The sequence below is a fragment of the Bradyrhizobium shewense genome, assembly GCF_900094605.1.
Lineage (GTDB): Bacteria > Pseudomonadota > Alphaproteobacteria > Rhizobiales > Xanthobacteraceae > Bradyrhizobium > Bradyrhizobium shewense.
In genome coordinates, this window is sequence record NZ_FMAI01000008.1 from 227,016 (window position 1) to 280,611 (window position 53,596).

At 64.8% G+C, this 53,596-nt stretch carries 61 protein-coding genes, 1 pseudogene and 1 riboswitch (2 of these 63 only partly in view); of the genes and pseudogenes, 41 read left to right on the forward strand and 21 right to left on the reverse strand.

The genetic code is table 11. From position 1 onward, the window contains the following. Positions 1 to 802, forward strand: partial view of an excinuclease ABC subunit UvrB gene (uvrB, locus tag GA0061098_RS17750; protein ID WP_091958469.1) — the 3' end only. It extends 2,174 nt beyond the left edge of the window; 802 of the gene's 2,976 nt are visible here — the last part of the coding sequence; its start codon lies beyond the left edge, outside the window; the stop codon is at positions 800 to 802. Between the two features lie 102 nt (positions 803 to 904). Here the strand turns inward: uvrB and GA0061098_RS17755 are convergent, their stop codons facing one another. From GA0061098_RS17755 to GA0061098_RS17765, 3 genes are all read right to left on the reverse strand, one after another. Continuing rightward, positions 905 to 1,291 carry a hypothetical protein gene (locus GA0061098_RS17755; protein WP_091958472.1) on the reverse strand — a complete coding sequence of 129 codons (387 nt, stop codon included), beginning with the start codon at positions 1,289 to 1,291 and terminating at the stop codon, positions 905 to 907. A 115-nt stretch (positions 1,292 to 1,406) separates the two neighbouring features. Further along, positions 1,407 to 1,586 carry a hypothetical protein gene (locus tag GA0061098_RS17760; protein WP_091958475.1) on the reverse strand — a complete coding sequence of 60 codons (180 nt, stop codon included), beginning with the start codon at positions 1,584 to 1,586 and terminating at the stop codon, positions 1,407 to 1,409. A gap of 96 nt (positions 1,587 to 1,682) precedes the next feature. Continuing rightward, on the reverse strand, positions 1,683 to 1,925 hold the full coding sequence (locus GA0061098_RS17765; protein WP_091958478.1) for a hypothetical protein: 243 nt from the start codon (positions 1,923 to 1,925) through the stop codon (positions 1,683 to 1,685). 297 nt (positions 1,926 to 2,222) lie between these two features. Between GA0061098_RS17765 and GA0061098_RS17770 the strand changes: the two genes are divergently transcribed. The 5 genes from GA0061098_RS17770 to GA0061098_RS45045 all read left to right on the forward strand — a co-directional run bounded on the left by GA0061098_RS17770 (position 2,223) and on the right by GA0061098_RS45045 (position 5,728). Continuing rightward, positions 2,223 to 2,669, forward strand: a complete 447-nt coding sequence (locus GA0061098_RS17770; RefSeq protein WP_165637431.1) for a nuclear transport factor 2 family protein — start codon at positions 2,223 to 2,225, stop codon at positions 2,667 to 2,669. A gap of 232 nt (positions 2,670 to 2,901) precedes the next feature. Next, positions 2,902 to 3,342: a nuclear transport factor 2 family protein gene (locus GA0061098_RS17775; protein WP_091958481.1), complete on the forward strand. Its 441-nt coding sequence runs from the start codon at positions 2,902 to 2,904 to the stop codon at positions 3,340 to 3,342. 271 nt (positions 3,343 to 3,613) lie between these two features. Beyond that, positions 3,614 to 4,531 carry a hypothetical protein gene (locus GA0061098_RS17780; protein ID WP_165637432.1) on the forward strand — a complete coding sequence of 306 codons (918 nt, stop codon included), beginning with the start codon at positions 3,614 to 3,616 and terminating at the stop codon, positions 4,529 to 4,531. 324 nt (positions 4,532 to 4,855) lie between these two features. After that, positions 4,856 to 5,278: a hypothetical protein gene (locus GA0061098_RS17785; protein WP_091958487.1), complete on the forward strand. Its 423-nt coding sequence runs from the start codon at positions 4,856 to 4,858 to the stop codon at positions 5,276 to 5,278. Positions 5,279 to 5,590: 312 nt separating this feature from the next. Beyond that, positions 5,591 to 5,728: a hypothetical protein gene (locus GA0061098_RS45045; protein WP_165637433.1), complete on the forward strand. Its 138-nt coding sequence runs from the start codon at positions 5,591 to 5,593 to the stop codon at positions 5,726 to 5,728. A 39-nt stretch (positions 5,729 to 5,767) separates the two neighbouring features. Here GA0061098_RS45045 and GA0061098_RS45050 read toward each other — a convergent pair whose 3' ends face one another. The 3 genes from GA0061098_RS45050 to GA0061098_RS17795 all read right to left on the reverse strand — a co-directional run bounded on the left by GA0061098_RS45050 (position 5,768) and on the right by GA0061098_RS17795 (position 7,047). Continuing rightward, positions 5,768 to 5,914, reverse strand: a complete 147-nt coding sequence (locus GA0061098_RS45050) for a hypothetical protein (RefSeq protein WP_018318322.1) — start codon at positions 5,912 to 5,914, stop codon at positions 5,768 to 5,770. A 198-nt stretch (positions 5,915 to 6,112) separates the two neighbouring features. Beyond that, positions 6,113 to 6,595: a MaoC family dehydratase gene (locus GA0061098_RS17790; protein ID WP_091958490.1), complete on the reverse strand. Its 483-nt coding sequence runs from the start codon at positions 6,593 to 6,595 to the stop codon at positions 6,113 to 6,115. Further along, positions 6,595 to 7,047, reverse strand: coding sequence for a MaoC family dehydratase (locus GA0061098_RS17795; RefSeq protein WP_091958495.1), 453 nt, complete (start codon positions 7,045 to 7,047; stop codon positions 6,595 to 6,597). Before GA0061098_RS17795 ends, GA0061098_RS17790 begins: the two co-directional genes overlap by 1 nt. Before the next feature lie 167 nt (positions 7,048 to 7,214). On the opposite strand from GA0061098_RS17795, the gene GA0061098_RS17800 reads away from it, so the two are divergent. Continuing rightward, positions 7,215 to 7,511 (forward strand): DUF4282 domain-containing protein, encoded by a 297-nt coding sequence (locus GA0061098_RS17800; protein ID WP_091958499.1) that lies wholly within the window; start codon positions 7,215 to 7,217, stop codon positions 7,509 to 7,511. Between the two features lie 144 nt (positions 7,512 to 7,655). Here the strand turns inward: GA0061098_RS17800 and ychF are convergent, their stop codons facing one another. The 4 genes from ychF to GA0061098_RS17820 all read right to left on the reverse strand — a co-directional run bounded on the left by ychF (position 7,656) and on the right by GA0061098_RS17820 (position 10,691). After that, entirely contained in the window at positions 7,656 to 8,753 is a 1,098-nt protein-coding gene (ychF, locus tag GA0061098_RS17805; protein ID WP_091958503.1) for a redox-regulated ATPase YchF, read from the reverse strand. Between the two features lie 5 nt (positions 8,754 to 8,758). Continuing rightward, complete coding sequence (gene pth / locus GA0061098_RS17810; RefSeq protein WP_091958506.1) at positions 8,759 to 9,364, reverse strand: aminoacyl-tRNA hydrolase; 606 nt, start codon at positions 9,362 to 9,364, stop codon at positions 8,759 to 8,761. A 58-nt stretch (positions 9,365 to 9,422) separates the two neighbouring features. Next, a complete protein-coding gene (locus tag GA0061098_RS17815; protein WP_091958509.1) occupies positions 9,423 to 10,133 on the reverse strand; it encodes a 50S ribosomal protein L25/general stress protein Ctc in 711 nt (236 codons plus the stop codon). A 306-nt stretch (positions 10,134 to 10,439) separates the two neighbouring features. Further along, entirely contained in the window at positions 10,440 to 10,691 is a 252-nt protein-coding gene (locus GA0061098_RS17820) for an accessory factor UbiK family protein (RefSeq protein WP_028151569.1), read from the reverse strand. A gap of 162 nt (positions 10,692 to 10,853) precedes the next feature. On the opposite strand from GA0061098_RS17820, the gene GA0061098_RS17825 reads away from it, so the two are divergent. The 8 genes from GA0061098_RS17825 (at position 10,854) to GA0061098_RS17860 (ending at position 18,537) form a co-directional block, all read left to right on the forward strand. Further along, positions 10,854 to 11,591 (forward strand): dienelactone hydrolase family protein, encoded by a 738-nt coding sequence (locus GA0061098_RS17825; RefSeq protein ID WP_091958841.1) that lies wholly within the window; start codon positions 10,854 to 10,856, stop codon positions 11,589 to 11,591. A gap of 8 nt (positions 11,592 to 11,599) precedes the next feature. Continuing rightward, positions 11,600 to 12,445 carry a prolipoprotein diacylglyceryl transferase gene (gene lgt / locus GA0061098_RS17830; RefSeq protein ID WP_091958512.1) on the forward strand — a complete coding sequence of 282 codons (846 nt, stop codon included), beginning with the start codon at positions 11,600 to 11,602 and terminating at the stop codon, positions 12,443 to 12,445. Between the two features lie 21 nt (positions 12,446 to 12,466). Next, positions 12,467 to 13,585, forward strand: coding sequence for a class I SAM-dependent methyltransferase (locus GA0061098_RS17835; RefSeq protein WP_091958517.1), 1,119 nt, complete (start codon positions 12,467 to 12,469; stop codon positions 13,583 to 13,585). Then, positions 13,582 to 14,349, forward strand: a complete 768-nt coding sequence (gene pgeF / locus GA0061098_RS17840; protein ID WP_091958522.1) for a peptidoglycan editing factor PgeF — start codon at positions 13,582 to 13,584, stop codon at positions 14,347 to 14,349. The genes GA0061098_RS17835 and pgeF overlap by 4 nt, the downstream gene beginning before the upstream one ends. Before the next feature lie 115 nt (positions 14,350 to 14,464). Then, entirely contained in the window at positions 14,465 to 15,079 is a 615-nt protein-coding gene (locus GA0061098_RS17845; protein WP_091958525.1) for a hypothetical protein, read from the forward strand. Between the two features lie 191 nt (positions 15,080 to 15,270). Further along, positions 15,271 to 16,224 carry a ribose-phosphate pyrophosphokinase gene (locus tag GA0061098_RS17850; protein WP_026202002.1) on the forward strand — a complete coding sequence of 318 codons (954 nt, stop codon included), beginning with the start codon at positions 15,271 to 15,273 and terminating at the stop codon, positions 16,222 to 16,224. A gap of 253 nt (positions 16,225 to 16,477) precedes the next feature. Next, on the forward strand, positions 16,478 to 17,506 hold the full coding sequence (locus tag GA0061098_RS17855; RefSeq protein ID WP_091958531.1) for a putative zinc-binding metallopeptidase: 1,029 nt from the start codon (positions 16,478 to 16,480) through the stop codon (positions 17,504 to 17,506). Then, positions 17,503 to 18,537, forward strand: coding sequence for a D-alanine--D-alanine ligase family protein (locus GA0061098_RS17860; RefSeq protein ID WP_165637434.1), 1,035 nt, complete (start codon positions 17,503 to 17,505; stop codon positions 18,535 to 18,537). The genes GA0061098_RS17855 and GA0061098_RS17860 overlap by 4 nt, the downstream gene beginning before the upstream one ends. A 91-nt stretch (positions 18,538 to 18,628) precedes the next feature. Here the strand turns inward: GA0061098_RS17860 and GA0061098_RS17865 are convergent, their stop codons facing one another. Next, a complete protein-coding gene (locus GA0061098_RS17865) occupies positions 18,629 to 19,729 on the reverse strand; it encodes a serine hydrolase domain-containing protein (protein ID WP_091958538.1) in 1,101 nt (366 codons plus the stop codon). Positions 19,730 to 19,826: 97 nt separating this feature from the next. Here GA0061098_RS17865 and GA0061098_RS17870 point away from each other — a divergent pair, with 97 nt between their 5' ends. Both GA0061098_RS17870 and GA0061098_RS47430 read left to right on the forward strand, forming a co-directional pair. Further along, a complete protein-coding gene (locus GA0061098_RS17870; protein ID WP_091958542.1) occupies positions 19,827 to 20,156 on the forward strand; it encodes a PadR family transcriptional regulator in 330 nt (109 codons plus the stop codon). Between the two features lie 67 nt (positions 20,157 to 20,223). Then, a pseudogene (locus GA0061098_RS47430) lies at positions 20,224 to 20,268 on the forward strand (hypothetical protein); the annotation flags it as partial. A 521-nt stretch (positions 20,269 to 20,789) separates the two neighbouring features. On the opposite strand, the gene GA0061098_RS17880 reads toward GA0061098_RS47430, so the two are convergent. Next, positions 20,790 to 21,356 (reverse strand): 6,7-dimethyl-8-ribityllumazine synthase, encoded by a 567-nt coding sequence (locus GA0061098_RS17880; RefSeq protein WP_091958546.1) that lies wholly within the window; start codon positions 21,354 to 21,356, stop codon positions 20,790 to 20,792. A 75-nt stretch (positions 21,357 to 21,431) separates the two neighbouring features. Then, positions 21,432 to 21,605: riboswitch (FMN riboswitch) on the reverse strand. A 437-nt stretch (positions 21,606 to 22,042) separates the two neighbouring features. On the opposite strand from GA0061098_RS17880, the gene GA0061098_RS17885 reads away from it, so the two are divergent. Both GA0061098_RS17885 and proC read left to right on the forward strand, forming a co-directional pair. Then, positions 22,043 to 22,543 (forward strand): type III secretion system chaperone family protein, encoded by a 501-nt coding sequence (locus GA0061098_RS17885; protein WP_091958550.1) that lies wholly within the window; start codon positions 22,043 to 22,045, stop codon positions 22,541 to 22,543. Positions 22,544 to 22,733: 190 nt separating this feature from the next. After that, the gene (proC, locus tag GA0061098_RS17890) at positions 22,734 to 23,561 is read left to right on the forward strand and encodes a pyrroline-5-carboxylate reductase (RefSeq protein WP_165637435.1); all 828 of its coding nucleotides are present in this window, start codon (positions 22,734 to 22,736) and stop codon (positions 23,559 to 23,561) included. Between the two features lie 128 nt (positions 23,562 to 23,689). Here proC and GA0061098_RS17895 read toward each other — a convergent pair whose 3' ends face one another. From GA0061098_RS17895 to GA0061098_RS17915, 5 genes are all read right to left on the reverse strand, one after another. Further along, on the reverse strand, positions 23,690 to 24,094 hold the full coding sequence (locus tag GA0061098_RS17895) for a thioesterase family protein (RefSeq protein ID WP_091958559.1): 405 nt from the start codon (positions 24,092 to 24,094) through the stop codon (positions 23,690 to 23,692). A gap of 112 nt (positions 24,095 to 24,206) precedes the next feature. Then, positions 24,207 to 24,410 (reverse strand): tautomerase family protein, encoded by a 204-nt coding sequence (locus GA0061098_RS17900; RefSeq protein ID WP_008144861.1) that lies wholly within the window; start codon positions 24,408 to 24,410, stop codon positions 24,207 to 24,209. Positions 24,411 to 24,528: 118 nt separating this feature from the next. Then, positions 24,529 to 26,049, reverse strand: a complete 1,521-nt coding sequence (gene hisS / locus GA0061098_RS17905) for a histidine--tRNA ligase (RefSeq protein ID WP_091958562.1) — start codon at positions 26,047 to 26,049, stop codon at positions 24,529 to 24,531. A gap of 166 nt (positions 26,050 to 26,215) precedes the next feature. After that, on the reverse strand, positions 26,216 to 26,740 hold the full coding sequence (locus GA0061098_RS17910) for a YegJ family protein (protein ID WP_091958566.1): 525 nt from the start codon (positions 26,738 to 26,740) through the stop codon (positions 26,216 to 26,218). A 135-nt stretch (positions 26,741 to 26,875) separates the two neighbouring features. Beyond that, on the reverse strand, positions 26,876 to 27,958 hold the full coding sequence (locus GA0061098_RS17915; protein WP_091958570.1) for a branched-chain amino acid aminotransferase: 1,083 nt from the start codon (positions 27,956 to 27,958) through the stop codon (positions 26,876 to 26,878). A gap of 336 nt (positions 27,959 to 28,294) precedes the next feature. Between GA0061098_RS17915 and GA0061098_RS17920 the strand changes: the two genes are divergently transcribed. The 3 genes from GA0061098_RS17920 to GA0061098_RS17930 are packed head-to-tail and all read left to right on the forward strand — an operon-like array spanning position 28,295 to position 30,972. Continuing rightward, positions 28,295 to 28,837, forward strand: a complete 543-nt coding sequence (locus GA0061098_RS17920; protein WP_028140157.1) for a MarR family winged helix-turn-helix transcriptional regulator — start codon at positions 28,295 to 28,297, stop codon at positions 28,835 to 28,837. Then, positions 28,834 to 29,565 carry a response regulator gene (locus GA0061098_RS17925; RefSeq protein WP_091958574.1) on the forward strand — a complete coding sequence of 244 codons (732 nt, stop codon included), beginning with the start codon at positions 28,834 to 28,836 and terminating at the stop codon, positions 29,563 to 29,565. The genes GA0061098_RS17920 and GA0061098_RS17925 overlap by 4 nt, the downstream gene beginning before the upstream one ends. A gap of 18 nt (positions 29,566 to 29,583) precedes the next feature. Next, entirely contained in the window at positions 29,584 to 30,972 is a 1,389-nt protein-coding gene (locus tag GA0061098_RS17930) for an ATP-binding protein (protein ID WP_091958577.1), read from the forward strand. A gap of 102 nt (positions 30,973 to 31,074) precedes the next feature. Here the strand turns inward: GA0061098_RS17930 and GA0061098_RS17935 are convergent, their stop codons facing one another. Continuing rightward, positions 31,075 to 31,605 (reverse strand): DUF3617 domain-containing protein, encoded by a 531-nt coding sequence (locus tag GA0061098_RS17935; RefSeq protein WP_091958582.1) that lies wholly within the window; start codon positions 31,603 to 31,605, stop codon positions 31,075 to 31,077. 43 nt (positions 31,606 to 31,648) lie between these two features. Beyond that, positions 31,649 to 31,948, reverse strand: coding sequence for a hypothetical protein (locus tag GA0061098_RS17940; RefSeq protein WP_091958585.1), 300 nt, complete (start codon positions 31,946 to 31,948; stop codon positions 31,649 to 31,651). 185 nt (positions 31,949 to 32,133) lie between these two features. Here GA0061098_RS17940 and GA0061098_RS17945 point away from each other — a divergent pair, with 185 nt between their 5' ends. From GA0061098_RS17945 to GA0061098_RS17960, 4 genes are all read left to right on the forward strand, one after another. Beyond that, entirely contained in the window at positions 32,134 to 32,595 is a 462-nt protein-coding gene (locus tag GA0061098_RS17945) for a hypothetical protein (RefSeq protein WP_091958589.1), read from the forward strand. 120 nt (positions 32,596 to 32,715) lie between these two features. After that, positions 32,716 to 33,408, forward strand: a complete 693-nt coding sequence (locus tag GA0061098_RS17950) for a ribonuclease T2 family protein (RefSeq protein ID WP_091958593.1) — start codon at positions 32,716 to 32,718, stop codon at positions 33,406 to 33,408. Between the two features lie 175 nt (positions 33,409 to 33,583). Continuing rightward, entirely contained in the window at positions 33,584 to 34,444 is an 861-nt protein-coding gene (locus GA0061098_RS17955) for a 23S rRNA (adenine(2030)-N(6))-methyltransferase RlmJ (protein WP_091958597.1), read from the forward strand. A 264-nt stretch (positions 34,445 to 34,708) separates the two neighbouring features. After that, positions 34,709 to 34,924 carry a cold-shock protein gene (locus GA0061098_RS17960; protein WP_008544396.1) on the forward strand — a complete coding sequence of 72 codons (216 nt, stop codon included), beginning with the start codon at positions 34,709 to 34,711 and terminating at the stop codon, positions 34,922 to 34,924. Positions 34,925 to 35,038: 114 nt separating this feature from the next. On the opposite strand, the gene GA0061098_RS17965 is transcribed toward GA0061098_RS17960, so the two are convergent. Then, complete coding sequence (locus GA0061098_RS17965) at positions 35,039 to 35,662, reverse strand: outer membrane protein (protein WP_165637436.1); 624 nt, start codon at positions 35,660 to 35,662, stop codon at positions 35,039 to 35,041. A 249-nt stretch (positions 35,663 to 35,911) separates the two neighbouring features. On the opposite strand from GA0061098_RS17965, the gene uvrC reads away from it, so the two are divergent. The 9 genes from uvrC to GA0061098_RS18010 all read left to right on the forward strand — a co-directional run bounded on the left by uvrC (position 35,912) and on the right by GA0061098_RS18010 (position 44,695). Next, positions 35,912 to 37,966: an excinuclease ABC subunit UvrC gene (uvrC, locus tag GA0061098_RS17970; protein WP_091958600.1), complete on the forward strand. Its 2,055-nt coding sequence runs from the start codon at positions 35,912 to 35,914 to the stop codon at positions 37,964 to 37,966. A gap of 97 nt (positions 37,967 to 38,063) precedes the next feature. Then, entirely contained in the window at positions 38,064 to 38,681 is a 618-nt protein-coding gene (gene pgsA, locus GA0061098_RS17975) for a CDP-diacylglycerol--glycerol-3-phosphate 3-phosphatidyltransferase (protein ID WP_018318354.1), read from the forward strand. After that, a complete protein-coding gene (moaD, locus tag GA0061098_RS17980) occupies positions 38,678 to 38,929 on the forward strand; it encodes a molybdopterin converting factor subunit 1 (protein ID WP_091958605.1) in 252 nt (83 codons plus the stop codon). Before pgsA ends, moaD begins: the two co-directional genes overlap by 4 nt. Before the next feature lie 3 nt (positions 38,930 to 38,932). Further along, positions 38,933 to 39,415: a molybdenum cofactor biosynthesis protein MoaE gene (locus GA0061098_RS17985; RefSeq protein ID WP_091958609.1), complete on the forward strand. Its 483-nt coding sequence runs from the start codon at positions 38,933 to 38,935 to the stop codon at positions 39,413 to 39,415. Next, positions 39,415 to 40,374, forward strand: a complete 960-nt coding sequence (prmB, locus tag GA0061098_RS17990; protein ID WP_091958613.1) for a 50S ribosomal protein L3 N(5)-glutamine methyltransferase — start codon at positions 39,415 to 39,417, stop codon at positions 40,372 to 40,374. The genes GA0061098_RS17985 and prmB overlap by 1 nt, the downstream gene beginning before the upstream one ends. A 90-nt stretch (positions 40,375 to 40,464) precedes the next feature. Beyond that, entirely contained in the window at positions 40,465 to 41,052 is a 588-nt protein-coding gene (locus GA0061098_RS17995) for a hypothetical protein (RefSeq protein ID WP_091958616.1), read from the forward strand. Continuing rightward, entirely contained in the window at positions 41,053 to 42,183 is a 1,131-nt protein-coding gene (locus GA0061098_RS18000; RefSeq protein ID WP_091958621.1) for a YihY/virulence factor BrkB family protein, read from the forward strand. A gap of 148 nt (positions 42,184 to 42,331) precedes the next feature. Then, the gene (locus tag GA0061098_RS18005) at positions 42,332 to 43,825 is read left to right on the forward strand and encodes an EAL domain-containing protein (protein WP_091958625.1); all 1,494 of its coding nucleotides are present in this window, start codon (positions 42,332 to 42,334) and stop codon (positions 43,823 to 43,825) included. A 15-nt stretch (positions 43,826 to 43,840) separates the two neighbouring features. Next, positions 43,841 to 44,695: a TIGR01459 family HAD-type hydrolase gene (locus GA0061098_RS18010; RefSeq protein ID WP_091958629.1), complete on the forward strand. Its 855-nt coding sequence runs from the start codon at positions 43,841 to 43,843 to the stop codon at positions 44,693 to 44,695. A gap of 153 nt (positions 44,696 to 44,848) precedes the next feature. On the opposite strand, the gene GA0061098_RS18015 is transcribed toward GA0061098_RS18010, so the two are convergent. Further along, positions 44,849 to 45,244: a response regulator gene (locus GA0061098_RS18015; protein ID WP_008567674.1), complete on the reverse strand. Its 396-nt coding sequence runs from the start codon at positions 45,242 to 45,244 to the stop codon at positions 44,849 to 44,851. Positions 45,245 to 45,473: 229 nt separating this feature from the next. Between GA0061098_RS18015 and GA0061098_RS18020 the strand changes: the two genes are divergently transcribed. The 6 genes from GA0061098_RS18020 to GA0061098_RS18045 all read left to right on the forward strand — a co-directional run. Then, on the forward strand, positions 45,474 to 46,445 hold the full coding sequence (locus GA0061098_RS18020; protein ID WP_091958632.1) for a bifunctional riboflavin kinase/FAD synthetase: 972 nt from the start codon (positions 45,474 to 45,476) through the stop codon (positions 46,443 to 46,445). A gap of 205 nt (positions 46,446 to 46,650) precedes the next feature. Continuing rightward, positions 46,651 to 49,659, forward strand: coding sequence for an isoleucine--tRNA ligase (ileS, locus tag GA0061098_RS18025; RefSeq protein WP_091958636.1), 3,009 nt, complete (start codon positions 46,651 to 46,653; stop codon positions 49,657 to 49,659). A gap of 11 nt (positions 49,660 to 49,670) precedes the next feature. Next, positions 49,671 to 50,165 carry a signal peptidase II gene (lspA, locus tag GA0061098_RS18030; protein ID WP_091958640.1) on the forward strand — a complete coding sequence of 165 codons (495 nt, stop codon included), beginning with the start codon at positions 49,671 to 49,673 and terminating at the stop codon, positions 50,163 to 50,165. A gap of 95 nt (positions 50,166 to 50,260) precedes the next feature. Further along, complete coding sequence (locus tag GA0061098_RS18035; RefSeq protein ID WP_091958645.1) at positions 50,261 to 50,986, forward strand: hypothetical protein; 726 nt, start codon at positions 50,261 to 50,263, stop codon at positions 50,984 to 50,986. Between the two features lie 190 nt (positions 50,987 to 51,176). After that, positions 51,177 to 52,568, forward strand: coding sequence for a M16 family metallopeptidase (locus tag GA0061098_RS18040; protein WP_161966348.1), 1,392 nt, complete (start codon positions 51,177 to 51,179; stop codon positions 52,566 to 52,568). Further along, positions 52,565 to 53,596: the 5' portion of a M16 family metallopeptidase gene (locus GA0061098_RS18045; RefSeq protein WP_165637437.1), read on the forward strand. 336 nt of this gene lie beyond the right edge of the window; the window shows 1,032 of its 1,368 coding nt (coding positions 1-1,032); the start codon lies at positions 52,565 to 52,567; its stop codon lies off the right edge, out of view. The genes GA0061098_RS18040 and GA0061098_RS18045 overlap by 4 nt, the downstream gene beginning before the upstream one ends.

Consider the following 53,596-nt stretch of genomic DNA (forward strand, 5'->3'; position numbering starts at 1 on the left):
CGACGCCGACAAGGAAGGCTTTTTGCGCAGCGAGACCTCGCTGATCCAGACCATCGGCCGCGCCGCGCGCAACGTCGACGGCAAGGTGATCCTCTATGCCGACCAGATGACGGGGTCGATGGAGCGCGCCATCGCCGAGACCAACCGCCGCCGCGAAAAGCAGGTCGAGTACAACACCGCCCACGGCATCACGCCGGAGAGCGTGAAGAAGCAGATCGGCGACATCCTCAACTCCGTCTACGAGCGCGACCACGTGCTGATCGAGGTCGGCGGCCACGACATGACCGACGACGTCATCTCGATCGGCCACAACTTCGAAGCCGTGCTCGGCGATCTGGAAACGCGGATGCGCGAGGCCGCCGCCGATCTGAACTTCGAGGAAGCCGCGCGCCTGCGCGACGAGGTCAAGCGCCTGCGCGCTACCGAGCTTGCCGTGGTCGATGATCCCACCGCCAAACAGCGCACCGTGCAGGGCAAGGCCGGCGCCTATGCCGGCAGCAAGAAGTACGGCGATGCCGCGAATTTGCCGGTCAGCGCGATGAAGAAGAAGACCGTGGGCTCCGCGCTGAAAGCCAGCGGCGGCGGTAGCGGCTCGAAGGTCCACAAGCCGCATCTCGACGAGATGCACGGCCCGGAATCGCTGCCCTACCGCGAGAAGCAGACACTGCCGTCCAAGCCGTTTGGAAGTACGAGCCGGATCATCCAGCCGACGGACTCAAGGCAGTCGGGCCCGGAGTTCGGGCCGGCGCCGAAGTCGACGGGTGGGCAGCCGGGGCGAAGGGGCGGGTGGAAGAAGAGGTAGGCGGCACATCCGCACCGGGCTCGCCGCTTCCGCCTTCACTCTTCGAACTTCGGCGGACAATTGCGGCGCCCTGGAATGACCAGCGGAGATATCTTTTCCCCCTCACCCCACGCTCGCCGTCACCACGGCCATCACCGACAGCAGCAGCACGATGGTCACGAGCTGGAGCGAGGCGATCGGCTGGGTGCGCCAGGCCGTGATCTTGTCGGACAGCGACAGATGGGCTTCGAAGAATTTCGGCTCATAGACGGTCTTGAAGAAGGCGGGGAAGCTCGGACCGAAGCTCACCGCGACCAGTGCGTGGCCGAGCGAGGCGATTGCGACGAAGATGGCGACGCCGGGGTCGCCGACGAGGTCGTGGTTGCCGACGAGCTTGAGCAGGAATGTGGCGGCGGCGAAGGTCGGGAAGCTCTGGAGGATCGCGGTCAGCGCGAGGCCTTCGAGCGCGTTGTGCAGGCGGGACTTTCTGGCGGTGGCGATAGCGGCCATGGCACGTCTCCCTGTTGACATGCGGATGACGTTAGTCGCGTCGGGAGCGGAGTGATGTGAGGTGGGTCACGCGGTGCGGCGGCCCCGCCCAAAGCAGCGGGCGGGGCGAAGGACCTCAGAGCTGGCGGAAAAATACCAGGTAGATGGCGAGGCCGATTGTCGAGAACGACAGTAACACGCCGAGCCAATTGTATTTGACGCCCCGCGAGCGGAACACGCTTCTGATGAAAGCAACGAGGAGGCACAGGAACAGGATTGTGAGGACGACGCCCCAAAAGAACTTCCCGGCGTCCATCGTCCCCTCGCCCGACTCAACCTCAGCGTTAGCGATTGGAACTTACCATCGGGGCATGCCGGACAGAAGACGGTGGGCGCGAAGTTTTCCGTGCCTCTACAGCTTCCCCTGTCCGTTCACCTGGCTCTGCTGCTGCTGCTGCCGCTGCCTTTCCTGCTCCTTCGCATGATGGCGGCCGTAGATGCAGCCGGCGGCTGCGCCGAGCACGCCGTGATGGCCGGCATAGTGGCCGGCGACGCCGCCGACGACGGCGCCCTTGATGCAGCCCTTGGCGTTGGCGGCGGAGGTCGCGCCGCAGATCAGGAGCGCGGCGGCGACGGCGAGAAGCGGGGCTTTCATGGATTGATGTCTCCGGATGCGATGTCGGCATCTCAACGAGTGCGGATAGCCGCGGGTTCCCCGCGCGCAGCGCATGGCAAACCGCGCCCGCCGATGTGCACACGGCGTCATCGCGGCACGCGAAAACCCGCCCGAATTCTTGCATGCGCAGACGCGCGCAACCTTTAATTGCACCCCCATGAACCGGGCATTGCGCTCGCGCGTCATAACGACAATCACCCTGTGTTTCTTGGATTGGATGGGCGAGCGTGTCGCGCGACAGCGTCGCAATCCGCGGGTGGTGAAGGCAGGTGCTGCATGACGGTCGAATCGCTGAACAGGCAGCGCGTGCTGCATCTGCTCGACGCCTTTGCGCGCGGCGATATCGAGGCCGCGCTGGCGTGCTGCACCGACGACGTCGACTTCCTCACTCATGCGCCCATCGACGTGCTGCCGCACATGGTGCCGCGCCACGGCAAGCAAGAGCTGCGTGAGCTGTGGCAGACGGTCTGGTCGCGCTATTCAGAGATCCGCTACAAGGCGCCGCACATCCTTGCCGAAGGCGAGGCGGTCGCGACCTACATGCAGGCCTATTTCAGGAAGCGCAGCAACGGCCGCATCGTGCAATTCGACATGGCCGTGTTCTACACCTTCCGTGGCGGGCTGGTGGCGCAGATCCGAGAGATCATCGATTCCTACGATCTGGTGCAGCAGGTGCTGGAGCGCGAGATCGGGCCGCTGATCTTGGGGGCGCGGGTGGACTGATCCTCCTCTCGCCGCTGGAACCCGCACGCGAGCCGCCGGGACCCGGAAGATTACGGGGTTCTATTGCGAATCTCACATATCGCCATCAATTGTGCATTGCGAAAACGTGAATTGCGTTTTGGCCGAAATCGCGTATTTTATTCGTATACAAATGAGTTAAGCCCCACCGCCTGACTGCGCCTGGGGTCGTTTTCCGTTTTTCTTTCGCAAAGCCAGCTTCAGGACTGCCAAAATGACAGAGCACAGCCTCTGGCGTTTCTCGCGCGCGTTGCACCGCGCGATCAACGACCGGCATTTCGAGGACATCGAGGCCCAGATCGACGAGGATGTCGAATGGGCGCTCTACGGCCCGATCGACATGTTTCCGTTCCTCGGCGCGCGCCAGGGCAAGGACGCCGTGCTCGACGTCATCCGCCAGCTCGCCGACAATTTCCAGGTCCGCCGCTTCGACCGCGAGAGCATCATGCTGGGCGTCGATTCCGCCGCCTCGATGCTGCGCTATTCGCTGACGGCACTGGATTCCAACAAGCCGATCAGCTTGCGGGTCGCGCAGTTCGCCCAGTTCAGGGCGGGCAAGCTCACCAGCATGCGCGTCCTGATCGACACCTTCGACCTGGTCGATCAGGCACTCGGCCGCGCCATTCATCTGCCGAAGATGACCAGCGTCGGCTGAGGGGGACGCCAACGGGCCCCGCTGTTCGGGACCGATGACAATGCCTGACGCGACGTCCTGGCCTCCAGCCCCGCCGGATGCCGTCGTGCCGGAAGCTCGTCGTCGGGCGCGCGCCTTTCGCGCGGCCCGTTGGTTCGCGTCCCCACGCGAGTTGCCACAATTTCGCAACGATAAATCCGCATTGATGCAGGCAGACCGAATGGCGCATGGTCATCACCAAGGACCGCCTTATATTGGCGGACTACATGCGCTGGGGTTGGCGGGCAGGACGATGGAATTCTCGACGGGTTTCGGCTGGACCAGGCTGCCGGTGCTGGCGGCCGCGTTCATCTTGGGCTCCGTGCTGACGGTTTCGGCGCAGATCATTCCGCCCTTCTCCCCACCCGCGGCCGCGTCCGACGAGGCCGAGACCGAGACGGCAGAGGCCCCCGACGTCAACGACCCCGACGTGCTCAAAGGCATCGACGTCGACAAGCTCGACTGGAGCCAGCTCGCGGTCGATGCCGGCACCGGCATTGACCCCATCGCCGCCAAGAAGCGCGCCCAGGCCGCCGCCAAGGACGGCCTCGACTGGTCGTCGAACGCCAATGCGAACGGCTCCTCGGCGGTGACGGTGAAGCAATCCGTGTTCTCGTTCTGGGATACGCGGATCGGCGCCGATATGACGGTGACCAGCGAGCCGCGGACGATGTCCGAGCTGCTGGCGCAAAAGGCCACCAATGGCGGCAACCTGCCGCAATCCTCCGGCAGCGCCTGGGCGACCGCGACCGCGCCCGGCGCTGGAGTGATCTGGGACAAGACCGCGGTGGAAGCCCGCGTCGATCCCGGCTCGGAACACAGCAAGCTCGGGGCCTCGCTGACCAAATCGGTGCCGCTGTCCGGCGACACCTCGCTGACGCTGCAGAACGGCTACAGCGTCAACCAGCAGGGCACGAGTGCGGTCCCTGGCATCGGCGGCCACATCACCCGCAATTACGAGACCGACCAGACCGCCAAGGTCACCCTCACCGACACCGGCACCAGCGTTACCGCCGGCCAGACGCTGTCGACCACCGACGACAAATGGCTGCGCAAGGTCGGCGCCGAGCAGAAGCTGTTCGACAACGTCACCGTCTCCGGCTCGGTCGGCGAGACCTCGCAGGGCGCGATCAACAAGAGCGTGACCGCGGGTTTCAAGAAGAGCTGGTAGGCCGACGCGCCGCTCTCTCCCCTCATCCTGAGGAGCGCTCCGAAGGAGTGCGTCTCGAAGGATCGAGGTCCCCGTTGCGGCAGCGGGCCTGCATGGTTCGAGACGCGCTTCACGCTCATCACCATGAGGAGCCGGAACGGTCGCTGCCGCAGCGACGTTCACACTCTCCTAACCATACGCCACGGCAAAACCCCCGAATGGTCCGCCCTTGCCGCATCTCGGCCCATTTGCGGCCCAATTCCGGCGCCCTGATGCGGGCTGCCTCACAGACGTCGTCGTGCGGGGGACACTCGCGCTGCGCTCAACGCGAACAGGGGAATAACGATGAACGCCATGCGTCCGGAAAAGACCGAAGCCGCCGAGACCGAGACGGTCGACACCAACCTCGCTGCTGTCACGGAAGTCGAAGCCGGCATCCGCGACTTCGTCCGCAACGACATCGCCTATCTGCGCCGTCCGGCGGCGACGACCACCGACGCGGCCCCGCTCGATCCGAGCGCGGAGGCCACCGTCACCAACGTCAACTCGCTGATCCAGCGCGTCGCCGGCACCTCGCTCGCCGAGATCGAGAATCTGATCTCGGAACTCGAGAGCCTGCGCGACCTGCTGCATGCCGAGGGCCAGCGCGTCCAGCGCGAGATCTCCGGCTATGCCCAGCTCAGCCAGGCCGCGATGAAGTCGACGCGGATGATCGCCGACAACGTCTCGCAGTGGAAGCGCGCCGCCGACGGCCTGCGCAATAGCTGATCGCTGAAACTACGCATCACCGGCCGCCGCGTTCCGCAAGGAGCGCGGCGGTTTTGATTCTGGGAGTGATGAGGACGCACACGTTCCCAACGAATGGTGTCATCGCCCGGCTTGACCGGGCGATCCAGTATTCCAGAGAAGCCAGTGATTGATCCGAGAGGCCGCGGCGTACTGGATGCCCCGGTCAAGCCGGGGCATGACAGCGGAGGGCTTGGCTAGCCGCAACGCCACCACGCCTTTGAACCCTCCGCCGTTTCCCAACGACCAATGCCAAGCGCCCGCTTCTCTTGCGGCCGGGCCGGGGGACATCTCATGGAAAGCATTCGGCCCGACAACACGGACCCGATATCGCTGCGGCCCGCGCAAAATCAGCTCGGCACGATCATGCTGCGCTTTGTCGGATTGCTGGTGGTTGCGGTCGCGGTGCTGGCGTTCGTCTATAGCCGCTGAGGCGGGACCGTTTTCCGGCCCCGAAAACTTAACAGATTCTTACCGGCTCGCGTCGACGGCCGAGGCTTCCAGGGTGTAGGCGCCATCGGCATAGCCCTTCACCACCATGCCGGCGACCAGCATCACGGCCAGCGTCGCGGTAGCGAAGATAAATCCAACAAACTTGAGTGCGCCGCGATCAGCCATGGTCCTCGTCCCCTGTCTCTGCCCAATTCGTTTCAATTAGACAGCGACAGGTTCATAATTAGTTAGCAACTCACTGGTTCCGCCAAACTGCTTCGCGGTAACCATGTTGCGCAGGCTTATGGCAGCCGCCCGGAATCGCGTCCATAGCGCGCGGGCAACACTCGCGCACTCATTTGGAACGTTCATCTTGGAACAGATCTAACGCTCTTTCGCGCGCATCGGCACGAAGGCGCTGGCGGTGATGGAATAGACGTCCTCGCCGCGCTGGTTGGTGCCGGTGGTGCGGGCGGTCAGGATGCCCCAGCCGGGGCGCGAGGCCGAGGTGCGCTTGTCGGTGACGACGTTGACGTAAGCGACGGTGTCGCCGGCAAGCACCGGCCTGATCCAGCGCAGATCGCGAAAGCCCGGCGAAGGCCCCCACACCGCAACCTCCTCACCGCGCGATACGGCCTCGCGCGCCAGGCGCTGGCCGTCGGCGACAAGCAGGCTCATGCAGGCCGAGCCGACATGCCAGCCCGAGGCGGCGAGCCCGCCGAACAGCGAGTTCTTGCCCTCCTCTTCGTCGAGATGAAAGCGCTGCGGATCGAATTTCGCGGCGAAATTCTTGATGGCCTCGGCCGTGAACGTATAGGTGCCGATCTCGCGGCGCTGGCCGATCTCGATGTCGTCGAAGAACCGCATCAGATCGCCCCCTCGCGCCGCTTGATCAGGATCGGCGAGGTCATCTCGCCAAGCGCCTGGCCCTGGGCATTGCGCACGGTGCATTTGAACTTGACGATGCCGAGCTCGGGGCGGCTCTTCGAGGTGCGGGCCTCCAGCACGTCGACGTCGAGCGTGAGATCGTCGCCGGGCCGGAGCGGCGAGAGCCAGCGCACCTCGTCGACGCCGGGAGACCCCAGCGACGCGGCGCGGGTAATAAAACCGTCGGCCATCATCCGCATCATCAGCGAGCAGAGGTGCCAGCCTGAGCCGGACAGACCACGCAGCATGCTCTTGGCTGCGGCCTCCTCGTCCAGATGCATCGGCTGCGGATCGAACTCGGCCGCGAAGGCCAGAATCTCGTCGCGGGTGACGTGGCGCGGGCCGAATGTTCCGAACCGGCCGGGCGGGAAATCTTCGAAGGTCAGGGTCATCTTGGGATTGGCTAGCGGAAATGACAGATTGTGGCCGCACTTTGCGGCAATCTCAACCCGCCGGCCCGCATGGCTCGTGCTACATACGGGGTGGCGGCGTTGGTCTTGAGTCGGATCAACCGAGGGCCAAAGATCCATTACCAAGGCCCGATGCCCTGGGGAGAGCAATGTTTTCATTCAGCGATCTGTTTCAGTGGGACCGCTTCATCACGCCGACGATCATCAAGACCTTCTACTGGCTGGTGATCGCGCTGATCTGCCTGTTCGGCCTCTCCGGCATCTTCTCCGGCCTGGCTGCGATGGCGATCAGCCCATTCGGCGGCTTCCTGGTGCTGCTGTCGTCGATCGCCAGCGTCGTCGTCGGAATCGTGTTCTCGCGCATCGCCGCGGAGCTGATCCTGATCGTCTTCCGCATTAACGAGCATCTGGGCGCCATCCGCGACCAGGGCAGCGGGATGAAGTGAGCGCAGGTGCCGTAGGGTGGGTTAGCCGCAGGCGTAACCCACCACTGTCTATCTCCGCGGAAGCAGAAGAGGTGGATTACGCTGCGCAAATACGCTTCGCGTATCTGCGGGGCTAACCCACCCTAAGGCACCGATGTTCGCGGCTTACGTATTAAACCTGAAATGCATCACGTCGCCGTCGGCGACGACGTATTCCTTGCCTTCGAGGCGGAGCTTGCCGGCATCGCGCGCGCCGGCTTCGCCGCCGAGCCCGACGTAGTCCTCATACGCAATCGTCTCTGCGCGGATAAAGCCCTTCTCGAAGTCGGTATGGATCACGCCCGCCGCGCCCGGCGCCTTGGTGCCGCGGTAGATGGTCCAGGCGCGCGCTTCCTTCGGGCCCACCGTGAAGTAGGTGATGAGGTCGAGCAGCGTGTAGCCGGCGCGGATCAGGCGATCGAGGCCGGCTTCCTCTAGACCCAGCGTCTCCAGGAAGTCGGCGCGCTCTTCACGCGAAATGGTGGCGATCTCGGATTCGATCTTGGCGGAGATGACGACGGCGACCGCGCCTTCCTTGGCGGCCTGCTCCTGCACCGCCTGGGAGAACGCATTGCCGGTCGCGGCCGAGCCTTCCTCGACGTTGCAGACATAGAGCACGGGCTTGGACGACAGCAGGCCGAGCATGCCGAAGGCGCGCTCCTCCTCCGCCTTGCGCTCGACGAGGCGCGCGGGCTTGCCCTCGCGCAGCAGCACCAGGGTGCGGTTGACGAGGTCGAGCTGCTCCTTGGCGTCCTTGTCGTTGCCCTTGGCCTTCTTGGTGAGGTTGTCGACGCGCTTCTCGAGGCTGTCGAGGTCGGCGAGCATCAGCTCGGTCTCAATGGTCTCGATGTCGGCGAGCGGGGCGATCTTGCCCTCGACATGGGTGATGTCGGAATCCTCAAAGCAGCGCACGACATGCGCGATGGCGTCGACCTCGCGGATGTTGGCGAGGAACTGGTTGCCGAGGCCCTCGCCCTTGGAGGCGCCGCGGACGAGGCCAGCGATGTCGACGAAGGTCAGCCGGGTCGGGATGATCTGTCCCGACTTGGCGATCGCCGCGAGCTTGTCGAGCCGCGGATCGGGCACGGCGACCTCGCCGACATTCGGCTCGATGGTGCAGAACGGATAGTTCGCGGCTTGGGCCGCGGCCGTCTCGGTCAGCGCATTGAACAAGGTCGACTTGCCGACATTGGGCAACCCGACGATTCCGCATTTAAATCCCACGAGCGTTATTCCTTGCCGTTCTCGTCCTTGGTCAAAAATCCCTTCGCCTGCATGGCGAGATGCACCCTGTTGGCGAAGGTCGCATCCGTGCCCTTGGCGACCAGTGCCGCGTGCTCGGCCACCGCCTCGTACAGCGTCGTCACCCAGTCGTTGTCGGCCTTGGCGAAGTCCGACAGCACGTGGCCGTGCACCATTTCCTTGACGCCGGGATGACCGATCCCGAGCCGGACCCGGCGGTAGTCGTTGCCGATATGCGCCGAGATCGAGCGCAGGCCGTTATGGCCGGCGATGCCGCCGCCGATCTTCACCCGTACCTTGCCCGGCGGCAGTTCGAGCTCGTCGTGAAACACGGTGACGTCGCCCAAGGCGATCTTGAAGAAGCTTGCGGCTTCCTGCACGGCGCGGCCGGAATCGTTCATGTAGGTCGTGGGCTTGAGCAGGATCACGCGCTCAGTGCCGAGCGTGCCTTCCGAGGTCTCGCCCTGAAAACGACGGCGCCATGGTGCGAAACCATGACGCCGCGCGATCTCGTCGACGGCCATGAAGCCGATATTGTGCCGGTTACGTGCGTATTTAGCGCCGGGATTGCCGAGCCCAACAAAGAGTCGCATGACGCGGCGCGCCCCTCGCTCGGCACGCGGTCAGGGACCGCGCGCCAGCTTTGAGAGATTACTTCTTCTTGTCGCCGCCGGCGGGAGCCTTGGCAGCAGCCGCCGGAGCAGCAGCAGCCGGAGCCGCAGCGCCAGCCGCCGGAGCAGCCGCAGCAGCGCCCGGAGCAGCAGCCGCAGCGGCGGCCTTCTGCTCTTCGGCGTAGCCGGACGGCGGCACGATGGTGACGAGGGTTGCGTCCTCGCGGGTCAGCGCCTTCACGCCGCTCGGCAGCTTGACGTCGGACAGATGCAAGGAGTGACCGATTTCCAGCGCGCCAACGTCGGCCTCGATGTACTGCGGGATGCTCTCGACACCGCATTCGAGCTCGATCGCGTGGGCGACGATGTTGACGGTGCCGCCGCGCTTCACGCCCGGGGAGGCTTCCGACTTCACGACGTGCAGGGGCACGCTGATGCGGATGGTGGCGCCTTCGCCGAGCCGCATGAAGTCGACATGGATCGGGAAGTCCTTGACCGGATCAAGGTGGTAATCGCGCGGAATCACGCGGTGCTTCTTGCCGTCGAGTTCGACGTCGACCAGCGTGGTCAGGAACCGGCCGGCGAGGATGCGCTGGCGCAGTTCGCGATCGTCAACCGAGATCGGGAGCGGGGGCTGGTTGTTACCATAGATCACTCCGGGCACTCTCCCGGCGCGACGCTCAGCCCGGGCGGCCCCCTTGCCGCTCTTCGGACGTGCGGTCGCCTTCAATTCCTTGACGGTCGTCGCCATGTCGTTAAGTCCTTGTTTTTGCAAAAGTTAATGGGCCGCAGCGCGGCCCATGGCATCGTTCGCAGCAAGCCTCCAGGGGTGCGGGGGCCACGAACTGGCGGGCTTTTACCCGGAAGATGCGGAAATGACAAGGAGAATGGGCGGACACCCTCCCTGGAGGGGAGGGTCGGCTCACATTGAGCGCAGCGAAATGTGAGACGGGGTGGTGATCTCTCCCCACGGGCACTTTCGACGCGGAGAGACCGTCACCCCGCCCCGCTCGCGCTACGCGCGATCGACCCTCCCCCTCCAGGGGAGGGTAAGAGCCTACCCGCCGAGCTTGGCCTCCAGCGCCACGATGCGCGCCTTCAGGGCCTCGTTCTCCTCGCGGGCCAGGCGGGCCATGTCCTTGACCGCCTCGAACTCCTCGCGCTTGACGAGGTCCATGTCGCGCAGGAATTTTTCGGCCTGGGTGCGCATCACCGTGTCGAACTCGCGCTTGACGCCCTGCGCGGCACCGGCGGCATCGTTCATCAGGCGGCCGATCTCGTCGAAAAACCGGTTGTTGGTCTGGGTCATTTCGGTCTCCTGGCGGCCTCAACTTTGCGCGAACTCTCGAAAAGACAATGGCAATCCGAGCGGAACGGTTCAAGGCCCGATCGGAGGTATCCTTGTCATGCCCCGGTTTCCTTGCAATCGTATTCATCGTCCCTGCATAAGAAGAATCACAAGGCGCATGAGATGATCGACCAGCAGATCGCGATCCCCACCAGGGACGGCCACACCGCAACCTTCATCAGCCATCCCGAACGCGGCGGGCCGTTTCCGGTCATCCTGTTCTACATGGACGCGCCGGCGATCCGCGAAGAGCTGCGCGACATGGCGCGCCGGCTCGCGACCTCAGGCTATTACGTGATGCTGCCGAACCTCTATTACCGCTCCGGCGTGATGGAGCTCGGCGCGCTGCCGGCCGACCCGAACGCGCCGGAGCGCAAGCGCATGTTCCAGCTGATGGGCTCGCTCACCATCCCGATGATCATGGACGACACCAGCGCACTGCTCGCCTATGCCGAGGGCCAGGCGGCCGCGAACACCAAGCTGGTCGGCACCGTCGGCTATTGCATGAGCGGCCGCTACGCCATCAACGCCGCCACGCATTTCCCTGACAGCGTCAAGGCGGCCGCCTCGATCTACGGCGTGCAGCTGGCAACGGATCAGGACGACAGCCCGCATCTGGCCGCGGCTAAGACCAAGGCCGAGCTCTATTTCGGCTGCGCCGAGACCGATGTCTATGCGCCGCCGGAGATTATCGAGAAGGTCAAAGAGGGCATGAAAGCTGCGAAAGCCGAGGTCGAGATCTATCCCGGCACGCATCACGGCTTCGCCTTCCCCAAGCGCCCGGTCTATGACCGCGACGCCGCCGAGCGGCATTGGGAGCGCCTGCTGGCGCTCTATCGCCGCAATCTCGTCCAGATATAGAAGGCGAGATGCAACTTCTTCTCATCGACTTCCCCGCCTTCAAGCCGATCGCGCTGGAGATCGGGCCGTTCGCGATCCGCTGGTACGCGCTGGCCTATATCTGCGGCATCGTGTTCGGCTGGCTCTATGCGCGCTCGCTGCTGAAGAAAGAGCGCCTGTGGGGCGGCCCCGCGCCGATGTCGCTGCTGCAGATCGACGACTTCATCCTGTGGGTCACGCTCGGCATCATTCTCGGCGGCCGCACCGGCTACGTGCTGTTCTACAATCTGCCTTTCTTCATCGATCATCCTGCCGCGATCTTCCGATTGTGGGAGGGCGGCATGTCCTTCCATGGCGGCTTCCTCGGCTGCGTCGTCGCGGTGATGTGGTTCGCCTTTCGCAATGGCATCTCGATTCTGTCGCTCGGCGACATCACCACCGCGGTCGCGCCGGTCGGGCTGCTGCTCGGGCGCATCGCCAACTTCATCAACGGCGAATTGTGGGGCCGCGCCACCGATGCGAGCCTGCCCTGGGCGATGATCTTCCCCAACGATCCGACGCAGCTGCCGCGTCATCCGAGCCAGCTCTACGAGGCCGGCATGGAAGGCATCCTGCTGTTCACAGTGCTCGCGATCATGATCCGGTTCGGCGCGCTGAAGCGGCCGGGCATGATCCTCGGCGCCTTCATCCTGATCTACGGCCTGACCCGGATTGCCGGCGAGCACTTCCGCGAACCGGACGCGCAGCTCGGCTTCCTCTGGGGCGGATTAACCATGGGCATGCTGCTGTCGATCCCGATGCTTATCGTGGGCGGCATACTTATTGTATTGGCAGTCAGGCGCGGGGCGCCGAAGCCCATCGAGGCCATTCGTTAATTCATTTCGAGAAGACAGATCGTGACCGAACAGCCGCTACTCAACGAGATCAAGGCGCTGATCAAATCCTCAGGTCCCATGCCGGTCTGGCGGTACATGGAACTGTGCCTGATGCATCCGCGCCATGGCTATTACGTCTCGCGCGATCCGCTCGGGCGTGAGGGCGACTTCACCACCGCGCCCGAAGTCAGCCAGATGTTCGGCGAGCTGCTGGGACTATGGACCGCCTCGGTGTGGAAGCAGATGGGCTCGCCGCAATTCCTGCGGCTGATCGAGCTCGGCCCCGGCCGCGGCACCATGATGGCGGACGCGCTGCGCGCCCTTCGCGTGCTGCCACCGCTGTACCAGGCGCTTCATGTCCACATGGTCGAGGTCAATCCCGTCTTGCGCGAGCGGCAGAATGCAACGCTGTCGGGCGTGCGCAACATCGCCTGGCATGACAGCATCGACGATGTGCCTGAGGGACCGAGCATCATCCTCGCCAACGAATATTTCGACGTGCTGCCGGTCCACCAGATGGTCCGCCACGAGAACGGCTGGCACGAGCGCGTGATCGAGATCGATCCCAACGGCAAGCTTCAATTCGGCGCAGCGCCCGAGCCGACGCCGCGCTTCGACGTGCTGCTGCCGCCTCTCGTGCGCGCCGCACCCGTCGGCGCCGTGTTCGAATGGCGGCCTGACGGCGAGATCATGAAGCTCGCCACGCGCGTGCGCGACCAGGACGGCGCAGCACTGATCATCGATTACGGCCATTTGCGCAGCGATGCCGGCGACACCTTCCAGGCGATTGCGCGCCACACCTTCGCCGATCCCTTGAAGGCGCCGGGCCAGGCCGACGTCACTGCTCATGTCGACTTCCAGGCGCTGGCGCGCGCGGCCGAAGATGTCGGCGCGCGCGTGCACGGGCCGGTGACGCAAGGCGACTTCCTCAAGCGGATCGGCATCGACACAAGGGCCGCCGCCTTGATGCAGAAGGCAACGCCGGAGGTCGCCACCGACATTTCGATCGCCCTCAAGCGGCTGACGGATACCGGGCGCAGCGGCATGGGCTCGATGTTCAAGGTGCTCGGCATCTCCGAACCGCGGCTGACAGGCATTGCCGGCCTCAGCGATCTCGAACAGGCCGGAGAAGCCTCATGACGCTCGCTTCGTCGCTGCTGTCGGCCGTGCCCGGCCTGCGCCACTCGTTCTTCACCCGCGAAGGCGGCGTCTCCAGTGGCATCTACGCCGCGCTGAACGGCGGCCTCGGCTCCAACGACGATCAGGCCCTTGTCGCGGAAAACCGCCGCCGCATGGCCGAGCATGTCGGCGTCGCGCCGGAACGCTTCCTCAGCCTGCACCAGATCCATTCGCCCGACGTGCTGATCGCCGAGACGCCGTGGCCGAACGGACCGCGGCCGAAGGGCGATGCGCTGGTGACGAACACGCCCGGCATCGCACTCGGCGTCTCCACCGCCGATTGCGGGCCGGTGCTGTTCGTCGATCCCAACGCGCGCGTGATCGGCGGCGCGCATGCGGGGTGGAAGGGCGCGCTGACCGGCGTGCTGGAAGCGACGATTCTAGCGATGGAAAAACTCGGCGCGACGCGCAGCGGCATCATCGCCGCGATCGGCCCGCTGATCCGCCAGGACAGCTACGAGGTCGGCAACGAGTTCGTGGCGCGCTTCATCGAGGCGGATGCGGACAACGCGATGTACTTCATCCCGTCGGTGCGCGAGGGCCACGCGATGTTCGACCTCGCCGGCTTCATCCGCAAGCGGCTGGACGCCGCCGGCATCCTGTTGATCGACGATCTCGGTCTCGACACCTACGCCGACGAGCGCTTCTTCAGCTATCGCCGCTCGGTGCATCGCAAGGAGCCGGATTACGGCCGCCACGTTCACGCAATCGCGCTCGAAGCGTGAACACAGCGGCAACACGCCGTGTCATTCCGGGGCGATGCCCTGATGCGATGACAGTGGCCTATGTCGCCTCCGCCCTAGACCTTAACCGATTTTAACGATATCGCTGCCCTCCATAATGAGGGACGCGTCATTCATCCTGGGCCGTGCGGGTTCGCGCGTGCTGGCGGTCATGCTGCTCGCGGCAACGACCGCGCTTGGCGGCTGCGCCGGCGGCGGTGGGGCCGCCAATTCCTATGCGATGGCGCCGAGCGCCGGCTCCGGGGCGACGGTCGCCTTCGAATCGATCGACGGCCCGCCGCCGCAGGTGTTCGACCGCATGGTCGGCGTGATCGATAGCGAATCCAAGCTGCGCAGCCTGTCCGTCGTCTCCCGCGAAGGGTCCGCCGTCTACCGCGTGCGCAGCTATCTCTCGGCCCAGGTGGTGCGCGGCAAGACGGTGATCGCCTGGGTCTGGGACGTCTACGACACCAACCAGCAGCGGGCGCTGCGCCTCTCCGGCGAGGAACCGACCTCGGCCAAAGGCGGCCGCGATCCGTGGGGAGCAGCCGACGACCTCGTGCTGCGGAAGATCGCCCAGGCCGGATTCAGCGGACTTTCCAACATGATCAACGGAACGCCGGATGCGCCCGGCGCAGCTCCGGCGTTGCGGGGACCGGCGGTGGCGACCGTGATCCCGGGAGCCCCGGCAGCCGAGATGCCGGCCTCGGCACTCGGCTATGCCGAGCGATAACCCCCGCTAAACCACGGCCTCAAGTTGCGGCCAAGCCGTTGGCCCGACTCAGGATTTCGAAGGGAAAACGTAGCATCCCGGGTTGCCATTGCAGCCTCCGGCCTGATATTTCCTCGCCCGTCGTAACCGTGCTTCCAGTGGGATCTGAGATGTTGAACGTCGTATCCAGCAAAGCGCGGGAGGAAGCGTCTATGTCGGCCAAAAACGGCTCCATCAAGCTCGTCGCCGGCAACTCCAATCCGGCCCTCGCGCAGGCGATCGCGCAGGGCCTGGACCTGCCGCTGACCAAGGCGGTGGTGCGGCGCTTCGCCGACATGGAGATCTTCGTCGAAATCCAGGAGAACGTCCGCGGCTCGGATGCCTTCATCATCCAGTCGACCTCGTTCCCGGCGAACGACCATCTGATGGAATTGCTGATCATCACCGACGCGCTGCGCCGCTCCTCGGCGCGCCGCATCACGGCGGTGCTGCCCTATTTCGGCTACGCCCGGCAGGACCGTAAATCGGGCTCGCGCACGCCGATCTCGGCCAAGCTGGTCGCCAACCTGATCACGCAGGCCGGCGTCGACCGCGTCATGACGCTCGATCTGCACGCCGGCCAGATCCAGGGCTTCTTCGACATCCCGACCGACAACCTCTACGCAGCGCCACTGATGGTGCGCGACATCAAGGAGAGGTTCGACCTCTCCAAGACCATGGTGATCTCGCCCGACGTCGGCGGCGTGGCCCGCGCGCGCGGCCTCGCCAAGCGCATCAACACCCCGCTCGCGATCGTCGACAAGCGCCGCGAACGGGCGGGCGAATCCGAGGTCATGAACGTGATCGGCGACGTCGCCGGCTACACCTGCATCCTGATCGACGACATCGTGGACTCCGGTGGCACGCTGGTGAACGCGGCCGACGCGCTGATCGCCAAGGGTGCCAAGGACGTCTACGCCTACATCACCCACGGCGTGCTCTCCGGCGGCGCGGCCGCCCGCATCGCGGGCTCGAGGCTGAAGGAGCTCGTGATCACCGACTCGATCCTGCCGACGGACGCGGTGACCAAGGCGCCGAATATCCGCACGCTGCCGATCGCCAGCCTGATCTCCGACGCGATCGCGCGCACGGCGGCGGAAGAATCGGTGTCGAGCCTGTTCGACTGACTTTCTTTTACCTCACCCCGCTTGCAGGCAGAGGTCGATCGCGAGGCATCGGGGTGAGGGAGACACTCCGCGGGTCTCGCTCTCACCGTCCCCGTGGAGGCTCCCCCTCTCCCCGCAAACGGGGCGAGGGAGCGCGCGGTCCTTCCGTCCCTCACGATGGGCCGCAGCACGCCTCGCAGCCCCACGGGTTGTTGCCGGCCGCCGCCCATGACATCATCAAGACAGCGAGTCATTTCTGCTTTCTGGGTGCCTGATGCCACGCCCGAAATTTGCTTGGGAAAAGCTGTCCGATGACGAGTTGCTCAAGCAGCGCCTCTCCAGCCTGAGGGTTACGGTCGAAGGCACCTGGCTCGAGGATTGTGTCGCCATGCTCCACGAGGAGATGGAAGAGCGCGGCATCCGGCTGCGGCCGCACACATGGATCTCGAGCGAGTGGTTCAGCCCGGGCGGTGTGCCCGGCATCGCCATTCCCTTCTATCTCGCTCATCCCCGCCTGATGAAGCTCGAGAAGAAGATGATGTTCGACGTCGAGGGCGGAACCTGGCGGGAGTGCATGGCCATCCTCCGTCACGAGGCGGGCCACGCCATGCAGCACGGCTACCAGCTGCAGCGCCGCCGGCGCTGGCAGCAATTGTTCGGCCCGTCGTCGAAACATTACCCGCGCTACTACCGGCCCAATCCGGCCAGCAGGCGTTACGTTCAGCATCTTCGGCTCTGGTACGCTCAGAGCCATCCGGATGAAGATTTCGCGGAAACCTTTGCAGTGTGGCTGCGACCGCGCTCGAACTGGCGCACGCGATATGCCGGCTGGCCAGCACTGAAGAAGCTCGAATATGTCGACGAGCTGATGGGCGAGATCGCCGGAAAGCGGCCGCCGATCACGACGCGCGAGCGTGTCGACCCGCTGGGCCGGCTCGGCCAGACACTCGAAGAGCACTACAAGAAGAAGCAGGCGTTCTACGCCTTCACACCCCCGAAGACGTACGACCGGGATCTATCCCGGCTGTTTTCAGCCGATCCGCGGCATCACCGTTCAACGCCGGCCTCGACCCTGATCAGGCGGCACCGCGCCCAGATCAGGCAATTGGTCGCACGATGGACGGGCGAGAACCAGCTCACGCTCGATGCCGTGCTCGACGACATGATCTCCCGCTGCCGCGAGCTCGATCTGCGTGCCGTCGGCCGCGAACAGAAACTCGTTCTCGATTTCACCGTTCTCGTGACCGCCAAGACGATGCACGCGCTGTTTGGCCCGTCTCGGCGCAAATGGATCGCGCTATGAGACGTCAACGCATTCTCGTGCTGATGCATCCGGACTTCCTGCCTCCGGACTCCTCCGAGGGATACACACCGCAGGAAATCAACAACTGGAAAACGGAATACGACGTCGTGAGCACCTTGCGCGCCGCCGGCCATGAGGTTCGCGTGCTCGGTGCGCAAGAGGAAATCAAGCCGGTTCGCGAAGCGATCGAGCAGTTCAAGCCGCATGTGGTTTTCACGCTGCTGGAGGAATTCCACAACAACGTCGCCTACGACCAGCACATCGCCAGCTATCTCGAACTGATGAAGGTCCCCTACACCGGCTGCAACCCGCGCGGCCTGATCCTGGCGCGCGGCAAGGACCTGTCCAAGACGCTGGTACATCACCGACGCATCGCAGTCCCTGCCTTCGCCGTTTTCCCGATGCGACGCAAGGTCAAGCGGCCGAAGCATCTTGCGCTGCCGCTGATCGTGAAGAGCCTGAACATGGATGGATCCGCCGGCATTTCTCAGGCCTCCATCGTCGATACCGACGAAAAGCTCGCGGAGCGCGTCGCCTTCATCCACGATCGGAGCGAAACCGCAGCCATCGCCGAGCAGTTCATCGAGGGGCGCGAGCTCTATGTCGGCGTGCTCGGCAACAACCGCGTGCGGGTGCTGCCGGTCTGGGAATTGAAATTCGGCAGCATGGGCGGGCGCAGGTCTCGCCACATCGCCACTGAAAAAGCCAAGCATGACACCGATTATCAGGAGCGCCTCGGCATCGTCGACGGACCGGCGAAGGACCTCGCGCCCGAAGTCACTGCGCGCATTCAGCGTGCCGCGAAGCGCATCTACCGGGCGCTCGGCCTCGATGGCTACGCGCGCATCGATTTTCGTCTCGCCGCCGACGGCACACCGTATTTCATCGAAGCAAACCCAAATCCCGAAATCGCGAAGAGCCAGGAGTTCGCCACGGCGGCCCAACATGACGGGCTCAAATATCCGGATCTCCTGCGCCGCATACTGACGCTTGGGATCAGTCGGGCCAAGGCGGGTGTATCGTTGGGGTGAGCGGGTTCGGCTTGCACCGTTATCGTAAGTAAGATGGGCGCAGGCGCAAAGCGCCGCGTGCACCTTCTTCCCTTTGCGGTACCAGCAGCTCTCACGCCGCAAAGCCCGGCAACACAACGTCGTTCAAGAGCGCAATCAATACGGCGGCCTGCTCCTGACCTGATCGACCGTAATTTCCACAGTGGATCACGAAGGCGAGATCACGTGCTGGAATCACGTACAGATACTGGCCGCCCCAGCCGACACCGCCGAACCAGTGCAGCGGTTGCGCAGTGGCGAAATCGCCCATGTACCATTGATAGCCGTAGTCGCGGCCAACCCTGGTTTGGACAACGGGCGTGGTCACACGCTTCACCCAGTCGGCCGGAACGACGGGCTTTCCATTCCAGTTGCCATTCGCCAGCATCAGCTGCCCGATCTTGACGAGGTCACGCGGCAATAGGCGCGCACCTGAGGCAGCGCGCGGTTCACTATCACGGCCGACGCTCCAGTCGGACGGACCGAAGCCGAGGGGATCGAACAGCATACGACGGCAATAGGCCGGCAGGGCTTCGCCAGTGCCTTTGGCTATGAGCCGGCCGAGCAGCGCCGTGGCACCGCCGCAATAGGTCCACTTCACGCCGGGCTCGCCGACGATCGGGCGCTCAAGGATGAAGCGGTAACGATCGGGCGCAGCCTCCATCGCAATCTCGCTGTTGCGGGGATCGCCATAGGGAATGGTGAGCTCGTCCCATTCGAAGCCGAGCGTCATCGACAGCACATGATGGATCGTGATCTTGTCGCGGCCCGGCTGCACGGCGAGATCGGCATACTCTGGGAACTGCGCATAGAGCTTTGCGTCCGGTGACGGCACCTTGCCTTCTGCGAGCGCGATGCCATAGGCGAGGCCGACGATGCTCTTGGAGACAGAGCGCAGATCGTGCAGCACGTCAGGGCCAAACACGACATGGCCGAGCTGCCGGTCCCAGCCCTGGTCCTCGCCCTGCCCGTAATGCTCGAACACCAGCTTGCCGCGCTGACTCACCAGCAACGCGTGAAGACCGGGCAGCTTTCCGGCGCGCTCCAGTGCAGCGAGGCGCTCGGCGACGTCCGATGATGCCGCGGAGGCCGGCTCGGCCCAGGGGAAGGTCGATGGCAGGGCCACGCTCGCGCCAAGGCCCGCCAGCAGATGACGACGATTGAGATCGACCATGGGTCCATTCCTCCAGAATTGGGTATACACAGGTACCTTGTTATACACAGTACCTTGCTATATAAGGTCCCTCGAAAGCGGTGTAGTCAAGGAGGAAATGGCCGACTCGACGAATCAGGTTCAGCTCAAGAAAGGCGCGCTGGAGCTCTGCGTGCTAGCCCTGCTCGCGCGCGGCGAGAGCTATGCCTATGAGATCGCGAGCACGCTGTCGGCCGGCGTCGGCATGGGTGAAGGAACGATCTATCCGCTGATGCGGCGGATGCAGGATGACGGTCTGGTCGACACCCGCCTGGAGGAATCCAGCAGCGGCCCGCCGCGCAAATACTACCGCCTGACGGCCGCCGGCCGCGCCGCCTTCGCCGCGCAGAAGCGCGACTGGCGAAGCTTTACCGACGCAGTCGACCGCCTCCTCGGAGACGCCAGATGACCCGCGCGACTTCCTTCACATCCTTGCCGATGGGCTCACGGGACTGCCCGCAGTCGAGATCGACGACATCCTCGCCGACTACACTGCGCATTTCGAAGAGGCCCGCGCCTCGGGACGGAGCGAGCAAGAGGTAGCTTCCGCGCTCGGCGATCCCAGGCGACTGGCGCGCGAGCTGCGCGCCGAGACAGGACTCCGCCGGTGGGAGAACCATCACTCATTCCGCAACTCCACGTCCGCGCTGTTCGCACTCAGTGGCCTCGCCGTGGTCGACGTCGTCCTGCTGCTGCCATTACTGCTTGCCGTTCTACTCATCCTGCTCGTGATCGCTTTCGTCATGTGCGTGCTGGGGATCGTCGGCATCAGATTGCTGATCAGTGTCTACAAGCATTTTGGCGACGGACACGTCGTTAATCTGATCTTGCGCGGGCTCGCAGGCGTCGCGCTGGTAACCACGGGGCGGGCTTCGCTGCGCTATTGGCGCTTGGACTCAACGCCGCCGTCAGATGGCTCGGCAATTATGCACGGCTGCATTATCGGCTGCTCAAGCCGGATCGGCCGGTCGCTTAAGTCAGACAAAGATGCATTGTCATCCGGGGCGGCGCAGCCGCCGCCCCGGGAACAATCGTGTTGTGCCTACCCCACGATCCCCGCGGCGACCTGGCCGCGCAGGCGTTCGAGGCCGAGCAGCGTCTCCGCGCAGGCCGCCGCCACCTCCACGCCCTTGATCGCAAAGTGCTTGCGGAAGAAGTCGTAGTGCACCTCGGTCTCGTGGAATTGCTGCGGCGTCAGCACCGCCGAGAACACCGGCACCTCGGTGCGGAGCTGCACGTCCATCAGCGCCTTGATCACGGTGTCGGCGACGAACTCGTGGCGGTAGATGCCGCCATCGACGACGAGACCGGCCGCGACGATGGCGGTGTAGCGCCGCGTCTTGGCCAGGATCTGCGCGTGCAGCGGGATCTCGAACGAGCCGGGCACCTCGAACACGTCGACATGGGTGAGATGACGCGCCTCGGCCTCCTTGATGAAGGCGATGCGGGCCTCCTCGACCACGTCGCGGTGCCAGCAGGCCTGCACGAAGGCCACCCGCTGCGGTTTGGCAAAGTGCGGATGGTCGGGCGCCGGCGGCGGATCCACTGGAACCGGCGGTTGGGTGACTTCGGAAGTTTCGGTCTTGGGGTCTTGCAGCATCTGATTCATGGCTTTCCTTCTTAAGGACCAGAATCAGGGCACACGGAACGACAAACAGCCGCATCTTGCGATGCGTCTGCCTCCGACCGTTCTCTTTCATCCGGACTTTAACCGTCGGCTTCGGAGTTGCACCGAATCTGCTGACCCCTCCCCTCGGCAAAATCCTTTTCAGGAAGATCCTGGGGGAAGGCGCTCGCGGGCTTAGGCCTTTCGGCCCTTACCGCCGGTGGGGACTTTCACCCCGCCCTGAGAACATCGGCCGTCCGGGATGAACGACCTGACCGGAAATATGACGCCAGCCGGCGGCCGCAGCAAGCGTGTTCCGTATGGGCGGATCGCATGGTCCCATGTCATTCCCGCGGGAGCGGCCCTCGCGGGACGGAATTAACGAATGGCGCCCTCCCCCGCGAATCCGATTCCGGTTTGTTCTCATCCATCCGGATCGAGGACTTCCCTCCGTTAAGAATTGTGGCGGAGATGAGCTGTGGACGAACGAGTCCTGGCTTGTGGACGGACTCGGGACCCCGTTGCGCAGATTCCGCAAATCACATCACTTGATCCGCGACAGGCCCGCGCCGATCCGAGGGGATCGCAAGAGCGACCCCGAGGGGAATCGCGATAGCGACATTGAGGGAGCGTACCGGGCCGACCGCGTGCGTATCAAAGACAACAAAAAGGCAAGAGGTCGAGACGGCATGTCCCTGCTCGAAGGCACTATCGATTCCAAAAGCCATCCGCTCGCGGTGGTCGAGGATATCGCTGCCAGCAACAACTGGCCGTTTGAACGCTCCGGCGAAGACGAACTCACCATTGTCTCCAAGGGACAATGGACCGACTATCAGATCTCCTTCACCTGGATGGGCGAGATCGAGGCGCTGCATCTGGCCTGCGCGTTCGACATGAAAATTCCGGTTGCGCGCCGCGGCGAGGTCCAGCGGCTCGTCGCCGCGGTCAACGAGCAGCTGTGGGTCGGGCACTTCGATCTCTGGACCAACACCGGCATGATCATGCACCGCCAGGCCCTGGTGCTGCCGGGCGGGCTCACCGCCTCGACCGCGCAATGCGAGGCCATGCTCGCCGGCGCCATCCACGCCTGCGAGCGCTATTTCCCGGCGTTCCAGTTCGTGGTGTGGGCAGGCAAGACCACGACGGAAGCCATGGACGCGGCGATGTTCGATACGGTCGGAGAGGCGTAAGGTCTGCTCTCAAGCGCATGAGGAGACCACTGCTCTCTCCTCATCGTCGTCCCTGCGAACGCAGGGACCCATACCGCGTGATTTCGCCGTAGCGCGCAATGCTTGTTGCTCTGCTCTCGATCCACTAGAACCGCCTGTGGTTATGAGTCCCCGCTTTCGCGGGGACGACAGCGAACGCGTGGCAACGGCGATGGCAGACAACAACCCCCTCAAAAACATCACCGGCACCATCCTCCTCGCCGGCGCCGGCAAGATGGGCGGCGCGATGCTGACTGGATGGCTGTCGGGCGGACTCGACCCGCGCCGCGTCGCGGTGGTCGATCCGCACATCTCGCCCGAGATCACCGCGCTCGCGGCCAAGGGCATTGCGCTCAATCCCGATGCGAAGACTGCCGGCCAGGTCGAGACGATGGTCGTCGCGGTGAAGCCGCAGATGTTCCGCGAGGCCGGCGCGAAGCTGAAATCGTTCGTCTCGGACAAGACTTCGGTGGTCTCAATCATGGCGGGAACCACGATCGCCTCGCTTGCCGAGGTCTGCGGCGGCGCCGTGGTGCGCGCGATGCCGAACACGCCGGCCGCGATCGGCCGCGGCATCACCGTTGCGGTCGCCGCGAAGAACGTCAGCGCGGCGCAGCGCGCGGTGGCCGATGCGCTGCTGCGCGCCACCGGCTCGGTCGAATGGGTCGATGACGAGAGCCTGATGGATGCGGTCACGGCCGTCTCCGGCTCAGGCCCGGCCTATGTGTTTCTGCTCGCCGAAGAGCTCGCCCGCGCCGGCGTCGAAGCCGGACTGCCTGAGGCGCTGGCAATTAAGCTCGCACGCGAGACCGTCGCCGGCTCCGGCGAACTGCTGCACCAGTCGGAGCTGCCCTCGAGCACATTGCGTCAGAACGTCACCTCGCCCGGCGGCACCACGGCCGCCGCGCTCGGTGTGCTGATGGGCGAGCCCGGCCTGCGTGACCTGATGATTCGCGCGATCGCGGCGGCGACGAAGCGGTCGAAGGAATTGGCGAAGTAAGCAGGTGCCGTAGGGTGGGCAAAGCGACTTGTCCGCCGCAGCTCGAAGAGCGAAGGCGGAAGCGTACCCACGATCTGTATCCATCACGGAGGAATGGTGGGCACGGCGCAAGAGCGCCTTTGCCCACCCTACGGCGTCGTGCCCGCGGCTAACCGCCTGTTGAACATCTCGACATTGACGAGCCCGCGCGCGTGGCGGCCTTCGCCGAGCTTGCGGGTGCCCTCGAACGCCTCGACCTCGAAGCGGATGACGCGGCGCTCGACTGCGACGACCTTCGCGGTGGTCCGCACCGTCGCGCCGACGAGCGCGGCTGCGAGATGGCGGATGTCGACCTCGGTGCCGACGGTGACCCAGCCGGGCTGAAGCGCGGAGCGGATCGCATCGCCTGCGGTCATCTCCATTTCCAGGATCATCATCGGCGTCGCGTAGACAAACGGCATGCCCGGCACGAAATGCCCGACCGTGCGCTCCGCCGGGACCACCAGCATGCGCTCGGCATTCATGCCGACCTTGATGAAATCGCGTGCGTCCATGGGTCTTGCTCGTCATTCCGGGGCGGCGCCTAGCGCCGAACCCGGAATCCAGAAGTTTGCGGCACGAGATTCCGGGTTCGCGCTTCGCGCGCCCCGGAATGACGCTAACGCGTCACTTCTTCGCCGCCGCCGCGCGCTCCACGAAGGTCTTGCCGCCCTTCATCTTGTGGCGGAGCGGGGCTTCGTTGATCTGGATGACGACGGCGTCGGCATCGACGCCGAGATTCTTCACCAACGCCTGGGTGATGTCGCGCATCATGCCGGCCTTCTGCTCGTCGGTGCGGCCTTCGGCCATGCTGACAGTGATCTCAGGCATCGTCTTCTCCCTGTTGCTGTCGTCATGGCCGGGCTTGTCCCGGCCATCCACGTGCTTATCCATCAAACAAGACGTGGATGCCCGGGACAAGCCCGGGCATGACGGCTTGGCGGAATAGCTATCCCCACTTTACGTCATGGCGGGCCAGGACCTCGCGCACCTTGGCGACGAGATCGGCTTCGCTGCACGAGAACTGCGCCGGGCGGCTTTCACGCCATTCCTGGTTGGAGGCGATCGCAGCCGCCGCCTTGGCGCCTTCGATCAGATCCTTGATCTGCAGCTCGCCGCGCGCCTTTTCATCCGAGCCCTGGATAATCACGCACGGTGAATTGCGGCGGTCGGCATATTTGAGCTGATTGCCCATGTTCTTGGGATTGCCGAGATAGAGCTCGGCGCGGATGCCGGCAGTGCGCAAGCTTGCCACCATCTTCTGGTAGTCGGCGACGCGGTCGCGTTCGAACACGGTGACGACCACGGGGCCGAATTCGGGCCGCGTGTCGAGCTTTCCGAGCAGCGTCAGCGCTGCCTGGAGCCGCGAGACGCCGATCGAGAAGCCGGTCGCCGGCACCGGCTCGCCGCGGAAACGCGAGACCAGGCCATCGTAACGCCCACCGCCGCCGACCGAACCGAACCGCACGGGGCGGCCCTTCTCGTCCTTGGTCTCGAGCAGCAGTTCGACTTCGTAGACGGGGCCGGTGTAATATTCGAGGCCGCGCACGACGGATGGGTCGATCTTGATGCGGTCCGCACCGTAGCCCGAGGCCGTGACCAGCTTGGCGATCTCTTCCAGCTCGCTGACGCCGGCCTGGCCGATCTCGCTCTTGGCGAGGTAAGTTTCGGCCGCGGCAATGGCCTCTTTCCAATCGTCGCGCGGTTTGGTGATGGCGAGCACGACATCAGCCTCCGCCTCGCTCAAATTGGCGCCCTTCGTGAAGTCGCCCTTACCTTCCTCGCCGCCGTCCCATCGTCCGGGACCGAGCAGCTTGCGCACTTCGTCGGCGGAAAACTTGTCGAGCTTGTCGATGGCGCGCAGCACCGTCAGACGGCGTGCGGCGTTCTCGTCGCCACCAAGCCCGATGGCTTCGAGCACGCCGTCGAGCACCTTGCGGTTGTTGACCTTCACGACATAGGAGCCGCGCGCAATGCCGAGCGCTTCCATCGTGTCCGCGGCCATCATGCAGATCTCGGCATCCGCCGCCGGCGTTGCCGAGCCGACCGTGTCGGCGTCGAACTGCATGAACTGCCGGAAGCGGCCCGGGCCGGGCTTTTCGTTGCGGAAGACATAGCCGACCCGGTAGCTGCGGTAGGGCAAGACCAGAGCGTCGGTGCCGTAGCGCTCGCCGACATAGCGGGCGAGCGGCGCGGTCAAATCGTAGCGCAGGCTGATCCACTGCTCGTCGTCGTCCTGGAACGAGAACACGCCCTCGTTGGGGCGGTCCTGGTCGGGCAGGAACTTGCCGAGCGCATCGGTGTATTCCATCGCCGGCGTCTCCACCGGCTCGAAGCCGTAGAGCTCGTAGACGGCGCGGATCTTCTCGACCATCTCGCGCGTCGCGCGGATCGCCGAGGGATCGCGATCCTCGAGCCCGCGCGGCAGGCGCGCCTTCAGTTTCTGGGGTTTTTTGGATTTCTCGGCCATGCGCGGCATTTACCAGCCGGGGCGCGGGGCGGCAACCGGTGCTTAGGGAACGCCGTCATTCCGGGGCGATGCGCAAGCATCGAACCCGGAATCTCGAGATTCCCCGGTGCACAATTGCGCACCTGAGGTCTGGTCCTTCGGACCATTCCGGAATGACGGCCAACCTTTACGGCTGCTCCATCCGCGCCCTCAGGGCATCCGCGTCCGCCTTCGGCAGCGACTTCAGTGTCGGCTTGATGGTTTCGCCGCCGACGATCTTGCCGTTGCGCATGAACATCCAGTCCGAAATGTCAGCCTCGGTGAACTTGACCTCGTCGCCGGCCCGCTTGCCGGGCAGGTCACGCGGTTCGTTGGCGAAGAGACCAGAATAGGTCCCGTCTGGCCGCTTCTTCACCTCGCCGATCCAGATGTGCTCACCGCCCTTGCGGGTCGAGAAGCGCACCTTCAGGGCGTGCCCGGCCTCCGACGGCTTTGGCGATTGATAGGAGGCCCAGAAGGTCGACAACGTGCCGCGGGCGCGCGCGATCGCGGCATTCATTTCGGGATCGCTGGTGCGCACATCGACGATCGGCGAGCGATCTTGCGCGACCACCTCATGCATCGGGCCGATGGTCAGGATGCCGAAAACGGAAACGCCGATGATTACGGCGAGAACGACCCATTTCATGGGTTGGGAGAGTTTCGTTGCCATGGTCGCGATGTCCTGATGTCCAGATGTGTCCAGACTTTGTCGCGTGTCGGCAACGGCGCGTTCAGTGCACGAAAAACCACAAACGATGCGCGTTTCCCCTCTCCTCACGAGAGGAGAAACGCGCATCGCCGCATCTCAAAACACCTTGCGGATCCAGTTGTGGGGATCGTTGGTGCGGCCGTACTGGATGTCGACGAGCTGCTTGCGCAGGCCCATGGCGACGGGGCCGGCGGCGCCCCCCGAGATCTCGAAATCGCCGCTCACCGAGCGCACCTTGCCGATCGGCGAGATCACGGCCGCGGTGCCGCAGGCGAACGCTTCCTTGAGCTTGCCGCTGGCCGAATCCTTGCGCCACTGGTCGAGCGAATACGGCTCCTCGCGCACGGTCTTGCCGGCATCCTTTGCGAGCGCGATGATGGAGTCGCGAGTGATGCCGGGCAGGATGGTACCGAGCGGCGGCGTCGAGAGCGAACCGTCGTCGAACACGAAGAACACGTTCATGCCGCCGAGCTCCTCGATATAGCGACGCTCGACCGCGTCGAGGAAGACCACCTGATCGCAGCCATGCTGGATCGCTTCGGCCTGGGCACGCAGGCTCGCAGCGTAATTGCCGCCGCATTTGACGGCACCGGTGCCGCCGACGGCCGCGCGCGTGTAATTCTCCGAGACCCAGATCGACACCGGCGCAGGCCCGCCCTTGAAGTAAGAGCCGACCGGCGAAGCGATGACTGCAAAGATGTATTCGGACGACGGCTTGACGCCGAGGAAGGTCTCGCTCGCGATCATGAAGGGCCGCAGGTAAAGGCTGCCCTCGCCGCCCGGCATCCAGGCGCGGTCGATGCGCACGACCTGCTCGACCGCCTCGATGAAGACGTCCTCGGGCAGCTGCGCCATCGCCATGCGGTCGGCGGAATCCTTGAAGCGCCGCGCATTGGCGTCGGGGCGGAACAGGTTCACGCCGCCATCGTCGCGCTTGTAGGCCTTGAGGCCCTCGAAGATTTCCTGGGCGTAGTGCAGCACCGCGCCGGCCGGATCCATCTGGAAGTTGGCGCGTGCCTCGACACGCGCCTCGAACCAGCCGCCCTTGGCCTGGTTGTAGCGCACGATCGCCATGTGATCGGTGAAGACCCGTCCGAAGCCGGGGTCCACCAGCTTGGCCACGCGGTCCTTCTCGGGCGTCGGATTGGATGCGGGCTGGATGTCGAATTTCATGCTCATGTCCTTGCCTCCCGCTGCCGGTGGCGGCGCCGTTCTGGCGCCGGCCTGCCCCTTTCGGGCCCGGCTGGCTTGATTGGTTTTTAGGCCGGATCACCGCCAGCCTTGTTACGGCCGGTTTCCGTGGCCAGCATATCGCCGAGGACATGCTTTTGCGGAAGGCGGAAGTCCAGTATGTTTTGTCGAAACGCCGCTCGACAATCGCACGGTAGATCTGATCCGGCCGTCGTCGCCTGTCCGGCTCTCTCCAGCCGCCCTGCTTCGATGCCACCCGCGCGAACGATCTAAAATTTCGTGCTGGTCAATCGTTTTGTAACATTGAACCCAAGATACGTCAATATGCCTGACATAAATTTCGCGACTTCCTCTCACGACGCCGCCGAGCCCAAGCCGGCCGCAGACGACGGAGGCAATTTGCGCTGGGATATCATCGAGCTACTGTTCTTCGCCTATCGCGACTTCGTCGGCGACCCCGACCAGGAGCTGGAGGCTTTCGGCTTCGGCCGCGCCCATCACCGGGTCATGCACTTCGTCTACCGCTATCCCGGCCTCAAGGTCGCCGATCTGCTCGACGTCCTGCGCATCACCAAGCAATCGCTCGGCCGCGTGCTCAAGCAGCTGCTGGACGAGGGCTACATCGTGCAGAAGACCGGTGACAATGACCGCCGCCAGCGCCTGCTCTACGCAACGCCGAAGGGCGAGGCGCTGGTGCAGAAGCTCGCCGGTCTGCAGACCACGCGGATCACCAAGGCGCTTGCCGAAATGGGTCCGCAGGATGCCGAGACGGTCAAGCGCTTCCTGCGCGCGATGATCGATCGCGACGATCCAGACAAGGTGCTCGAGACGATCTTCGCTTCTGTCAACCACGACGCCAAGGAGTGACCGTGACGCTCGCTGCCACTCTCGCCCGCCCGCCGGCACGCCCGGCCGATGACGCGCCGCATCTGCTGCTCGTCGACGACGACCGCCGCATCCGCGATCTGCTCTCGCGCTTCCTCGCCGCCGAGGGCTACCGCGTCACCACCGCCGCGAGTGCCAGCGATGCACGTTCGAAACTGCTGGGCCTGCATTTCGACCTCTTGATCCTCGACGTGATGATGCCCGGCGAGACCGGCTTCGATCTCGCCCGCTTCATCCGGACATCCTCCTCGGTGCCGATCGTGATGCTGACGGCACGACACGAGGCGGAAGCGCGCATCGAGGGCCTGCAGATCGGCGCCGACGACTACGTGGCGAAACCGTTCGAGCCGCGCGAGCTGGCGCTGCGCATCAACAATATCCTCAAGCGCGCCGCTCCGCCGCCGCAAGCCACGGCGGTGGAGAATATCGCGTTCGGCCCCTACGTCTATCATCTCGATCGCGGCGAGCTGCGCCAGGGCGAGGAGGTCATCCACCTCACCGACCGCGAGCGCGAGATGCTGCGCATTCTCTCGGAGACGCCGGGCGAGACCGTGCCGCGCAGTGCGCTGACCGGCAACGGCAGCGTCAACGAGCGCGCCGTCGACGTGCAGATCAACCGCCTCAGGCGCAAGATCGAAACCGACCCCGCCAATCCGCTGTTCCTCCAGGCGGTGCGCGGCATCGGCTACCGGCTGGTAGCCTCGCCATAAATCAGTGAAGCGCGACCGATGAGCACGATTGATACCGGCCTGACGCTGCTCCGAAGCGCCGCCGGCCGCGTCTCCGCCGCCAATGGTTGGATGGGCAACGCGTTCAAGGGCTGGATGCCGACCGGCCTCTACGCCCGCGCGCTCCTCATCATGATCGTGCCGATGGTGGTGCTGCAATCGGTCGTCGCCTTCGTGTTCATGGAGCGGCACTGGAATACGGTGACGCGCCGACTGTCGGCCGCAGTGGTGCAGGACATCGCCGCGCTGATCGACGTCTACAAGGGTTATCCGCAAGATAAGGATCGCGACCAGATCCGCCGTATCGCGCAGCAGCGCCTCGGCCTCGTCGTCGATTTCCTGCCCGCCGGCGACATGCCGCCGCCGGGACCAAAGCCGTTCTTCTCGCTGCTCGACCAGACGCTGTCGGTGCAGCTCGGCCGCCAGATCGGGCGCTCGTTCTGGATCGACACGGTCGGCCGCTCCAATCTCGTCGAGATCCGCATCCAGCTCGACGATGCCGTGATGCGCGTGTTCGCGCAGCGCAGCGCCGCCTATGCCTCCAACTCGGAGATATTCCTGTTCTGGATGGTCGGCACGTCGTCGATCCTGCTGATCGTCGCAGTGCTGTTCCTGCGCAACCAGATCAAGCCGATCCTGCGTCTTGCGGACGCCGCCGAAAGCTTCGGCAAGGGCCGCGAAGCGCCGAACTTCCGCCCCAGGGGCGCGCGCGAGGTGCGGCGCGCAGCGGTCGCCTTCCTCGAAATGAAGTCGCGCATCGAGCGCACCATGGAGCAGCGCACCGCGATGCTCGCCGGCGTCAGTCACGATCTGCGCACCATCCTGACTCGCTTCAAGCTCGAGCTGGCGCTGATCGGCGACAGCCCCGAGCTCGAGGGCATGCGCAAGGACGTCGACGAAATGTCGATGATGCTGGAAGATTATCTCGCCTTCGCCCGCGGCGATTCCGGCGAGCAGTCGCAGCCGACCGACATGGCGCAGGCGCTCGAGGAGCTGCGCGGCGATGCCGAGCGCCACGGCCATACCGCGACCGTCGCCTTCCACGGCCTGCCCGTGGTGACGGTGAAGCCGGCCTCGTTCAAGCGCTGCCTCGCCAATCTCGTCACCAACGCGGCGCGCTACGGCAAGGCCATCGCCATCGCCGGCCAGCGTGATCACCGTTATTTGACCGTGACGATCGACGACGACGGCCCCGGTATTCCCGCGCATTTGCGCGAAGAAGTGTTCAAGCCGTTCCTGCGGCTCGACAACGCCCGCAACCAGGATGAAGGCGGCACAGGCCTTGGCCTTGCCATCGCCCGCGACATCGCCCGCTCGCATGGCGGCGACATCACCCTCGGCGACAGTCCGATGGGGGGACTACGGGCGAGCGTCAGGATACCGGTGTAGCTGCCGTAGCCCGGATGGAGCGAAGCGCAATCCGGGATTCTTTCTCGCAATCGACGCAAGGCCCCGGATTTCGCTGCGCTCCATCCGGGCTACGATCTCGCCCTACTTCGGCAGCAGCGCCTTCAGCTTATCCATGTCGCGCACGTTCATCTTGAAGCCGCCGGGCATCACGATGTCGCCGGGCTTCTGGTCGGGCTTGCAGGCCCCAAGCCATTTGGCTTGCAGCGTCATGGTGGCATCGCGTCCCGCAGCGCCGGCGACACCGCCTTGTGCGTGCGAGGAGGTCTTCACCGTGTAGGCCGAGTTGAAATCGCCCGTGATCTCGGCATGCGAGGTCGTGCTGACGCCGGCGACGCTGCACTCGGAATCGCTGACATAGCCGGTCGCGGTCTTCTTGATCTCCTGCTTGGCGCAGATCTGCTTGGCCATCGGGGAGACGTTGTTGCTCATCTCCTTGTCGACGGTCTCGTCGGTGCAGTGCTGCATGGTCATCTCGGGCACGGGCGAGCCGCTCGTGACCAGTTTCATGTCCCAAAGACCGGCCTTGCGCACCGGCAGGTCGTCGGCAAAGGCACCGCCTGCCGAAACCACGAGGCAAAGGGCCGAGCCGAGCAAAGCGAGTTTGCGCGTCATGTGAAAAGGCTCCCGGCTGAGAGTGCGGCGTTACGACAGCGCCTCAGTAGAGCGTGCGGATCGGCTGGTCGGCGGCGCCATAAGGCACCCAGCGGCAGGAGAACGAGATGTAACCGCCCTCATAGGCCTGCACCGCCAGGAATTTCACGACTTTGCCATAGCGCGCGCAGTGATCGACTGCGGCCTGGCGCGCATCGACCTGGGTGGCCATCGAATAGGCGATGATGCCGCCGGTGTCGTTGCCCTTGAACGGCGGCACATAGTCGGCGCGCGCCGACTGGCTCGCCGTCATACCCGAGACAACCAGGCTGGCGAGAAGACCCGCGGCCGCAATGATTCGCATTCCCGTCACTCCAATTGGCTGGCGGGCAGTTTACGGTGCCGGGAGGGAAGTGAAAAGAACGGAAGCCCTGCCAACCACGAAGTTGTGGTCAACTCCTGGCGAAGTGTTGCCGCGCTGCACTTGACCTCCCCCGGCCTTCGCGGCACCGTCCAACCTTCGCAAGACTTTAGCTGTCCGGATTGACCATGCGCGCCCCCTTCCTGAAATTGCTCCGCTATGCCGCCGTGCTCGGCCTCATGTTCGGAGCGATGTCGCTCGGTGAGGCCAGGGCCGCCAATCCGCTCGAGCTGAACTTCTGGCTAAGCGGACCGCGCTATGACGGCGCCGTCGCCGATTGCGACAGGGCGCTGCCGACCATCGCCACCCAGTTCTGGGAAAAGGAAAGCACTTTCTGGAATTCCTCGTTGAGGATCACCGGCTTCTCCGCCGTTCGCGAGACCGCATTCCGGCCCTGGCAGTCCGACAATATTCCGCGCCGCTATTGCACCGGCGAGGCCATGCTCACTGATGGCAAGGTGCGCAAGGTGCACTTCTCGATCATCGAGGATGGCGGCTTCGCCGGCTATGGCAACGGCGTCGAATGGTGCGTGGTCGGACTCGACCGCAACTGGGCCTATAATCCGGCCTGCCGCGCCGCCAAGCCCTAGCTAAACAAGCCCTGATTCGGGCCGATCAGGCGACCGGATGACGGCCGCCCGAATTTTGTTCTTGAAATGTTCCCATCGCCTGCTAGGCTTCCTCACACAGTCTAGTTGAGGGGCGTCGCCATGTTTCATTCCAGATTGCATTTGTTTTCCCGTCTCGTGATCTCCCTGACCCTTGCCGCCGGACTGGCCTTGCTCGCCGGCAGCGCAAATGCCCAGGACAAGCGGCAGAACGCGCCCGGCGAATTCGACTTCTATGTGCTGTCGCTATCGTGGTCGCCCTCATTCTGCGAGGAGGCGGCCGAGCGTGGAGGCCGCTCGCAAATCCAGTGCAGCGGTCGGCCCTACGCCTTCGTGGTGCATGGGCTGTGGCCGCAATATGAGAATGGCTTCCCGGAATATTGCCAGCGGCCCGCACCGCGGCTGAACCGCAGCATCGTTTCCTCGATGCTCGATTTGATGCCGGCGCCGGGCCTGATCTTCAACGAATGGGACAAGCACGGCACCTGCTCCGGCCTCGAGGGCCGCAGCTATTTCGAGACGATCCGCAAGGCGCGCGCTGCGATCAAGATCCCGGCCGAATATCTCGATTTGTCGCAGGCCAAGACGGTGGCGCCGGCGGAGGTCGAAGAGGCCTTCATCAAGGCCAATCCGGGGCTGAGCAATGCCGCCGTCTCGGTCACCTGCAACCGGACGCGGCTGTCCGAGGTCCGTATCTGCCTCAGCAAGGACCTGCAATTCCGCGCCTGCGACGAGATCGAACGCCGCACCTGCCGCCGCGATCAGGTGACGATGCCGCCGATCAGGGGCGGTTAGGATTTGTTCGCCGTCATTCCGGGGCGTGCGGAGTGCGAACTATGATGCGCAGTTGCGCATCTGAGAATCCATCTAGCAGCATGTTCCGTGGCGAATTGGATTCCGGGCTCGGTGCTGCGCACCGCCCCGGAATGACGGGAGTTACTTTCATCGTGCGATGTCGTAACTCTTCGCCATGAATTACCGCCACGCCTTCCACGCCGGCAACTTCGCCGATGTCATCAAGCACATCGTGCTGGCGCGCATCATCACCTATCTGCAGGACAAGCCGGGGGCGTTCCGCGTCATCGACACCCATGCCGGCGCCGGTCTCTACGATCTCGACAGCGACGAGGCGCGCCGGGGCGGCGAATGGCTGACCGGCATCGCGCGGCTGATGCAGGCACGCCTGTCGAACGAGACCCTGGCGCTGGTACAACCCTATCTCGACATCGTCCGCGCCTTCAATCCGAGGGGTGAGCTTAGGGCATATCCGGGCTCGCCCTTGATTGCGCGCGGCCTGCTCCGGCCGCAAGACCGGCTCGTCGCATGCGAGCTCGAGCCGAAGGCGCGGAAAGCGCTGATCGCCGTGCTGCGCCGCGACGAACAGGCCCGCGTGGTCGACCTCGACGGCTGGGTGGCACTGCCGGCCTTCGTGCCGCCGAAGGAGCGGCGCGGCCTCGTGCTGATCGATCCGCCCTTCGAGGCCAAGGACGAGTTCGAGCGGCTGGGCGAAGCATTCTCCACAGCCTTCGCGAAATGGCCAACCGGCATCTATGTCATTTGGTATCCCGCTAAGAACCGGCGCGCCACCGACACACTGGTCCAAACGGTGGCGCGGCTCGCAGCTGCAGCAAAGCCACCGGGAAATTGTCTGCGCCTCGAGTTCAGCGTCGCGCCTCAGCTCGATGGCGGGGCGCTCGCCTCCACCGGGCTCCTCATCGTCAATCCGCCCTACACGCTGCAGGGCGAGCTCAAGACGATCCTGCCCGAGCTGGAAATGCCGCTCGGCCAAGGTGGTGTTGCCAGATTCCGATTGGAGGTGCCCAAGCCTTAAAGCGAGGCCGTAACACTCCGGCATTCTTGGGAAAAATATGCAGGAGCGGTAGTCAATCTGCAGAGAACCGTATTATGCTGTTTCCGTGACTGGCTTTACGTTCCGCTTCCGCGAATGGTTGCGGCGGAGTGAAGGCCTAAGAAAGATCCGGCCGGACCGTTAAGGTCCGCCCAAGGATGGCCAGCTCCCGGGCTCCGTAGTGCCCCGTCATGTCGTGACGTGAGTCTGCGTCGCGGCGGAGGAGCAATGAGGGGGAGTTTCCCGATGGCCATGACGGGAACGGTCAAGTTTTTCAACGGCGAACGCGGCTACGGATTCATCAAGCCTGACGACGGCGGCCGCGACGTCTTCGTACATATTACTGCTGTGGAGCGGGCCGGACTGAAGGACCTTGCGGAAGGACAGCGTATCACTTTCGAAGTCGAACCCGACAAGAAGGGGAAGGGACCGAAGGCGGTCAATCTGGTCATCCTGTCTTAGCGGGCCTGACGCACAACATTCGGCGCAATACTTGGCGCAAAAAATACCTGGCGCAAAAAATTCCCGGCCGCGAGCGGCCGGGAGGTTGTGGTCCGGTATTTTCTTCTTCAGCTATCAGAAACGATAGTTCACGCCGGCGCGCACAACGCTGGCGCTATAGCCGTTTGACACCCCTGTAATTGCGAACTGTGTCGTCGACAGATCGATGTAGAGATATTCCAGCTTGGCGCTCCAGTTGGGGGCCAGACCGACTTCCGCACCGGCGCCGATGGTCCAGCCGGCGGTGGTGTGCGATTCCGTCCAGCCGAAGGTCTGCGCACGCAGCTCGCCGAAGGCGAGGCCGGCGGTGCCATAGAACAGCACGTTGCTGAAGGCATAGCCGGCGCGGCCGCGCAGGGTGCCGAACCACGGATTGGAGAATTTCCACGGTGCGAAGGTGTCGTCGGCACCGGCGGCCTGGATGTCGCCCTCGACGCCGAACACAAACGGGCCATTCTGGAAGTTGTAGCCGGCCTGCACGCCGCCGACGAAGCCCGACGGCTTCGAGGGGTTGTTGTCCACCGAGCCCCATTCATAGCCGATGTTGCCGCCGAGATAGGGGCCTGCCCAGCTGTACGCGTTGAGCGGCTGGTTGACGGTATAGGGCGCGCGCTGACCGTAATTCATGTCGGCGGCCTCCGCCGAAGCTATCCAGCCGGCGGCAACCAACGCGGCTGCGCCCACAACGAGCCTCTTCATCACACACTCCAACGCAACTGCCGTCACCGGTGCGGCGCCCGCGCCGCCGCGCAGGGCAAACCGCATGGTTACGGAACCACGACCTCTTCGCGTAAGATTTATCGAGAGTTTTAAGTTAAAGGGCTGTTAAGCCGGGTTACCGCGCTGTTAACAGGCTTAAGCAAGCGTTACCGGGAACTGCGCCGCCATCCTGTGCGTGCCGCACGGCCGGAACTTCAAATCGGCACCCCCAGCGCCTAAATTCGCTCCATGGTTCACGATTCCACCGACAATCCGGACGACCGCGCGCGCAAACCCGTGCGTGGCGCCGCGCCGGACGTCCCAGCCGAGACGCCTCCGGATCTCGATCCCGCCACCAGCGGCGGCGATGACGAGGACGATGCGCGGCTGCCCGATATCCTGGAAGAGAGCGGCGCGGTCGGCGAGGAGCCCTTGGCGACCGGCCATGAGGCGATCGAGCGCGCGGTGCGGCTCGCCCCGACCTCGCCCGGCGTCTATCGCATGCTCAATGCGAATGCCGACGTGCTCTATGTCGGCAAGGCCAAGAACGTCAAAAAGCGCCTCTCCAACTATGCGCGCCAGAATGCGCCGCAGCCGGCCCGCATCCTGCGCATGATCGCAGCCACGGTGACCGTGGAGATCGTCTCGACCAACACCGAGACCGAGGCGCTGCTGCTGGAAGCCAACCTCATCAAGCAGCTGCGGCCGCGCTTCAACGTGCAGCTGCGCGACGACAAATCGTTTCCCTACATCCTGATCACCGGCGACCATTGGGCGCCGCAGATCCTGAAACATCGCGGCGCGCAGAGCCGGCCGGGGCGCTATTTTGGTCCGTTCGCCTCCGCCGGAGCCGTCAACCGCACCATCACGGCGCTGCAGCGCGCCTTCCTGATCCGCTCCTGCACCGATTCCTTCTTCGAGAGCCGCAGCCGGCCCTGCCTGCTCTACCAGATCCGCCGCTGCGCCGGCCCCTGCACCCGCGAGATCGACTTTCCCGGCTATACGACCCTGGTGCGCGAGGCGAGCGACTTCTTGTCCGGCAAGAGCCATGCGGTGAAGCAGGAACTTGCAGGCGAGATGGAGAAGGCGTCCGGTGAGCTCGAGTTCGAGCGCGCCGCGCTCTACCGCGACCGCCTCGCCGCGCTCTCGGCGATCCAGTCGCAGCAGGGCATCAATCCGCGCACGGTCGAGGAAGCCGACGTGTTCGCCATCCATCAGGAGGGTGGCTTCTCCTGCGTCGAAGTGTTCTTCTTCCGCACCGGCCAGAACTGGGGCAACCGGGCCTATTTTCCGCGCGCGGAAAAGACGTACACCCCGGAAGAGGTGCTCGGCTCCTTCCTCGCCCAGTTCTACGACGACAAGCCGCCGCCGAGGAACATCCTGCTCTCGCACGAGATCGAGGAAAGCGAGCTGCTCGCCAATGCGCTGTCGATCAAGGCTGGCCACAAGGTCGAGGTCACCGCGCCCAAGCGCGGGGAGAAAAAGGAACTCGTCGCCCACGCGTTGACCAATGCGCGCGAGGCGCTCGGCCGCAAGCTCGCGGACACCGCCACGCAAAGCCGCCTGCTCGACGCCATCGCCACGACGCTGAGCCTGCCGCATTCGCCCAAGCGCATCGAGGTCTACGACAACAGCCACATCCAGGGCACCAATGCGGTCGGCGCCATGATCGTCGCCGGCCCCGATGGTTTCGTGAAGAACCAGTACCGCAAGTTCAACATCAAGTCGGAAGGGATCACGCCGGGCGACGACTTCGCCATGATGCGCGAGGTGCTGGAGCGGCGCTTCAAGCGCCTGATCAACCCGCCCGAGGAGAGTGCGACCAAGGCGAAGGACGACGATTTCCCGCAATGGCCCGATCTCGTCATCATCGACGGCGGCCGCGGCCAGCTCAACGCCGTCCGCGAGATCTTTGCAAATCTCGGCCTGACCCAGGTGTCGCTGATGTCGGTCGCCAAGGGACCGGACCGTGATGCCGGCCGCGAGACCCTATTCATGCCCGAGCGTGAGGCGATCAAGCTGGAGCCGCGCGACCCCGTGCTCTATTTCATCCAGCGGCTGCGCGACGAGGCCCACCGCTTCGTCATCGGCTCGCACCGCAAGCTGCGCAAGAAGGACATCCGCGAGGCCGGTTTGCAGGAAATTCCGGGCATCGGCCCGTCACGCAAACGTGCCTTGCTGCATCATTTCGGAACCCTGAAGGAGATCGAACGGGCCTCGATCGCCGATCTCGGCAAGGTTCCGGGGGTCAGTGCCGAGAGTGCGCGCAGGATTTTCGAGTATTTCCATCCCCAGCCGGGATGAATTAAAGGGGGACCGCAGTCATATGATCGTCGTGTCCGCACCTCATTTGGGGTGCGGGACGGTTGACGTTCAGGCAGCAGCGGTATTGGTAGGACGGATGAACATCGCCACCACACGAGGGACGACCAGCCGCGCGATGTCCCTCCCCAACATCCTGACCTATGGCCGGATCGCCGCGATCCCGGTCGTCGTCGGATGCATCTATGCGCAGTCGATTCTGGATCAGCCGCTCTGGCTGCGCTGGGTGGCGGTGGCCCTCTTCATCGCGGCCGCGGTCACCGATTACCTCGACGGCTATTACGCGCGGATCTGGAATCAGCAATCGGCGTTCGGCCGGATGCTCGACCCGATCGCCGACAAGCTGCTGGTCGCCTCGTGCCTGCTGATGCTGGCCGCCGACGGCATCATCCATGGCTGGTCGTTGTGGGCCGCCATCGTCATCCTGTGCCGCGAGATCCTGGTCTCGGGCCTGCGCGAATATCTCGCCGCGCTCCGCGTCAGCGTACCCGTGACCAAGCTTGCGAAGTGGAAGACCACGGTCCAGCTCGTCGCCATCGGCTTTCTGCTCGCGGGACCTGCCGGCGACGAGGTGGTGCCCGTCGTCTCGATGATTGGCCTCGCGCTGCTATGGGCCTCGGCGATCGTGACCATCTACACCGGCTACGATTATTTCCGCGCCGGCATCCATCACCTCATCAAGGAGGACGAGGGATGAAGGTGAAGTATTTCGCCTGGGTGCGCGAACGCGTCGGCAAGGCGGAGGAAACCATCGAGCCGCCGGCGACCGTGCGCACCGTCGAGGACCTGATCGCCTGGCTGTCCGGCCAAAGCGAGGCCTATGCCTACGCGTTCGAGAAGCCGAAGGTGATCCGCACCGCGATCGACCATGCCCATGTCAAATCGGATGCCGCGATCGCGGGCGCCCGCGAGATCGCGTTCTTCCCGCCGATGACCGGCGGCTAGGCCATGACTTCCCCTGTCGCCAGCTGCTCCGTCACCATTCGCATCCAGGAAGACGATTTCGACATCGCGCGCGAGATCGCGGTCCTGACCAAGAGCCGGACCGACATTGGCGCGGTCGTGAGCTTCTCCGGCATCTGCCGCGCGGACGATGACAGCGCCAAGGTCGCCGCGCTCACGCTCGAGCACTATCCTGGCATGGCCGAGGAAGAGATCAGGCGCCATGCCGACGAGGCGACCTCGCGCTGGCCGCTGAACGGCGTCACCGTGATCCATCGCGTCGGCCGCTTCATGCCGGGCCAGAACATCGTGCTGGTGCTGACCACCTCGCAGCACCGCCAGGCCGCATTCCAAGCGGCCGAGTTCCTGATGGATTACCTCAAGACCAGCGCCCCGTTCTGGAAGAAGGAAGAGAGCGCCACCGGCACCGGCTGGGTCGAGGCCCACGCCCGCGACGACGAGGCCGCCGCACGCTGGACCAAATCCTGATGGCAAAAGCATCCAAAAAGACCGTCGGCGGCCGCGCCGCGCCCAAGCTCGCCAAAGTCGGCCCGGGCGAACTTCTCACGCTGCTCGATTTCGTCCGCTACGGGGTGAGCCGCTTTGTCGAAGCCAAGCTCGCCTTTGCGCACGGGACGACCGATCCGGTTGCCGAAGCAGCCTTCCTGGTGAGCGAAGCGCTGCATCTCAATCCCGAGCAGTTCGAGATTTTTGCCAACGCACGGGTCACGGCGGCCGAAGGCAAGACCATCCTCGACCTCATCCATCAACGCGTCACCACGCGCAAACCGGCCGCCTATCTCGTTAACAAGATCTACATGCGCGGCCTGCCCTTCTATGTCGACGAGCGCGTCATCGTTCCGCGCTCCTTCATCGGCGAGCTCCTGGAGTCGCATTTCGGCGGCGAAGGCAATGCTGGAGCGCTGATCGACGACCCTACGGGCGTCGAGCGCGTGCTCGATCTCTGCACGGGATCCGGATGCCTCGCCATCCTCGCCGCGCATCATTTCCCGAACGCCGCCGTCGATGCCGTCGACATCTCCAAGGGCGCGTTCGAGGTCGCCACGCGAAATATCGGCGAATATGGGCTCGAGGACCGGATCAGCCTGTATCGCGGCGATCTGTTCGCCCCGCTCGGCGATGCGCGTTACGACCTGATCATCACCAACCCGCCCTATGTCGACGCAGAAGGCATGGCCGCACTGCCGCCTGAGTGCCGCGCCGAACCCAAGCTCGCCTTCGACGGCGGCGCCGACGGCCTCGACGTGGTGCGCCGCATCCTGGCTGAGGCGCCCGATCATCTCACCCCGGACGGCGGATTGATCTGCGAGATCGGCCGCGGCCGGGAATTGGTCGACGAGGCCTTCCCGGAACTGCCGCTGCTCTGGCTCGACACCGAGGACTCCGAGGGCGAGGTGTTCTGGATCGCGGCCGCCGATCTCGGCTGATTCGACACGCGGACGGAGCTCCGTCGGAACAACTCAAATAGCGCCACGTTCATCCCCCGACGAATTATCTCGCTCTCGGAGGATGTCCGCATGCTCGCGCCATCGGGCGAATTGCTGCGCGCCGGCATGGCGCTGAAGCTCAACCACCTCAAGCGCGCCGCGCAATCGTATTTGCGTGACCGCACCAGCCAGGCCACCGGACGCGCGACGTCCTACGCGGTCGCGGCCGGTCTGTTCGCAGTGGCCGGGCTGTTCGTGATCGCGACCTTCTTCGTCGGCCTGATCGCCCTCTACCGCTGGGTTGCAATCACCTACGGACAATTCTGGGGCTTTGGTGCCGTCGCCGCCGTGCTGCTGGTGCTCGCCGTGGTCTGCGCCGGCGTCGCCATGGCGATGATGAAGCGGCCGACCAAGCAGATCGTACCGCTCGCCAGCCGGATGCGCGTTGCGATCGCTTCCCCGCGGATTCCGCGCGGAACGGTCAAGCAGGCGGTGAAGGAGGTCGCGACGACGATTCCCCTGGTGCCGCTCGCGCCGGGCGAGCGCGGCCATGGCAGAAGGGCCTCACCCGTTCGCACCAACCGGCCCGTGCAGCTTGGCCTGATGCTCGCGGCGATTGGGCTGGCGGGGTTCACGGCGGCGCGGCGCAGACGTCACGGTCAAAGATTGGACGCTTGAATGCTGGTGCGGCGCTCCGAACAGCTGGATTCCTGGCTGCTGGTGGCCGCCACGGCCGTCTTCGTGCTGACGGCGGAGCGCTACTTTCAGGACAGGGACCTGGTCCCATCGGGGCCGCCGCAAGACCATCGCAAAGGCGAGGCGAATTCTCCGGAGACGCACCCCGCGCGCGCGGCCGTGCAGCCCGGCCATGGCCGCCGCGCCAAGAGCCCGTTTGAGATCCCCTGGAAGGGCTGGAAGGATATCTTCTGGCGGACCTATCAGCGCATCGACGAGGATCGCCTTCTGGCGACAGCGGGCGGCGTCGTGTTCTTCGGGCTGCTCGCGATCTTTCCGGCGGTTACGGCGCTGGTTTCCTCCTACGGCCTGTTCGCCGATCCCAAGACGATCAGCGCCAATCTGCAGACGCTCGCGACGATGCTCCCTGAGGGCTCGTTCCAGATCGTCGAGGATCAGGTGGCGCGCGTGGTCTCGCATGGCAGTACCACGCTCGGTGCGACGTTCCTGTTCGGCCTTGTGCTGGCGATCTGGAGCGCCAATGCGGGCGTCAAGGCGATCTTCGATGCACTCAACGTCGCTTATGAGGAGCGCGAGAAGCGCAGCTTCATCAAGCTTAATATGGTGTCTCTGGCCTTCACGGTCGGCGGCATCGTGGCGCTGCTGGTGATGGTGGGGCTTGTCGTTGCCTTCCCGCTGGCGCTCAATCATCTCGGCATGGCGCCCGAAAGCAAGCTGATCGTGGCGCTGGCACGATGGCCGCTCATGTTCCTCGTCCTGCTGGTGGCGCTTGCGATTCTCTACCGCTTCGCGCCCAGCCGCGATGCGCCGCGCTGGCAATGGCTCAGCCTCGGCGCGGTGATTGCCGCCATTCTCTGGATCGCCGGCTCGGCGCTGCTCTCTTGGTACCTCTCGGAGTTTGCCAATTACAATGCGACCTACGGCTCGCTCGGCGCCGCCATCGGTTTGATGACCTGGATGTGGATGTCGGCGATCGTCATCATGTTCGGCGCCGAGCTGAATTCGGAGATCGAACGGCAGACGCTGAAGGACACGACCGAAGGGCCGCCCAAGTCGCTCGGCACCCGCGACGCCGTCTCGGCCGACACGGTCGGAGCCGCCGCGCCAGCCTGACCGCGCCCGAGAACGGGCTGCTATCCCCTCGAATCAACAATGATGTTAAGCTCATGCGGCTTGGGGGAGCATGAGGCGTGACGGGATCGTACAGCGGCCCGTGTTTTCCCGGGTGAGGCAGTCAGCTCTTTGAGGCGTAGCGCGCGGCATGATTCGCATTTCGACGATCTTCATCGCCATCTGCATGGTACTGGTCGCGGCCTCGCTCGGGCTTGTGCTCTACGCAGTCGCCGGCATCAGCGGAACCGAATCCGCGATCGTGGCGCTGACCGTGCTGACCTTCCTGATCCTCTACAACGCGGTCTCGATGCGGCTGCGCGACCGCAGCGACGTCGGCGGCCAGATCGCCGACCTGTCGCGCGGCACCGCCGACCTCGCCCGCCAGGTGGCGGAGTTCGGCCGCCGGTTAGCCGCGATCGAGGGACGCATCGCCTCGTCCAATTCGACCAACTCCGACCGCATCCAGTCGGTGGTCGGCGAGATCAACGAGCTCGGCGGATTGGTCAGGCAACTCGCCACCACCGTATCGACCCATGAGGATCTGTTGGCCGGCAATGCGCCAGCTCCGGCTCCCGTTCCCGCTCCGATCGCCAGGCTGGAGCCGGAGGCGCCGATCGACCTGATTGCGCCGTTCGAGGAGCGGCCGGCGGCCCCTCCCCCGCTGCCCGCACCGCCGTCACGACCGGCACCGGCGGTCCAGACCCTGGCCGCCAATCCGGTTCCGGCAGTCAACGGGCGCAACCAGACCCAGCTGCTGGCGACGCTGCGCAACGCGATCGACGAAAACCGCATCGACATCTTCCTCCAGCCGATGGTGACGCTGCCGCAACGCAAGGTGCGGTTCTACGAGGCGGTGACGCGCCTGCGTGACGAGCGCGACCAGCTGATCGCCGCCGAGGAGTTCATCAGCATCGCGGAAGCGTCCGGCCTGATCGGGCGCATCGACAACATGGTGATGCTGCGCTGTGTGCAGGTGCTGCGGCGCCTGATGGTGCGCAACAAGGACGTCGGCGTGTTCTGCAACGTCGCGGCCTCCACGCTCGGTAATTCCACCACCTTCGCGCAATGCCTCGACTTCCTCGAAGCCAACCGGGCGCTGGCGCCCTCGCTGGTGCTGGAGTTCAAGCAATCGACGTTCCGCAGTCTCGGCCCGGCCGAGACCGAGAATCTCGCGGCGCTGGCCCAGCGCGGCTTCCGTTTCTCGATCGATCATGTCACCGATCTCAGGATCGAGCCGCGCGAGCTGGCCGACCGCGGGGTGCGCTTCATCAAGGTGCCGGCCACGCTGCTGCTCGACCCCAGGCAGGCCTCCGCCTCGGACATCCATCCTTCGGACCTCTCCGACCTGCTCGGCCGCTTCGGCATCGACCTGATCGCGGAGCGGATCGAAGGCGAGCGCGCGGTCGTGGACCTGCTCGACTATGACGTGCGGTTCGGCCAGGGGTTCCTGTTCGCGCCGCCCCGGCCATTGCGGCCTGAGGGGGCATCTGCTACCGGCGGGGCCTCGCCGAACCAGGCGCAGGACATTCAGGGATCCAATGGCTCCGCTCCCCCCAGCCAAGGCGCGACATCTGGCGCGACGTCAGCCGCTCCTCCGGCACAACGCATCACCGGCAACGCGGCGCTCGCGCGCCGCATCTGATCGGCGCTGCGCATCATGACCACGCTGCATTTCGCCGAAAGCCTGCGCGAGCTCGTGGGCGGTGTCGATGTCGTGCTCAGCGACATCTGGGGCGTGGTCCATAACGGCCTAGAATCCTTCCCCGAAGCCTGCGAGGCGCTGCACACTTATCGCAGCCACGGCGGTACGGTGATCCTGATCACCAACGCCCCGCGCCCGGCCGACAGCGTGCAGCGGCAATTGCGCAAGCTCGGCGTCGCCGACGAGACCTATGACGCGATCGTTTCGTCCGGCGACCTGACCCGGCTCTATGTCGCCGAGCATCCCGGCCGCAAGATGTTCTGGCTGGGCCCCGAGCGCGACAACTCGATCTATCGCGGCCTCGACGCGAAAACCGCGCCGCTGGAGGAAGCCGACTACATCGTCTGCACCGGCCTCTATGACGATGAGACCGAAACGGCGGAAGACTATCGCGGCATGATGCTGAAGGCGCGCGAGCGCAAGCTGACGCTGGTCTGCGCCAACCCCGACATCGTGGTCGAACGCGGCGACCGGCTGATCTATTGCGCCGGCGCCATCGCGGAGCTCTATCGCGAGCTCGGCGGCGAAGTGATCTTCTACGGCAAGCCGCACCGGCCGATCTATGAGCGCGCGATGGCACTCGCCGGCGAACGCCAGGGCCATCCGATCGACCGGAAGAAAGTGCTGGCGATCGGCGATTCCGTCCGCACCGACTTAACCGGCGCGCGCGAATTCGGTATCGACTGCCTGTTCGTCACCCGCGGCATCCATGCCGAGGAGTTCGAGGGGCTCGATCAGCTCGACCCGGCATCGGTGATGGAATTGTTCGGCCACCCGCCGAAAGCGCTGATGCGCGAATTGAAGTGGTAGCGATCGTCATTCCGGGGCGGTGCGTTAGCACCGAACCCGGAATCTCGAGATTCCGGGTTCGCTCTTCGAGCGCCCCGGAATGACAGAAAAAAACGCAGAAAGCCCGGGACAAGCCCGGGCCTTGCGAATTCAGCCAAAAACTCAGGCGGCGCTTTACGCGCTCGCCATGTCCGGGAAGACCGCCTCGATCTTGGTCTTCAGCGTCGCCGCGTTGAACGGCTTGACAATGTAGTTGTTCACGCCGGCCTTCTTGGCCGCGATCACGTTCTCGGTCTTGGATTCTGCCGTGATCATGATGAAGGGCGTGGTGGCGAGGTTCGGATCCGCGCGCACTTCGCGCAGCAGGTCGTAACCCGTCATCGGCTCCATGTTCCAGTCGGAGATCACGAGCCCGTATTTCTTGCCGCGCATCTTGTTCAATGCTGCCGAACCGTCGCTGGCATCATCGATGTTCTCGAAGCCAAGCTGCTTCAGCAGATTCCTGATGATACGGATCATGGTGCTGTAGTCATCCACCACCAGAACCGGCATCGACAAATCAACCGCCATCTCGACTCCCCCAACACAAGCGCAGGAATATTACGATCGGACCTGCCCAAGCCGGAGCCCGGCAGTTCCACGCTCAAGGACTAGCACCAAGGCGTTAAACAGCGCGTTAATTGGGGACGCCCCCCAAGGACTGAAATCGCGTTCGATGCGGCCGCCCGCTCCCGCTTGACTTCATCCGGCCGGTCGCGCCACGGTCCCGGCCGGTCCCGCCGGTTTGAGAATTCCCCTGATGGCTCCGCATTTTACCGTTATCCGCGACACCACGCCGGTCTCCGCCATTCCGAGGGGTGCCGTGGTCGCGATGGGCAATTTCGACGGGGTTCATCTCGGCCACCGCGCCGTGATCGCCGCAGCCCTGGAAATGGGCCGGGCGCAGGGCCGCCCCGCGCTGGCATTGACCTTCGAACCGCATCCGCGGCGGTTTTTCAGCCCCAACACCCCTCAATTCCGCCTGACGGACGAGCGGGCCAAGCTGCGGCTTCTGGCCGGCACCGGACTTGCCGGCGCCGTGGTCATGACCTTCGACAAGGCCCGTGCCGGAACCAGCGCGCAAGACTTCATTCACCATGACCTGATCGGGCGGCTCGGCGTCAGCGGGATCGCGGTCGGCTATGACTTCCATTTCGGCAAAGGACGCGTCGGCTCGCCGAGCCTTCTGGTCAACGAAGCGCCCCGGCTCGGGATCGAGGTCGACGTGCAGCCCCATGTCGACATCGACGAGCGGCCGGTGTCCTCCAGCGCGATCCGGATCGCTCTCGCCGAAGGCCAGCTGGACGAGGCCACCACCATGCTGAGCGCACCCTGGTTCGTCACTGGCGAAGTGATCCATGGCGAGAAGCGCGGCCGCGATCTCGGCTACCCCACGGCCAACATGCGCCTCGACGCCAATTGCGGCCTGAAGCACGGCATCTATGCGGTGCGGGTCGGCCGCGGGCCTGAGCGGCTGGACGGGGTGGCGAGCTTCGGCCGCCGCCCGACCTTTGATAATGGCGCTCCCCTCCTCGAGATCTTCCTGTTCGACTTCAAGGGCGACCTCTACGGGCAGGCTCTGGACTGCGCCTTCGTCGGCTTCATCCGCGAGGAGCTGAAATTCGACAGCCTGGAGGCTCTGATCCGGCAGATGGACGACGATTCTGCCCGTGCCCACGCCATCCTGGCGGCTGCTCCGGACGCGTTTCCGACGCTCGGCACCATCGATTGAGCCTCGACCCCAGCCTCCCCGAACCTTTGCGCTTCCCTTGGCCCCCTGCTATGGAGAGCCCATGTTTTCGCGGCGCATCATAGGGATTAGCGGCCCGGCTTCCGCCTGAGCCTTCGGGGCTCGGCGCAAGACCGGGATTTTGTCGTTTCACCCCGCGATTCCGCATCGCCATCCGTTCCCGCGCCCTTCCGAGCCAGTCAGCCTCATGTCCGAAAAGCCGCAAAAGTCCCCAAAGTCTGAAGCCAAAGACTATTCGAAGACCCTGTTCCTGCCGCAGACCGAATTCCCGATGCGCGCCGGCCTGCCGCAGCGCGAGCCGGAGATCCTCAAGCGCTGGTACGAGATCGGCCTCTACGAGAAGCTGCGCGAGAGCGCCAAGGGCCGCGCCAAGTTCGTGCTGCATGACGGCCCGCCCTATGCCAATGGCAACATCCATATCGGCACGGCGCTGAACAAGATCCTCAAGGATCTCGTCACCAAGAGCCAGCAGATGCTCGGCTTCGATTCCAACTACGTGCCGGGCTGGGACTGCCACGGCCTGCCGATCGAGTGGAAGGTCGAGGAGGAGCACTATCGCAAGAAGGGCAAGCAGAAGCCCGACTTCCGCGACAGTGCCGCGATGATCGATTTCCGCCGGGAGTGCCGCGCCTACGCCACGCATTGGCTCGGCGTGCAACGCGAAGAGTTCAAGCGCCTCGGCGTCATCGGCGACTGGGATCATCCCTACGCCACCATGAGCTTCCCGGCCGAAGCCCAGATCGCGCGCGAGCTGATGAAGTTCGCGGCCAACGGCACGCTCTATCGCGGCTCCAAGCCGGTGATGTGGAGCGTGGTCGAGAAGACCGCGCTCGCCGAAGCCGAGGTGGAGTACGAGGACCACACCTCCGATACGGTGTGGGTGAAATTCCCGGTCACGTCGCCCGCGCACGGTGCGCTCGCCTCCGCAAGCGTCGTGATCTGGACCACCACGCCCTGGACCCTGCCCGGCAACCGCGCCATCTCGTTCTCGCCGAAGATCGCCTACGGCCTGTACAAGGTGACGGACGCACCCGCCGACAATTGGACCAGGACCGGCGATCTGCTGATCCTCGCCGACGCACTCGCTGAGGAAGTCTTCAAGCAGGCACGCGTGACGGCCTTCGAGAAGGTGCGCGATATCCCCGGCGACACCATGGACGCGATCGAATGCGCCCATCCGCTGAAGGGCCTTGCCGGCGGGTACGACTTCATCGTGCCGCTATTGCCCGGCGACCACGTCACCGACGACACCGGCACCGGTTTCGTGCACACCGCGCCCGGCCATGGCCGCGAGGACTTCGATGCCTGGATGGCGCAGGCGCGTGATCTCGATGCGCGCGGCATCACCACGGCAATCCCCTATACCGTCGACGAGAACGGCGCCTACACCGATCATGCGCCGGGCTTTGTCGGCAAGCGGGTCATCAACGACAAGGGCGAGAAGGGCGACGCTAACGAGGCCGTGATCAAGGCGCTCGTCGAAAAGGGCATGCTGCTCGCGCGCGGCCGGCTCAAGCACCAATATCCGCACTCCTGGCGCTCCAAGAAGCCGGTGATCTTCCGCAATACGCCGCAATGGTTCATCGCGATGGACAAGGATGTTGCGGTGAGCGGCAAGACCAAGAGCGGCGACACGCTGCGGGCCCGCGCGCTGCACGCGATCTCGGTGACGCAATGGGTGCCGCCTTCAGGCGAAAACCGCATCAACGGCATGATCGAGGCGCGCCCCGACTGGGTGATCTCGCGCCAGCGCGCCTGGGGCGTGCCGATCGCCGTGTTCGTTCGCGAGAAGGGCGACGGCTCCGCCGATATCCTCCAGGACGAGGCCGTCAATACCCGTATCGGCGATGCCTTCGAGCAGGAAGGCGCCGATGCCTGGTACGCGAAAGGTGCGCGCGAGCGCTTCCTGGGCGCACGGGCCAATGAAGACTGGCAGAAGGTCGACGACATCCTCGACGTCTGGTTCGATTCCGGCTCGACGCACGCCTTCGTGCTCGAAGACCCCGTGCAGTTTCCCGGGCTCGCCGGCATCAAGCGCAAGGTCGACGGCGGCACCGACACGGTGATGTATCTGGAAGGCTCGGACCAGCATCGCGGCTGGTTCCACTCCTCGCTGCTGGAAAGCTGCGGCACGCGCGGCCGCGCGCCCTACGACATCGTGCTGACCCACGGTTTCACCCAGGCCGAGGACGGCCGCAAGATGTCGAAGTCGCTCGGCAACACCATCGAGCCGCAGGCCGTCATCAAGGAATCCGGCGCCGACATCTTGAGGCTCTGGGTCGCGTCCTGCGACTACACCGACGACCAGCGCATCGGTCCCGAGATCCTGAAGAACACCGTCGAGACCTACCGCAAGCTGCGCAACACCGTGCGCTGGATGCTCGGCACGCTGCACCATTACAAGCCGGCCGACGCAGTGGCGCCTGCCGAGATGCCCGAGCTCGAACGGTTGATGCTGCACGAGCTCGCGATCCGCGCCGCTGCGGTCGACAAGGCCTATCGGGAGTTCGACTTCAAATCGGTGGTCGCGATCCTGTCCGCTTTCCTGAACAGCGAGCTCTCGGCGTTCTATTTCGACATCCGCAAGGATACGCTGTATTGCGATCCGCCGTCCTCGCCGACGCGCAAGGCGGCGCTGACGACGATCGACCTGTTGTGCGCCTCGGTCCTGAAATGGCTGGCGCCGATCCTCAGCTTCACCGCGGAGGAAGGCTGGCGCATGTACCGGCCCGAGGCAGAACCCTCGGTGCATCTGACCCAGTTCCCGACCGATCTCGAAGCCCTGCGCGACGACAAGCTCGCCGCGAAATGGGAAGCGATCCGCAACGTCCGCCGCGTCGTCACCGGCGCGCTCGAGCTCGAACGCGCCGCCAAGAACATCGGCTCCTCGCTGGAAGCGTCGCCGGTGATCTATGTCGCCGACCGGGACATGCTGATGACGCTGTTCGACGTCGACCTCGCCGAAATCTGCATCACCTCGAATTACGAGGTGCGCGAAGGCGAGGCGCCCGCCGATGCGTTCCGGCTCGATGCCGTCCCCGGTGTCGCGGTCGTGGTGGAGAAGGCGGTCGGCACCAAATGCGCCCGCTCCTGGAAGATCTCCCCGACGGTCGGCGAAGACGCTGAATACCCCGACGTCACCCCGCGCGACGCCAAGGCGCTGCGCGAGTGGAAGGCGCTGGGGGTGGCGGTCTGATCCCCCGGGCCATGACCCCGCTCCGCGCCGGCATCCTCGCGGCCCTGGTCACGCTCGTGGCCGACCAGGCCTCAAAGCTCTGGCTGCTGAATGGGTTCGACCTCGCCCGTCGCGGCGTGGTGAAAGTGACGCCGTTCTTCGACCTGGTGCTGGCCTGGAACATCGGCATCAGCTTCGGCTGGCTCCAGAACGACAGCCAGGCGGCACAGCTCGCGCTGATGGCCGTCAAGGCCGTCGCGGTGGTCGCGCTGGTGATCTGGATGGCCCGATCGCACACCCGGCTTGCCACGGTCGCGCTGGGCCTGATCATCGGCGGCGCCATCGGCAACGGCATCGACCGCCTCGCTTATGGCGCGGTGGTCGATTTCGCCCTGCTCCACATCGAGATCGGCGGAAACACCTATAATTGGTATGTGTTTAACCTCGCCGACGTGGCCATCGTTGCTGGGGTGGCGGGGCTATTGTATGATTCCTTCCTGGGGGTACCCGCCGCAAAAGCGCCCTGATCCCGGCCGATACGGACCGGCAGGTGGAACCCGGCCTTTGCGAGGGTTTGCCGCGTGCGAGCGGCGATCTGACACAATATGGAACAGGTACAGTAATGCGCAGCTCGAAGACCAGCATTTCGATGGTTCGAGACCCCCGATTGGGGCTTTGGCGGGCGTTGAAATTGTCCGCCGTCGCGCTCGGCATCGGTCTCGTCATGTCGGCTGGCGTAGCACGCGCCGGTGACGACGACGATGAAGATGACGGGATGACCTTCGAAGAGAAGATCATCGACAATCTGATGTCCGGCATCGGCGCCAAGAGCATGGAAAAGCCCGGCATCGAATACCGCGAGCGCTCGCCGCTGGTCGTGCCGCCCAAGCTCGACCTGCCGCCTCCCGCGACCCAGGCCAAGGCCGCTCCGAACTGGCCCAAGGACCCCGAGGAGAAGCGCCGCAAGGAAGCCATCGCCGCGCGCAAGAAAGCCACCAAGGAAACGGAAAACTGGCAGGCCGCCCGACCGCTGACGCCCGCCGAGATGAAGGCCGGCCAGGTCGCCGCAGCCCCCCGGACAAGCAATGACCCGATCCAGCCGGGCACCAATGGCAATCCGTCACTCAGCCCCGCCGAACTCGGCTTCTCCGGCGGCCTGTGGAATATGATGAAGGGCGGCAACGCCACCGAAGAAAAGAAATTCACCGAGGAGCCGCCGCGCCAGTCGCTGGTCGAGCCGCCGCCGGGCTATCAGACGCCGTCTCCGAACTACTCCTATGGCGCCGGGCCGGATAAGTCGCGGCGGACCTATTTCGACATCATGTCCGGCAAAGACAAGGAACAATAGCGTTCCTGTCCGACAGACGCGAACCCGCGCCGGCGATCATGTACGCCGGCCGAGGTGCATAAATTGCTGATCAGTAACTTGCCTATGCGTTGAGTTCTCTGCTTCGTGACGCGAAGCCTCAGCCGCACGGTGTAGCATGCCGTGCCGTCCGAGCCGGACATCCGGACCTCGGCCTTTCAAAAGGATCATAATGTCCTCTTACCGATCGGCTGCCTGCCTCCTTGCCGCGCTGCTTTCGACGAGCATCCTTTCGGCCGGCGCGGCCCTTGCCCAGACCACGGTAACATCGGCCCCGCCCGCCAGCTTCACGCTCAGCAACGGCATGCAGGTCGTGGTGATCCCCGATCACCGCACGCCCGTCGTCACCGAGATGATCTGGTACAAGGTCGGTTCGGCCGACGAAACGCCGGGCAAATCCGGCCTCGCCCACTTCCTCGAGCACCTGATGTTCAAGGGCACCTCGAAGCATCCCGTCGGCGAATTCTCCCAGACCGTGCTTCGCGTCGGCGGCAACGAGAACGCCTCGACCTCGGTCGACTACACCAACTATTACCAGCGCGTGCCGAAAGAGCAGCTGCCGACCATGATGGAGTTCGAGGCCGACCGCATGACGGGCCTCATCCTCAAGGACGAGAACGTGCTGCCCGAGCGCGACGTCGTGCTCGAAGAGTACAACATGCGCGTCGCCAACAATCCGGACGCGCGGCTGAACGAGCAGATCATGGCCGCGCTCTATCTCAATCATCCCTACGGCCGTCCCGTGATCGGCTGGCACCAGGAGATCGAGAAGCTCGACCGCGAGGACGCACTCGCCTTCTACCGCCGCTTCTATGCGCCGAACAACGCCATCCTGGTGATCGCCGGCGACGTCGAGGCCGCCGACATACGCCCGCTGGTCGAGCGCAATTTCGGCTCCATCCCGGCGCAATCAGCGATTCCGGCGCGGCGCGTCCGTCCTCAGGAGCCGGAGCCCGCCGCCCCGCGCACCGTCACGCTGGCCGACCCGCGCGTCGAGCAACCGAGCATGCGGCGTTATTATCTGGTGCCCTCGGCAACCACGGCCGCGGCCGGTGAAAGCGCCGCCCTCGACGTGCTGGCGCAGCTGATGGGCAGCGGCAGCAATTCCTATCTCTACCGCGCCCTCGTCGTCGACAAGCCGCTCGCGGTCTCCGCCAACGCCAGCTATTCGAGCATCTCGCTCGACCCGACCCAGTTCGCGATCTCGGCTTCACCGAAACCCGGCGTCAGCTTCGCCGAGGTCGAGCAGGCGGTCGATGGCGTCATCGCCAATGTCGCGCAGAACCCGATCCGCGCCGAGGATCTGGAGCGGGTCAAGACCCAGCTGATCGCTGAGGCGATCTACGCCCAGGACAATCAGGCGGTGCTGGCACGCTGGTATGGCGGCGCGCTGACCACGGGCCTGTCGATCGAGGACATCAGGAGCTGGCCCGACCGCATCCGCGCGGTCACCGCCGAGCAGGTCCGCGCCGTTGCGCAGAAATGGCTCGAGAAGAAGCGCTCGGTGACGGGCTATCTGATCAAGGACACCGCCGCCACCAAGCGCGAGGAGAAGCGTTCGTGACCTATCCTTTCCTTCGACGCGCTGCATTCTCCCTTGCCACCGGCGCTGCGCTTGCGCTCGCTTCGGTCTCGCCGTCGCAGGCGGCCGCAAAGATCCAGCACCTGGTCTCGCCGGGCGGTATCGAGGCCTGGTTCGTGCAGGACGCGACCGTGCCGCTGATCGCCATGGAATATTCCTTTGCCGGCGGCTCGGCGCAGGATCCCAAGGACAAGCCGGGCGTCGCCAATTTGGTCGGCGATCTCCTCGACGAAGGCTCCGGCGATCTCGACTCTAAGACCTTCCACGAGCGGCTCGACCGCCGCGCCATCGAGCTTTCCTTCAGCGCCACCCGCGATACTTTCCGCGGCAGCCTGCGCATGCTGCGCGACAACAAGGACGAGGCCTTCGACCTGCTCAGGAGCGCGTTGACCTCGCCGCATTTCGACACCGCCGATGTCGAACGCATCCGCTCGCAGGTCGTCTCGGGCCTGCGCCGCGAGACCACCAATCCGACCTCGCTGGCGAGCCGCAAATTCCTGGAGGTCGCCTTCGGCGATCATCCCTATGGCCGGCAGACCAACGGCAACCTCGACAGCGTGCCGACCATCACGGTCCCCGACATGAAAGACTATGTCGGCCGCGTGCTTGCGAAGGATGGGCTGAAGATCGCTGTCGTCGGCGACGTCGATCCGGCGACGCTCGGCAAGCTGCTCGACCACACGTTCGGTAGCCTGCCCGCCAAAGCCAACCTCACGCCGGTTCCGGACGTCGAGGCCGCAAAGCCGCCGCAACGCGCCTTCGTGACCCTCGACGTGCCGCAAACCGTGATCACGTTCGGCGGCCCGGGCGTGAAGCGCAGCGATCCCAACTTCATGGCGGCCTATGTCGTCAACCACATCCTCGGCGGCGGCGGATTGTCCTCGCGGCTCTATCGCGAGGTCCGCGAGAAGCGAGGCCTCGCCTATTCCGTGTTCGAATCGCTGCTCTGGATGGAGCATTCGGCGGTGTTCATCGGCAATACCGGCACGCGCGCCGACCGCGCCGGCGAC

Bases quoted from the DNA above. Each gene is read 5' to 3' on its own strand.
- GA0061098_RS17870 (WP_091958542.1), top strand. From the start codon at position 19,827: ATGGCCGACTCGACGAATCAGGTTCAGCTCAAGAAAGGCGCGCTGGAG.
- GA0061098_RS17995 (WP_091958616.1), top strand. From the start codon at position 40,465: ATGCTCGCGCCATCGGGCGAATTGCTGCGCGCCGGCATGGCGCTGAAG.
- GA0061098_RS17780 (WP_165637432.1), top strand. From the start codon at position 3,614: ATGGAATTCTCGACGGGTTTCGGCTGGACCAGGCTGCCGGTGCTGGCG.
- GA0061098_RS17770 (WP_165637431.1), top strand. From the start codon at position 2,223: ATGACGGTCGAATCGCTGAACAGGCAGCGCGTGCTGCATCTGCTCGAC.
- GA0061098_RS17815 (WP_091958509.1), bottom strand. From the start codon at position 10,133: ATGGCGACGACCGTCAAGGAATTGAAGGCGACCGCACGTCCGAAGAGC.
- GA0061098_RS17755 (WP_091958472.1), bottom strand. From the start codon at position 1,291: ATGGCCGCTATCGCCACCGCCAGAAAGTCCCGCCTGCACAACGCGCTC.
- GA0061098_RS18020 (WP_091958632.1), top strand. From the start codon at position 45,474: ATGGCTCCGCATTTTACCGTTATCCGCGACACCACGCCGGTCTCCGCC.
- GA0061098_RS17985 (WP_091958609.1), top strand. From the start codon at position 38,933: ATGACTTCCCCTGTCGCCAGCTGCTCCGTCACCATTCGCATCCAGGAA.
- GA0061098_RS45045 (WP_165637433.1), top strand. From the start codon at position 5,591: ATGGAAAGCATTCGGCCCGACAACACGGACCCGATATCGCTGCGGCCC.
- GA0061098_RS17820 (WP_028151569.1), bottom strand. From the start codon at position 10,691: ATGACCCAGACCAACAACCGGTTTTTCGACGAGATCGGCCGCCTGATG.
- GA0061098_RS17880 (WP_091958546.1), bottom strand. From the start codon at position 21,356: ATGAATCAGATGCTGCAAGACCCCAAGACCGAAACTTCCGAAGTCACC.
- GA0061098_RS17950 (WP_091958593.1), top strand. From the start codon at position 32,716: ATGTTTCATTCCAGATTGCATTTGTTTTCCCGTCTCGTGATCTCCCTG.
- GA0061098_RS17800 (WP_091958499.1), top strand. From the start codon at position 7,215: ATGTTTTCATTCAGCGATCTGTTTCAGTGGGACCGCTTCATCACGCCG.
- lspA (WP_091958640.1), top strand. From the start codon at position 49,671: ATGACCCCGCTCCGCGCCGGCATCCTCGCGGCCCTGGTCACGCTCGTG.
- GA0061098_RS17960 (WP_008544396.1), top strand. From the start codon at position 34,709: ATGGCCATGACGGGAACGGTCAAGTTTTTCAACGGCGAACGCGGCTAC.
- hisS (WP_091958562.1), bottom strand. From the start codon at position 26,049: ATGGCCGAGAAATCCAAAAAACCCCAGAAACTGAAGGCGCGCCTGCCG.
- GA0061098_RS18010 (WP_091958629.1), top strand. From the start codon at position 43,841: ATGACCACGCTGCATTTCGCCGAAAGCCTGCGCGAGCTCGTGGGCGGT.
- moaD (WP_091958605.1), top strand. From the start codon at position 38,678: ATGAAGGTGAAGTATTTCGCCTGGGTGCGCGAACGCGTCGGCAAGGCG.
- lgt (WP_091958512.1), top strand. From the start codon at position 11,600: ATGCAACTTCTTCTCATCGACTTCCCCGCCTTCAAGCCGATCGCGCTG.
- GA0061098_RS17845 (WP_091958525.1), top strand. From the start codon at position 14,465: ATGAGGGACGCGTCATTCATCCTGGGCCGTGCGGGTTCGCGCGTGCTG.
- uvrC (WP_091958600.1), top strand. From the start codon at position 35,912: ATGGTTCACGATTCCACCGACAATCCGGACGACCGCGCGCGCAAACCC.
- GA0061098_RS17910 (WP_091958566.1), bottom strand. From the start codon at position 26,740: ATGGCAACGAAACTCTCCCAACCCATGAAATGGGTCGTTCTCGCCGTA.
- GA0061098_RS18040 (WP_161966348.1), top strand. From the start codon at position 51,177: ATGTCCTCTTACCGATCGGCTGCCTGCCTCCTTGCCGCGCTGCTTTCG.
- GA0061098_RS17790 (WP_091958490.1), bottom strand. From the start codon at position 6,595: ATGCGGTTCTTCGACGACATCGAGATCGGCCAGCGCCGCGAGATCGGC.
- GA0061098_RS17915 (WP_091958570.1), bottom strand. From the start codon at position 27,958: ATGAGCATGAAATTCGACATCCAGCCCGCATCCAATCCGACGCCCGAG.
- GA0061098_RS17860 (WP_165637434.1), top strand. From the start codon at position 17,503: ATGAGACGTCAACGCATTCTCGTGCTGATGCATCCGGACTTCCTGCCT.
- GA0061098_RS18035 (WP_091958645.1), top strand. From the start codon at position 50,261: ATGCGCAGCTCGAAGACCAGCATTTCGATGGTTCGAGACCCCCGATTG.
- GA0061098_RS17920 (WP_028140157.1), top strand. From the start codon at position 28,295: ATGCCTGACATAAATTTCGCGACTTCCTCTCACGACGCCGCCGAGCCC.
- prmB (WP_091958613.1), top strand. From the start codon at position 39,415: ATGGCAAAAGCATCCAAAAAGACCGTCGGCGGCCGCGCCGCGCCCAAG.
- GA0061098_RS17765 (WP_091958478.1), bottom strand. From the start codon at position 1,925: ATGAAAGCCCCGCTTCTCGCCGTCGCCGCCGCGCTCCTGATCTGCGGC.
- ileS (WP_091958636.1), top strand. From the start codon at position 46,651: ATGTCCGAAAAGCCGCAAAAGTCCCCAAAGTCTGAAGCCAAAGACTAT.
- GA0061098_RS45050 (WP_018318322.1), bottom strand. From the start codon at position 5,914: ATGGCTGATCGCGGCGCACTCAAGTTTGTTGGATTTATCTTCGCTACC.
- GA0061098_RS18005 (WP_091958625.1), top strand. From the start codon at position 42,332: ATGATTCGCATTTCGACGATCTTCATCGCCATCTGCATGGTACTGGTC.
- GA0061098_RS17785 (WP_091958487.1), top strand. From the start codon at position 4,856: ATGAACGCCATGCGTCCGGAAAAGACCGAAGCCGCCGAGACCGAGACG.
- GA0061098_RS17900 (WP_008144861.1), bottom strand. From the start codon at position 24,410: ATGCCTGAGATCACTGTCAGCATGGCCGAAGGCCGCACCGACGAGCAG.
- GA0061098_RS18015 (WP_008567674.1), bottom strand. From the start codon at position 45,244: ATGGCGGTTGATTTGTCGATGCCGGTTCTGGTGGTGGATGACTACAGC.
- GA0061098_RS18000 (WP_091958621.1), top strand. From the start codon at position 41,053: ATGCTGGTGCGGCGCTCCGAACAGCTGGATTCCTGGCTGCTGGTGGCC.
- GA0061098_RS17885 (WP_091958550.1), top strand. From the start codon at position 22,043: ATGTCCCTGCTCGAAGGCACTATCGATTCCAAAAGCCATCCGCTCGCG.
- pgsA (WP_018318354.1), top strand. From the start codon at position 38,064: ATGAACATCGCCACCACACGAGGGACGACCAGCCGCGCGATGTCCCTC.
- GA0061098_RS17895 (WP_091958559.1), bottom strand. From the start codon at position 24,094: ATGGACGCACGCGATTTCATCAAGGTCGGCATGAATGCCGAGCGCATG.
- GA0061098_RS17865 (WP_091958538.1), bottom strand. From the start codon at position 19,729: ATGGTCGATCTCAATCGTCGTCATCTGCTGGCGGGCCTTGGCGCGAGC.
- GA0061098_RS17855 (WP_091958531.1), top strand. From the start codon at position 16,478: ATGCCACGCCCGAAATTTGCTTGGGAAAAGCTGTCCGATGACGAGTTG.
- proC (WP_165637435.1), top strand. From the start codon at position 22,734: ATGGCAGACAACAACCCCCTCAAAAACATCACCGGCACCATCCTCCTC.
- GA0061098_RS17795 (WP_091958495.1), bottom strand. From the start codon at position 7,047: ATGACCCTGACCTTCGAAGATTTCCCGCCCGGCCGGTTCGGAACATTC.
- GA0061098_RS17850 (WP_026202002.1), top strand. From the start codon at position 15,271: ATGTCGGCCAAAAACGGCTCCATCAAGCTCGTCGCCGGCAACTCCAAT.
- GA0061098_RS17930 (WP_091958577.1), top strand. From the start codon at position 29,584: ATGAGCACGATTGATACCGGCCTGACGCTGCTCCGAAGCGCCGCCGGC.
- GA0061098_RS17965 (WP_165637436.1), bottom strand. From the start codon at position 35,662: ATGAAGAGGCTCGTTGTGGGCGCAGCCGCGTTGGTTGCCGCCGGCTGG.
- GA0061098_RS17935 (WP_091958582.1), bottom strand. From the start codon at position 31,605: ATGACGCGCAAACTCGCTTTGCTCGGCTCGGCCCTTTGCCTCGTGGTT.
- GA0061098_RS17825 (WP_091958841.1), top strand. From the start codon at position 10,854: ATGATCGACCAGCAGATCGCGATCCCCACCAGGGACGGCCACACCGCA.
- pgeF (WP_091958522.1), top strand. From the start codon at position 13,582: ATGACGCTCGCTTCGTCGCTGCTGTCGGCCGTGCCCGGCCTGCGCCAC.
- GA0061098_RS17955 (WP_091958597.1), top strand. From the start codon at position 33,584: ATGAATTACCGCCACGCCTTCCACGCCGGCAACTTCGCCGATGTCATC.
- GA0061098_RS17940 (WP_091958585.1), bottom strand. From the start codon at position 31,948: ATGCGAATCATTGCGGCCGCGGGTCTTCTCGCCAGCCTGGTTGTCTCG.
- pth (WP_091958506.1), bottom strand. From the start codon at position 9,364: ATGCGACTCTTTGTTGGGCTCGGCAATCCCGGCGCTAAATACGCACGT.
- GA0061098_RS17775 (WP_091958481.1), top strand. From the start codon at position 2,902: ATGACAGAGCACAGCCTCTGGCGTTTCTCGCGCGCGTTGCACCGCGCG.
- GA0061098_RS17760 (WP_091958475.1), bottom strand. From the start codon at position 1,586: ATGGACGCCGGGAAGTTCTTTTGGGGCGTCGTCCTCACAATCCTGTTC.
- GA0061098_RS17945 (WP_091958589.1), top strand. From the start codon at position 32,134: ATGCGCGCCCCCTTCCTGAAATTGCTCCGCTATGCCGCCGTGCTCGGC.